Genomic DNA, 55,637 nt, shown 5'->3' with positions numbered 1-55,637 from the left:
CGGTGAGCCCCCCGCCCCGCCGCGGCGCGCGGCCGAGCCGCGCACCATAGCCGGCGGCGCGTACACCGCCGATCCGCGGCTGGTCACCAAGATCCTGATCGGTCTCAACATCGCCGTCTGGCTGGCGGTGCTGGGGACCGGCGACCGGCTGGTGGACGGCTTCGACCTGGTCGGCCGGGCCTACAGCCCGGGCACCGCCGACATCGTGGGCGTCGCCGAGGGGCAGTGGTACCGGCTGCTGACCGCGGTCTTCCTGCACCAGGAGCCCATGCACATCGCGTTCAACATGCTGTCCCTGTGGTGGATCGGCGCCCCGCTGGAGGCCGCGCTCGGCCGCGCCCGCTACCTCACGCTCTACCTGCTGTCCGGGCTCGGCGGCAGCGCGCTGTCGTATCTGCTCGCCGCGCAGAACCAGCCCTCGCTCGGCGCATCCGGCGCGGTCTTCGGGCTGCTGGGCGCCACCGCCGTCCTGATGCGACGGCTCAACTACGACATGCGCCCCGTCATCGCGCTGCTCGTGCTGAACCTCATCTTCACCTTCGGCTGGTCCGGCATCGCCTGGCAGGCGCACGTCGGCGGTCTGGTGGTGGGCACGCTGGTGGCGTACGCGATGGTGCACGCCCCGCGGGAGCGGCGCGCCCTGGTACAGCGCGCGGCCTGTGCCGTGATGCTGCTCGCGATCGTCGCGACGGTCTGGGTCCGTACGCTCCAGCTCACCGGCTGACCGTGGCGCAGGCCCCGGACGGGGTCTCGAACGGGGGTGGGTTCGGTCAGTTGTCCACAGCACGTGGTGGATCTTGCGCACCCTGTGGAGAACATCTGTGCGTTTCCGTGCTGACCTGCGTTTTCGCAGGAAGACGCCGGTGTGAGCGATCGAACGCGACCGTTCTACCGGTCACACCGGCGTCAATGCGGCAGAGGTTATCCACAGATCTTCTGAGTTTTCCCCGCCTGTGGATAACCCTGTGGACAGGCTCTGCGGGGCGGTTCTACTTCCACTGAGTGGAGACGACGAACCCCGCGGCGATGAAGCCGAAGCCGACGACGATGTTCCAGTTGCCCAGGGACTTGACCGGCATGTCCCCTGTCGTCACGTAGAAGAGGACGATCCAGGCGAGGCCGATCAGGAACATCGCCAGCATCAGCGGGGCCACCCAGCGGCGGCCGCTGCTCAGGCTGATGTTGGTTGCCTGCTTCGCCGGCGGCGGCGTGAAATCGTCCTTCTTGCGGATCCGTGACTTCGGCACGAGGAACTCTCCTGTCGATGCGCTGCGTGACCGCGCGGGGGCTATGTACGGACGGCGCCGGGGCGGGACGGTGAAGGGGACCGCTTCCCTCCCCGACACGTCAGTTAGCGTAGTCCTTCCGCGGCGTCGTAAGGAGTAAGGGTACGTTGAGCAATTCCGCTGACTCCCCCACCCCGGCGTCCCGTCGACCCGCGTTCCGGCCCGTCCGGCTGCTGACCGGAGCGGTCTTCGCGCTGGCCGGGATCATCTTCTGGACCAGCTTCAACACGGCCCAGGGCACCGACATCCGCAGCGATGAATCGATGCTGCGGCTGTCCGATCTCATCCAGGAGCGCAGCCGCAAGAACGGCACGCTCGACGAGAGCGCCGCCAAGATGCGCTCCGACGTCGACGCCCTCGCCCGCCGCGACAACGGCAGCACCAAGGCCGAGCAGCGCAAGCTGGAGAATCTGGAGAAGACCGCGGGCACCCGGGGGCTGAGCGGCTCCGGGCTCACCGTCACCCTCACCGACGCCCCGCCGAACGCCACCCCCAAGATCCCCGGCGTGCCCGACCCGCAGCCCAACGACCTCGTCATCCACCAGCAGGACCTGCAGGCCGTGGTCAACGCGCTGTGGCAGGGCGGCGCCAAGGGGATCAAGGTGATGGACCAGCGGCTGATCTCCACCAGCGCCGTGCGCTGCGTCGGCAACACCCTGATCCTCCAGGGCCGGGTCTACTCCCCGCCCTACAAGATCACCGCGGTGGGCGACCAGGACCGGCTGAGCACCGCGCTCACCGCCTCCCCCGCCATCCAGAACTACCGCTCCTACGTCGAGGCGTACGGGCTCGGCTGGAAAGTCGACCAGCACGACACGGTGACTCTTCCCGGCTACTCCGGCACAGTGGATCTGCACCAGGCACAGCCCGTCCCGTAGCCGCGCGCCGATGGGGGGCCGATGGGGCCGATGGGGCCGAAGAGGATCCGGCTGGTCATCAGGACGCTCAGCGAGCTGTGCGTCACCGCGGGCACCCTGATCCTCCTCTTCGTCGTCTACCTCCTGTACTGGACCTCCGTCCGCGCCGACCAGGCCATGGACGGCGAGATCGACCACCTCCAGGACCGCTGGGCCGCGGGTCCGGTCGCCGCGGCCGGTGCCGACCGGCCCGCGCCGCGGCCGCGCCGCTACGAGAGCGGCAGATCCTTCGCGATCATGTACATCCCGCGCTTCGGCGCCGACTGGGCCAAACCCGTCCTCCAGGGCACCGAGGCCGCCACCCTGCGCAAAGGGCTCGGGCACTACGCGGGCACCGCCCGCCTCGGCGCCACGGGAAACTTCGCGGTCGCCGGGCACCGCCGCACCTACGGCGACCCCTTCAAGGACTTCCCCCGGCTGCGCCCCGGCGACGCGGTCGTCCTGTCCGACGGCGCCACCTGGTACACGTACCGCATCGCCGGGCGGCCCTACCGCACCCTGCCGACCGACGTCGGGGTGCTCGACCCGGTCCCGCGCGCCTCCGGATTCCGCGGCCCCGGGCGCTATCTGACGCTCACGACCTGTGAGCCGGAGTGGGGGCACAGCCACCGGCTGATCGCCTGGGCGCACCTCGACGCGACCCAAACCGTTGCCCAAGGCAAGCCCAAGGCTTTGTCCAGCTGACCCACCGGCCCCACCCCCGGACCTTTACTCTGGTCCTGCACTCCGGTGCTGCAATCGACTTCGTCATCGGTGAGTAGGGACGGCATGTACGGCTGGATCTGGCGGCATCTGCCGGGTAACGCATGGACGCGGGCGGCGATTTCGCTCGTGCTCGTGCTGGCGATCGTGTTCGTGCTCTTCCAGTACGTCTTCCCGTGGGCGGAGCCGCTGCTGCCGTTCAACGACGTGACCGTCGACCAGGGAATGGCGGGTCCCCGATGAGCGCGCGCGTCCTGGTCGTCGACAACTACGACAGCTTCGTCTTCAACCTTGTCCAGTACCTCTACCAGCTCGGAGCCGAGTGCGAGGTGGTGCGCAACGACGAGGTCTCCCTCGCGCACGCCCAGGACGGCTTCGACGGCGTGCTGCTCTCCCCCGGCCCCGGCACCCCCGAGAAGGCGGGCGTCTGCGTCGACATGGTGCGGCACTGCGCGGACACCGGGGTGCCGGTGTTCGGCGTCTGCCTGGGGATGCAGTCCATGGCCGTCGCGTACGGCGGTGTCGTCGGCCGGGCCCCGGAGCTGCTGCACGGCAAGACCTCGCTGGTGACCCACGAGGGCGTAGGCGTCTTCAGCGGGCTGCCGTCGCCGTTCACCGCCACCCGCTATCACTCCCTCGCGGTCGAACGGGGCACCGTCCCCGACGCGTTGGAGATCACCGCTTGGACGGAGACGGGTATCGCCATGGGGCTGCGCCACCGCGAACTGCGGGTCGAGGGCGTCCAGTTCCACCCCGAGTCGGTCCTCACCGAATGGGGGCACCGCATGCTCGCCAACTGGCTGGTGGAGTGCGGCGACACGGACGCGATAGAGCGGTCGACGGGGCTCGCCCCGGTGGTCGGGGCGGTCGGCGGCAAGGCCGTCGAGTGACCGCACCGCGCCCCGGGCCCGAGGGCGCGGCCCAGGGCGCCCCGGAGCCCGCCCCGGGCGCCGCACCGGGTCCCGAGCCGCACCCCACCGGGCGGCGCCGCCGCGCCCGTCCCGCGGCCGCGGACGAGCGCCCCGACGAGGCGGCCGCGGCTCCCACCGGCCGGCGGCGCGCCCGGTCGGCAGCGGCAGGCCCCACAGGCCCCACAGGCCCTGCCAGACCCACAGGGCCCACAGGACCCACAGGACCCGCCGCCGTGAGCGCGGGCGAGACGGCCGTCCTGGCCCCCGTCGCCGCCGACCCCCCGGCGGCTCCCGCAAGGGCCGCCATGGCGACTTCCGCGGACGACGACGAGACGATGGCGCTGCGGACCGTGGCCGCCCCCGCCCACGACCGGACCATGCCGCTGCGGACCGTCGAGCAGGACCGGGCGGGCGAGGCGCCGTCCCCCGGCGGCCGTGCGGCCCGCCGCAAGGCCGCTCAGGGGGCCGCGAAGCGCGGTGGACGGCACGGAGCCCGGGCGCGGGGCGGTACGGCCGTCACAGAGGCCACAGGCGCCTCGGCGGGGGCGGAGGCGCGACCCCGCACCCGTATGGAGGCCAAGCGCGCCGCCCGCGCCCGCAAGGACAGCCCGGGCGTCGTGGCGAGCCGGGTGGTCGGCGAGCTGTTCATCACCCTCGGCGTGGTGATGCTGCTCTTCGTGACGTACCAGCTGTGGTGGACCAACATCCGGGCGCACCAGCAGGCGAACGGCGCGGCGGGCGATCTGCAGAAGCAGTGGGACACGAAGGGCGCGGACCGCGACCCGGGCGTGTTCTCCCCCGGCCAGGGATTCGCGATCATCTACATCCCGAAGCTGGATGTGAAGGCCCCGATCGCCGAGGGGATCGACAAGCACAAGGTCCTCGACCGCGGCATGGTCGGCCACTACGCCAAGGGAAAGCTCAAGACCGCGATGCCGTGGGACAAGAAGGGCAACTTCGCGCTCGCCGGGCACCGCAACACCCATGGCGAGCCGTTCCGCTACATCAATCGCCTCAAGCCCGGCGACAAGATCGTCGTCGAGACGCAGAGCCGGTTCTACACCTACGACATGACCAGCATCCTGCCGCAGACGTCCCCCTCCAACACAGGCGTCATCGGCCCGGTGCCGCCCGGCTCCGGCTTCAGCAAGCCGGGCCGCTACCTCACGCTGACGACCTGCACCCCCGAGTTCACCAGCACTTATCGGATGATCGTCTGGGGCAAGATGGTCGACGAGCGGCCGCGCAGCGAGGGGAAGCCGGACGCACTGGTCGAGTAGGACCGGGAAGATCCAGAAAAGGGGAACGACGCGGTGGCACGGACCGACGACGACCAGCGGCAGGGGCAGGACCCCGCCCCGCCCGCCCAGCCGACCCGCGGCTCCTCCGGCCGCGGGCGGATCGCGGCGGCCATCGGAGTGCTGGGCGAGCTGCTGATCACCGCGGGGCTGATCCTGGCCCTCTTCGTGGCCTACTCGCTGTGGTGGACGAACGTCCTCGCCGACCGGGAGGCGAAGAAGCAGGGCGACCAGGTGCGCAAGCACTGGGCCGACCGGGGGCCGGGCAGGCTCGACACCAAGGACGGCATCGGCTTCCTGCACGTACCGGCGATGGGTGACGGCGAGGTGCTGGTCAAGAAGGGCACCTCGGCCAAGGTCCTCAACGACGGCGTCGCCGGGTACTACACGGAGCCGGTCAAGTCCGCGATGCCCTGGACGGCGTCGGGCAACTTCTCGCTGGCCGCCCACCGGGACGGGCACGGTGCCAAGTTCCACGGCATCGACAAGATCCACGACGGGGATCCGGTGGTCTTCGAGACCCGGGACACCTGGTACGTCTACAAGGTCTACGAGACGCTGCCCGAGACCTCGAAGTTCAACGTGGACGTGCTGAACGCGGTCCCGAAGGAGTCGGGCAAGAAGAAGGCGGGCCGCTACATCACGCTCTCGACCTGCACCCCGGTCTTCACCTCGCAGTACCGCTACATCGTCTGGGGCGAACTGGAGCGCACCGAGAAGGTCGACGCGGACCGTACGCCCCCCAAGGAGCTGCGCTGACGCCCCTCAACGGCTTGTCCCACCACGGGGAAGCCCCCGGCACCCGGTAGAGGGCGCCGGGGGCTTCCCCGTGCGATGCGCGCTGTGGCGCGGTGTGCTGTCCGCGAGGCGGGCTAGCCGAGGCCGCCGAAGAAGCCTCCGTCGTCATCGTCGCCGTTCCCGTTGCCCTGGACCGTCACGAGGTTCACGGACTGGCCCTTGGGCACCTGGGTGCCCGCGCCGGGGTTGCTGGCGACCACGGTCGCGTTGTCGTCCTGCGGGCCGTTGATGTTGCCCACGTTGAGCCCGAGGTCCTGGAGGGCCTTCTTGGCGTCCTTGAGCTTCTGGCCGCCCAGGTTGGGCACCGGGACCTGCTGCTGCTGATCCGGGGCCTTGGCGACGGTCAGGTTGATGACCGAACCGGGCGCGGCTGATCCGCCGCCGGCCGGGTCCTGGCTGATGACCGTGCCGGCCTGGGCGTCGGCGCTGTCCTGCTCCGTCGACTGGACCTTGAAGCCCTGGGCCTTGAGGGCCGTCTCGGCCTCCGCGAGCGGCTTGGTGGTCACATCAGGGACCTGGACCTGCTGCTGCGGCGTGGCGACGGTCAGGGTGATCTTGGTGCCCTTGGCGACCTTCTTGCCCGCGTCCAGGCTCTGGCGGGTGACCTTGCCCGCGGTCTGGTCGGACTCCTCGGTCGCCTTGTCGACGGTGAAGCCCTTGGCCTCCAGGGACGCCTTCGCCGACTCGAACTGGACGTTGAGGACGTCGGGGACCTCGATCTTCTCGGCCGGCTTCTTGCCCTTCGACATGGTCAGCTGGACCGTGTCGTAGCGCTTGATCTCACCGTTCTCGGGATCCTGGCTGCAGACCGTGTCCTTGGCCTGGTCGCAGAATTCGGAGCCGGCCTTCTCGACCTTGAAGTCGCCGTTGTCCCCCTGGGCGCTGGCCTCCTTGAAGGTCTTCCCGACCAGCGAGGGCACCGGGACCATGGAGTCGTTCTTGCCGCCGTTGCCGAAGATCGACTTGCCGATGAAGATCGCGCCGACGAGCACGAGGACGCCGGCCACCACGAGCAGGATCGTCGAGAGGTTGCGCTTCTTCTGCGGGCCGCCGCGCCGCCGGTCCTGCCGGTCGTCGTAGCCGAAGCCGCCGTCGTCGTCCCGCATCGGGGGCAGCATCGAGGTCGCCGGACCGGCGTCCTGCGGCCGCAGCATCGTCGTGGGCTGGTCGTTCGAGCCGTAGCCGACCGCGCCCAGTGCGGCGGTCGCGGCGACCGGCTGGCCCTCGAGCGCCGCCTCGATGTCGGCGCGCATCTCGTCGGCCGACTGGTAGCGGTAGTCGGGGTCCTTGACCAGGGCCCGCAGGACGATCGCGTCCATCTCCGGGGTGATCTCGGGGTCGTACGTGCTCGGCGGCTGCGGCTCTTCCCGCACGTGCTGGTAGGCCACCGCTACCGGGGAGTCCCCGACGAACGGCGGCCGCACCGTCAGCAGCTCGTACAGCAGACAGCCGGTGGAGTAGAGGTCGCTGCGCGCGTCGACGGTCTCGCCCTTGGCCTGCTCGGGGGAGAGGTACTGCGCGGTGCCGATGACGGCCGCCGTCTGCGTCATGGTCATACCGGCGTCGCCCATGGCGCGGGCGATGCCGAAGTCCATCACCTTGACCTGGCCGCTGCGCGTGAGCATCACGTTCGCCGGCTTGATGTCCCGGTGGACGATGTTGTTCCGGTGCGAGTACTCCAGGGCCTGGAGGATGCCGACCGTCATCTCCATCGAGCGCTCGGGGAGCAGCTTTCTCCCGGAGTGGAGAAGCTCACGCAGAGTGGAGCCGTCGACGTACTCCATCACGATGTACGGGATCGAGACACCGTCGACGTAGTCCTCGCCGGTGTCGTAGACCGCGACGATCGCGGGATGGTTGAGCGAGGCCGCCGACTGGGCCTCTCGGCGGAACCGGGCCTGGAAGGACGGATCGCGGGCGAGGTCCACCCGGAGCGTCTTCACGGCGACAGTACGGCCGAGGCGGGTGTCGTGCGCGAGGTAGACCTCGGCCATGCCACCGCGGCCGAGCACCGAGCCCAGCTCGTACCGGCCGCCGAGGCGACGCGGCTCTTCCATAGCTACTCCAGCCCTCTTCCGTCATTCCCGGCCGCACCCTGTGTGGGGGGCCGGCGAAGTGCTGCTCGCGCATACGGTACCCGGCACGTCTTACGGGACCCGGCCTCGGCCGATTCTTGATACCGGACCGGTACGACGACGTGCGGGATTGGCATCAGGGCGTGACCGGCGTCACTTGTCGCGCTCGCTGTCCAGTACCGCCTTCATCACATCCTTGGCGATCGGCGCCGCCAGCTTGCCGCCCGCGATGTCGTCGCGGAGGGTGTCGGAACTCTCCACCACGACCGCGACCGCGACCGGGGAGCCCTCGTCGGTCTTGGCGTAGGAGATGAACCAGGCGTACGGGTTCTCGCTGTTGTCGACACCGTGCTGCGCGGTACCGGTCTTGCCGCCGACCGTGGCGCCCGGGATCTGGGCGTTGGTGCCGGTGCCCTCCTTGACCACGGTCTCCATCATGTCCTGGAGCTTGCCCGCGTTTTCCGAGCTGAGCGGCTGGCTCATCTCCTCCGGGCTGGTCTGGTCGATCGTGTTCAGGTTGGGGGCGCGCAGCGAGTCGATCATGTACGGCTTCATCAGCTTGCCGTCGTTGGCGATCCCCGCGGCGACCATGGCCATCTGCAGCGGGGTGGCGCGGGTGTCGAACTGGCCGATCGAGGACAGGGCGTTGCCCGGACGGTCCATCTTCTCGGGGTAGACGCTCTCGGCGGCGCGGACGGGCATGAAGACCTCGTCGTTGAAGCCGAACTTCTTCGCCTGGGCCAGCATCTTGTCCTTGCCCAGGTCGTCACCGAGCTTGCCGAAGACGGTGTTGCAGGAGTAGCGCAGGGCCTGCCGCAGGGTGGCGTTCTTGCAGGGGATGTTGCCCTCGTTGCGCAGGGGCTGGGTGGACAGCGGCAGCCGCCACGGCAGGGGCGAGTCGGTCGCTCCGTCGATGTCCGTGTACTTGCCGTCCTCCAGCGCGGCCGCGGCGGTGACGACCTTGAAAGTGGAGCCGGGCGGGTAGGTCTGCCGCAGCGCCCGGTTCAGCGTCGGCTGCTCCTTGTCCTTCGACATCCCCTTCCAGACGTCCGCGTCGCTCGTCGAGCTGCCCGCGAACTTCGACGGGTCGTAGCTCGGAGTGGAGGCGAGGGCGAGGACCTTGCCGGTGCGCGGGTCGAGCGCGGCGACGGCGCCCTTGTTCTTGCCGAGCCCCTTGTAAGCGGCCTCCTGGGCCTTGGCGTTCAGGGTGGTGATGACGTCACCGCCCTTCGGCTTCTTGCCGGTGAACATGTCGACCGTACGGTTGAAGAACATCCGGTCGTCGTTGCCGGTGAGGATGCCGTCCTCGATGCTCTCGATCTGGGTCGCGCCGAACGCCTGGGAGGCGTACCCGGTGACCGGCGCCCACATCGGACCGTTCTTGTACGTGCGCTTGTACTTGAAGTCGACCCCGTCGGTCTCCACGGACCCGGTGATCGGGCGGCCGTCGACGATGATGTTGCCGCGCGGCTGGCTGTACTGCTCGATCGCCACGCGACGGTTCTGCTTGTGGGTCTTGAGGCCGTCGGCCTGGACGTACTGGATCCAGTTGTCCCGCACCAGCAGGGCGAGGACGAGGAGGCCGCAGAAGATCGCGATTCGGCGCAAGGGCTTGTTCACGGGCGGACCACCTGAGTCATCTCGGCGTCAGTGGAGGGGGCGGGCGCGGGCGCGGGCCGCCGGGCGGTGTCGCTGATCTTGATGAGAAGCGCGACCAGTGCCCAGTTGGCGAGCACCGACGAACCGCCGTACGCCACGAACGGCATCGTCATACCGGTCAGCGGGATGAGGCCCATCACACCGCCCGCGACGACGAAGACCTGGATGCCGAACGCGGCGGACAGGCCCGCCGCCAGCAGCTTGCCGAACGGGTCCCGGGCGGCCAGGGCGGTGCGCATGCCCCGCTCCACGATCAGGCCGTACAGCAGGAGGAAGGCCATGGTGCCGGCGAGCCCCAGCTCCTCGCCGACGGTGGCGAGGATGAAGTCGGAGTTGGCCGCGAAGCCGATCAGGTCGGAGGCGCCCTGGCCCCAGCCGGTGCCGGAGACGCCGCCGGAGCCGAAGGACATCAGGGACAGGGCGATCTGGTCGGTGGTGGCCCAGCTGGGCCGGGGGGTGTCGTAGACGGCGAACGGGTGCAGCCACGCCATCACACGGACCTTGACGTGCGACTCGAACGAGGCGACACCGACCGCGCCGACCGCGGACATCAGCAGACCGAAGACGATCCAGCTGGTGCGCTCGGTCGCCACGTACAGCATGACGACGAACAGGCCGAAGAACAGCAGCGAGCTTCCGAGGTCGGTCTCGAAGACCAGGATCAGGATGCTCATGGCCCAGACGATCAGGATCGGACCGAGGTCACGGCCACGCGGCAGGTAGAGCCCCATGAAGCGGCGGCTGGCCAGCGCGAGCGCGTCCCGCTTCACCATGAGGTAGCCGGAGAAGAAGACCGCGATGATGATCTTGGCGAACTCGCCGGGCTGGATGGAGAAGGAGCCGACGGTGATCCAGATGCGTGCGCCGAACCGGGCCGGGAAGAACATCGGCAGGATCAGCAGGATCAGCGCGCCGATCATGGAGATGTAGGTGTACCGCTGCAGAATCCGGTGATCCTTGAGGAGGATCAGGACGGCCACGAACAGGGCCACGCCCATCGCCGAGTACATCAGCTGGTTGGGCGCGGAGGGGGCGAAGGTCTGACCGATGTCCTCCGCCCGCTGGGCCAGCCGCCTCGACTGGTCCAGCCGCCAGATGATCACGAGGCCGAGGCCGTTGAGGAGCGTGGCGATCGGCAGCAGCAGCGGATCGGCGTACGGGGTGAACTTGCGCACCACGATGTGGCCGATGCCCGCGAGCAGGCCGAGCCCGATGCCGTAGCTGAGCATGCCCGAGGGCAACTCGTCGCTGAGCGCCAGGCCCGCGTTGGCGTACGCGAAGACCGGGATGATCACCGCGAACGCCAGCATGGCCAGCTCGGTGTTGCGGCGGCTCGGTGGACCGGCCGTACTGATCGTGGTCGTGTTGGTCGTACTACTGCTCATGGGTGGGCGGCCCCTAACGGCTTCACGGCTGGGTGCTGCTGCACTGCGGGACCAACTCCTTCTCCTGCTCCGACAGGGTGGGACCCGGCTTCGGAGTGGGAGAGGACGACGCCGTGTTCTTCGGCGTCGGTGTGGCCTTGGCGGCGCGCAACCCCGTCGTCGCGCTCTGACTCTGCTGCGGCGTGCCGCCGCTGCTACCTGTCTTGCCTCCGGATCCGCCGCCGGCCTGCCCCTTGCCGCCGGTGAGGTCCTTCTGGCTCTCCTCGGCCTTGCGCTGTGCGTCAGCCTTTCTGCAGGCGCTGGCGAGAGTGGCGAGATCCTTCGTCTTGTCCTCGGCCTGGCCGAGCCCGCTGACCGCGATGGTGTCCTCCACGCGGCTGCGCTGATCGGTCGGGAGGTACTTGAGTTCGATCTCGCGGTGGTCCTCGTGGACCTTGTTGAGCTTGATCCACGCGAGGTCCTGACTGATGCCCCGGTAGATCGCCACGTGGTCCCCGTTGGAGCCCACGTAGTACTGCGTCTGCGTCCACTGATAGCCGCTGTAGAGGCCGCCGCCGAGCACGGCGAGGCCCAGCGCGATGAACAGCGACCGCTTGACCCAGGTCTTGCGGCCGTTCTTCTTGGTGTAGTCGCCCTCCGCGTAGGCCCCGTAACTGCCCTCGGGCGGTCCGCCGAGGCCCGGGTCGCCGCTGCCGGGCGGCCCGAAGCCGCCCGGTGCGTCGCCCTGCTGCGGGACGGGACGGTTGCGCCCCAGCTCGGCGGCGCGGCTCGCCGGGGTGTTGCCGGCGCCGCCGTCCCCGAGGGGGACCTGGTTCTCGGCCACCGCGCCCACGATCACCGGGGTGTCGTTGAGCTGGCCCGCCAGGGTGTCGCCGCCGTCCACGTCGAGGACGTCGGCGACGATGCAGGTGATGTTGTCGGGGCCGCCGCCGCGCAGCGCGAGCTGGATCAGCTCCTGGATCGTCTCGTGCGGTCCCTGGTAGCTGGCGAGGGTGTCCTCGAGGGTCTGGTGGCTCACGACGCCGGACAGGCCGTCGGAGCAGATGAGGTAGCGGTCGCCGGCCCGGACCTCGCGGATGGACAGGTCGGGCTCGACGTGGTCGCCGCTGCCGAGCGCGCGCATCAGCAGGGAGCGCTGCGGGTGGGTGCCCGCCTCCTCCTCGGTGATGCGGCCCTCGTCGACGAGCCGCTGCACCCAGGTGTGGTCCTGGGTGATCTGGGTGAGGGCGCCGTCGCGCAGCAGATACGCGCGCGAGTCGCCCACGTGCACGAGGCCGAGCCGCTGACCGGTCCACAGCAGGGCGGTGAGCGTGGTGCCCATGCCCTCCAGCTGGGGGTCCTCCTCGACCATGACGCGCAGCTGGTCGTTGGCCCGCTGCACGGCGGTGCCCAGGGAGGTCAGGATGTCCGAGCCGGGGACGTCGTCGTCGAGCTGGACCAGGGTGGAGATCACCTCGGAGCTGGCGACCTCGCCGGCGGCCTGGCCACCCATGCCGTCGGCGATGGCGAGCAGCCGGGGGCCGGCATAGCCGGAGTCCTCGTTGCCCTCCCGGATCATGCCCTTGTGGGATCCGGCGGCGAAACGCAGTGACAGACTCATGCGCACCTCGCCCGTCGGCTCCGGGTACAGCCCCTTGCCAACCACGCTGCCCACCCTCCGGTCGTCATGGTCCTACTACTTCCGCAGCTCGATGACGGTCTTGCCGATGCGGATCGGCGCACCCAGCTGAATCGGTGTCGGTGTGGTGAGCCGGTTCCGGTCGAGATAGGTGCCGTTGGTGGAGCCGAGATCCTCGACGATCCACTGGCCGTCACGGTCCGGGTAGATCCTGGCATGCCGACTGGAGGCGTAGTCGTCGTCCAGCACGATTGTTGAATCGTGCGCACGACCGAGAGTGATGGTCTGCCCCTGGAGCGCGACCGTGGTGCCGGTCAGGGTGCCTTCGGAGACCACCAGCTTGGTGGGGGCCCCACGGCGACCGCGGCCCGAGGGCTGCTGGCGCTGCTGGGGCGGTGCGGTCTGCTGTTGCTGCCGCTGTTGCTGCTGCTGCGGCCGGTCGGGGGCGCTACGGCGCGCCGAACCGCGCTGCGTCACGCGAGTCCCGAACAGGTCGCTACGGATGACCTGAACGGCCACGATGACGAACAGCCACAGTACGGCGAGGAAACCCAACCGCATGACCGTGAGGGTCAGCTCTGACATTGCCCCCGCTTCACCCTTCGGCTTGCCGGTAAACGATGGTGGTGCTGCCCACGACGATCCGTGAGCCGTCGCGGAGCGTAGCGCGGGTGGTGTGCTGTCCGTCCACCACGATGCCGTTCGTCGACCCCAGATCCTGGACGGTCGGCGGTGTTCCGACCCGGATTTCGCAGTGCCTGCGGGAGACACCGGGATCGTCAATGCGCACGTCAGCGTCGGTGCTGCGGCCCAGAACCAGGGTGGACCGGGAGATCTGGTGGCGAGTGCCATTGATCTCAATCCAGCGCCGGGTCTGACCCTGCGGCTGCGGGCCGACGCCCGCGCCTCCGCTCCGGGCTCCGGGGCGGGCGCCGGGAGGGGCGCTGGGCATGGGCGGCGCGCCCGCGGGCTGGCCGTAGCCGCCCGGGCGCTGCTGCGGTGCCCCGCCGCTGCGGGCCGGGGCCTGCTGGGCCGCCGGGCTCTGGGACTCGCTGGAGGCCAGGGTCCGGCTGCGCACCCGGTACAGGCCCGTGTCGAGGTCGTCAGCCTTCTCCAGGTGGACCTTGACGCCGCCCATGAAGGTGTACCGCTGCTGCTTGGCGTACTCGCGGACCATGCCGGACAGCTCGTCGCCGAGCTGCCCGGAGTACGGCGCGAGCCGCTCGTAGTCGCCGGTGCTCAGCTCGACGATGAAGTCGTTGGGGACGACGGTCCGGTCCCGGTTCCAGATGGTCGCGTTGTTGTCGCACTCGCGCTGGAGCGCGCCCGCGATCTCGACGGGCTGGACCTCCGACTTGAACACCTTGGCGAAGGTGCCGTTCACGAGACCCTCGAGACGCTGCTCGAAGCGCTTCAGTACTCCCACGGGGCACCTCCTTCCTCAGTCGTGCTCAGTGTCGTCCTGGTACTGCTTACTGATCGTATCCACGCGTCGGGAAATCGGGTGGTTCCCCTTCCTGGCCCTGCGGAGCAGTGTCACCTCTCACAGGATCGTAGAGGTGCCCTCTGGACAGTGTCCCGCAACCGCGACGGAGCCCCTCCGCGCGGGGGCTCGACAACGAGTGTGAATCCACCCTGCCCAGCGTGCTAGTGTTCTGGATGTCGGAAGGCGCCGCAGCGAACCGGACCGAAAGGCCCGCGGAGCAGGCGGTGAGCGGAAGACAAGCACCCATGCGCGGGTGGCGGAATAGGCAGACGCGCTGGATTCAGGTTCCAGTGCCCGAAAGGGCGTGGGGGTTCAACTCCCCCCTCGCGCACCAGTCGGAGCGGGCCTCTCCGGAGTGACGAAAGTCGCTCGGGAGAGGCCCGTTCCGCGTTATGTGCCCCTCCTCGGTTCCGGCTCGAGTTCGGCTTGATCCACTGCCACTTCGGCTTGATCCACATCAGCCTTCAACGGCTCGGCCCGGACGTCGGCTTGGGCATCGGCCCGGACTCGTTCCGGAGGTCGTTTCTGGACAAACGGAAGCGGGGCCTCCCCGGGTGGGGGTGGCCCCGCGGTTCCGCGGCCGGCCGCTGATCAGGCGGCGAAACGGGAGGCGAGCGCCTTGGCCTTCGAGGCGGCGTCCTCGTGGGCCTTCGCCTTGGAGGCGTCCGACAGCTCGACCAGGTCGGCCATCGCCGGGTTGCTGCGGGCCAGGGTGAGCTCCGGCACGACGAACTCGACGTCGAGGCCCAGCGCGTCCTTCAGCGCCTTCTCCAAGTAGGTCGTGACGAACTCGAAGCTCTCCCGCGGCGTGCCCGGACCGTAGCCGCCGCCCCGGCTGGCGACGACGATCGTCGGGGTGCCCGAGGTGGAGGTCTGCTCGGCGCCGGAGGTGCGGCCCATGATGATCACGTGGTCCAGCCACGCCTTGAGCGTGGAGGGGATCGTGAAGTTGTACATCGGGGCCCCTATGAGGACCACGTCGGCCCGCTCCAGCTCACCGGCCAGGGTGTCGCGCAGCGCGAAGGCGGCCTGCTGCTCGGGGGTGTGGCTCTCGGTGGGGACGAAGCCGGCCGACGCGGCGAGACCGTCGAGGTGCGGAAGCGGCTCGGCGGCCAGGTCGCGGTAGATGACCGTGCCGTTCGGGTGCTGGGCCTCCCACTCCTTGCGGAAGGTGGCGGTCACCGCGCGGGAGGCGGAGGCTTCGCCGGGGAAGACCGAGGTGTCGAGGTGAAGAAGCGTGGGCATGGAGGTGCCTCCGTGGACAAGGCGCTCCACAAAGGAGCGGTGGTTTTCTATGTACCTGCGATTGGCACAGTAGCTTACTTTTCTGCAGTACCGAACGGGAACGCAGTATCGTGTATTCCATGGCGGACGGAGGTGGGCGCGAGACCCACAGCGAGCACGAGATCCACGACGAGCACGTGTGCAAGCAGGTCGACGGCAAGATGACCCGGGTCTTCGAGCTGTTCGGGAAGCGGTGGACCGGGCTGATCGTGGCCGTTCTGACCCAACAGGGGGCGTACTTCGCCGAGTTGCGACGGGCCATTCCGGGGATCAGCGAGCGGATGCTGTCGGACCGGCTCACCGAGTTGGCGGCGGCGGGGCTGGTGATCCGGGAAGTGGACTCTGGTCCTCCGCTGCGGGTGGCCTACCGGCTGACGGAGGCCGGGGAGGCGCTGGAACCCGCGCTGAAGGAGCTGGGGCGGTGGGCCGAGGACCATCTGCCCGAAGGCGGCGGCTGCCCCGACCAGTTCCGGCCCTGAGCAGGGACTTCGCCGCACTCACCGAAGTTATCCACAGGCCCTGACGGGATCTGGGTGATCGGGGGTACGGTGCTGGTCGGTCGACGGTGGGCCGCCGTCGGCGATGCCGGTGGCGGGCGAAGAACGAAGCGGGGGGCGTAATGGCTGACGGCACGGGTGTGGGCGGGGCGGCCCGGCGGCTGCCCCAGGTCCCCGGGTTCGCCGCCTGGCGCGGTGAGGGCCCCTCTCCCCGCCAGGAGGGGAAGGCGCTGCGGAAGCGGGTGCCGCGCTCGGCGCACGCCGCGCTGCCGGATCCTGGCCCCGGGCGGCCGGACGCGGTGGCGGCGGTCGAGCGGTCGAACGCCGGGCGGCTGCCGGAGCTGACGCCGATACGGGTGGGGCGGATGATCGCGACCCCGTTCTCCTTCCTCCGCGGTTCGGCCGGGCTGATGGCGCACGACCTGGCGGGCACCCCGGTCACCGGTGTCGGCGCACAGCTCTGCGGTGACGCGCACGCCGCCAACTTCGGGCTCTACGGGGACGCGCGCGGCGGCCTGGTCATCGATCTGAACGACTTCGACGAGACCGTCCACGGTCCGTGGGAGTGGGATGTGAAGCGGCTCGCGGCCTCGCTGGTGCTGGCCGGGCGGGAGGCCGGTGCCGACGAGGACACCTGCCGGTCGGCCGCCCGTGACGCGGCGGGCGCCTACCGGCGCACGGTGCGGCTGCTGGCCAAGCTCCCGGCCGCCGACGCGTGGAACGCGATCGCGGACGAGGAGCTGGTCTCGCACACCGACGCCCGGGACCTGGCCGGGACGCTGGGGCGGGTGGCCGAGAAGGCCCGGCGGAACACGAGCGCGCGCTTCGCCGCCAAGGCCACCGAGGCGGTCCCGGGGGACGGGGGCTCCTCCGGCCGGCCCGTGGCCCGGCGCTTCGTGGACGCGCCGCCGGTGCTGCGGCGGGTGCCGGACGCCGAGGCGGTGGCCGTCGCGGCGGCGCTCGGCGACTATCTGGGGACGCTGCCCGAGGACCGGCTGCCGCTGCTCGCCCGGTACGAGGTGCACGATGTGGCGTTCCGGGTCGTGGGCACGGGCAGCGTGGGGACGCGTTCGTATGTGGTGCTGCTGCTCGACCACCGGGGCGAGCCGCTGGTGCTCCAGGTGAAGGAGGCCCGGCCGTCCGTGCTGCTGCCGCATCTCGGGCGGGCCGGTTTCGAGATACCCGAGGTCGTCCACGAGGGGCGGCGGGTGGTGCTCGGCCAGAAGCGGATGCAGGTCGTCAGCGACATTCTGCTGGGCTGGACGACGGTGCTCGGGCGGCCGTACCAGGTGCGGCAGTTCCGCAACCGCAAGGGGAGTGTGGACCCGGCGGCGCTGGCCGCCGACCAGATGGACGACTACGGGCGGATGACGGGCGCGCTGCTGGCGCGGGCCCATGCGCACAGCGCGGATCCGCGGCTGCTCGCCGGGTACTGCGGCAAGGGGGAGGAGCTGGACGAGGCGATGGCCGACTTCGCGGTGGCGTACGCGGACCGTACGGAGGCCGATCACGCGGAGCTGCTGGCCGCGGTGCGCGCCGGGCGCATAGCGGCCGAGCCGGGGGTGTGAGGCTCGGGTCCCGGGAGACGCCCCACGTAGGCTGAGCGGGTGACGAACCGGGAAGCGCAGCAGCAGGCACAGCGGGCGGTGCCCGAGGCGGAGCCCCAGGAGGAATCCCGGGCAGCGGCCGAGGCACCGTCCGAGCAGGCACGTTCCGAGGAGGCGCGATCCGAGGAAGAGGCACGGTCCGACGAAGCACGGTCCGACGAAGCGCGGTCCGAGGAAGAGACACGGGCGGCCGAGCGTCTTGAGCGGGCGGTGCGGGCGGCCGAGCAGGCGCTGATCGAGTTCGAGATCGCGGTGGAGACCTTCCGGGTCGAGGTGGAGAACTTCTCCCGGCTGCACCATCAGCGACTCGGGCCGATGTACTCGCGCCTGGACGAGCTGGACGCGCTGATCGCCGAGGCGGTCGCGGCGCGCACCGGCGATCCGGAGGACCAGCGACGGGCCCGTGAGGCGCGCGGTCTGGTGCAACCGATGCCCGGTGTGGAGGAGCTGTTCCACGGCTGGATCGACTCGGATGGTCTGTCGCCGGAGGCGTCCGCGATGCTCACCGAGCAGCCGGTGCAGCCGCCGCCGCGGGTGCGGCCGAGCGAGGAGGCCCGCCGGATCTACCGGGACCTGGCCCGTAAGGCCCATCCGGACCTGGCCGAGGAGGGGGCCGAGCGGGAGCGGCGCGGTGAGTTCATCGTGCGGGTCAACGCGGCGTACGCGGCCGGGGACGAGAAGCTGCTGCGGGAGCTGGCCGAGGAGTGGGAGGCCGGTCCGCCGCCGCCCGAGCGGCGGGCGAGCCGCAGCGAGGAGCTGTATGCCCGGCTGGAGTGGCTGGCCGAGCGCAAGGAGATGCTGGCCGAGGTCGCGAACGAGCTGGAGTCGAGCGCGATCGGCGCGATGATCAAGATGGCGCCGGAGGATCCGGACCGGCTGCTGGACGAGATCGCCGAGCAGCTGATCGCCCAGGTCTCCGAGAAGGAGGCCCGGCTCGCGGAGCTGGCGCGGTAGTAGGTTTGCCGGGCTGCCCATGTCACCGGGTCGCCCATGTCGTGTGAGAGGTGTGTGTGATGCATTTTGCCCAGCTTCCCCAGGTGGAGGCCGCGGCGGTGCCGGCCGACGGTTTTCTGCTCGACGTCCGGGAGGACGACGAGTGGGCGGCCGGGCACGTCGAGGGCGCGCTGCACATCCCGATGAGCCAGGTCGTCGCCCGGTTCGGCGAGCTGACCGAGTCGGTTGATGAGGGGCGCCGGGTGCATGTGATGTGCCGGGTCGGCGGGCGGTCCGCGCAGGTGACGCAGTATCTGGTCGCCCAGGGCCTGGACGCGGTGAACGTGGACGGCGGGATGCTCGCCTGGGAGGCGTCCGGTCGGCCGATGGTCGGCGGCCAGGACGGCACGGCCGACGGCGCCTTCGTGCTCTAGACCCTGTCGCGGGGTCGCGGAGGCGCGGGTCGCCTCAGGCGAGGGGGTGGGCGGCGAGAAGCCCGCCCAGCTCCTCCTCGTGGGCGGCGGCCGGGCCCAGGGACAGCTCCAGATGCTTGGCCCAGGCGTGATAGCGGTGCAGCGGATAGTCGGTGACCGCGCCGAAGCCGCCGTGCAGATGTTGTGCGGTCTGGACGACCCGGCGTACGCCGTCGGCGGCCCACATCTTGGCGACCGCCACGTCTCCGGCGACCGGCAGCGCCCCGTTCGCCGTCGCCGACTCCATGCTCTTCTCGTCCCGGGAGAGCCGCCAGGCGGCCTGCCACAGCGTGGCCTCCATGGCCCGCAGATCGATGTACCGGTCGGCGGTCTGGACGGCGACCGCCTGGAACGTGGCGAGCGGATGGCCGAACTGCTCACGGGTGGATGTGTACGAGCTGGTCAGGCCGAGCACCGCCGTGCCGACGCCCAGGGCCAGCGCACAGGTGCCGGTGGTGAGCAGCGCGCGCAGCCAGTCCCAGGCGCCGTCCGCGTCCAGCACCTCGGGACCGGCCGCCCGGACCGCGTCCAGCCGGACCTCGGCCAGCCGCTCGCCGCTGGTGGACACCTGCTCTTCCAGGCCGATACCCGCCCGCTCGCGGGGGATCACGGCGAGGAGCGCCCGGCCCGCGCCGGTGTGCGCGGGGATCAGCAGGAGATCGGCGTCGGTGGCCCAGGGGACGGCGGTCTGCACCCCGTCCAGCACCCAGTCGGCGCCGTCCTGGCGTGCCTGGACGGCGAGTTCGGCCGGGCCGTGGCCGGTGCGTCCGGCGGCGGCCACGGTGAGCACGAGGTCGCCGCGGGCGGCCCGGGGCAGCACGGCGGCGCACAGCTCGGGTGCGCCGTACCGCTGCACGGCGAGGGCGGCCGCGGTGGTCTCCAGCAGGGGCACCCGGGCCAGCACCTTCGCGGACTCGCGCAGCACCAGGCACAGGGCGAGCGGGTCGAGTCCGGAGCCGCCGTAGCGCGGGTCGAGGGTCAGCCCGAGCAGATCGGCGTCGGCGAGCCTGCGCCACAGCGCGCGGTCGATGTCGTCGGCGACGGCGCCGGGGGTGAGGGCGGGGCTGGGCACCGCGTCCGGTGTGGTGGAGGAGAAAACGGCCTTCGCCGCCTCGACCGCCGCCTGTTGTTCCTCGGTGAAGGTGAAGTCCACTGTCCGTCCTCCCGCGCCGCGAGCCTCATCTGACGGACCGTCAAGATAGAACAGGTTCTATAAGAAAAGAACGCCTATGAGAGGGGAACGTCAGCGGTCGAAGTCCAGCTCCACCCGCTCGCCGACCGGATGGGACTGACAGGACAGCACATAGCCCGCCTCCACCTCGTCCGGCTCCAGCGCGAAGTTCCGGTCCATCCGCACCTCCCCGGAGACCAGGAACGCCCGGCAGGTCCCGCACACCCCGCCCTTGCAGGCGTACGGCGCGTCCGCGCGATTGCGCAGCACGGTCTCCAGCAACGCCTCCCCGTCCCGCACCGGCCAGCTGCCCGACCGGCCGTCCAGGGTCGCCGTCACCGTGCTGTGCGAGGGTCCGGCCGCCGGGCGCGGCGCGGGGGAGACGCCCTCACCGGGCTCGCCCGCCACATGGAAGATCTCCTGATGGACCCGGCCGCGCGGCACCCCGAGCCCGCGCAGCGCCTGCTCGGCGGCGCGCACCAGCCCGTACGGACCGCACAGGAACCAGCCGTCCACCGAGGGCACCGGCAGCAGCGCGGGCAGCAGTCCGGTCAGCCGCTCCTGATCCAGCCGCCCGGACACCAGCCCGGTCTGCTGTTCCTCGCGGGAGAGGGCGCACACCAGCTGGAACCGGTCGGGCCAGCGGTCCTTGAGGTCTGCGACCTCCTCCAGGAACATCGTGGAGGCCGCGGTGCGGTCGCTGCGGATCAGACAGAAGCGGGCCTCGGGCTGCCGCTCCAGCAGGGTGGCGGCGATGGACAGCACGGGGGTGATGCCGCTGCCGCCGACGACCGCGGCGAAGTGGCCGGGCCTGGGGTCGAGCACGAATCGCCCGGCCGGGGCCATCACCTCCACCACCTCTCCGGCCGCCAGCTCCTTGAGGGCGTACGTGGAGAACGCGCCGCCCTCCACCAGCCGCACCCCGACCCGCAGCAGCTCCGGCCCCTCCGGCCCCGGGGCGGGGACGCAGATCGAATACGTGCGCCGGATCTCCGCGCCGTCCGTGAGCCGCCGCACCGCGATGTGCTGCCCGGGGACGAAGCGGAACGTCTCGCGCAGCGCGGGCGGCACCTGGAGGGTGACGGCCACCGCGTCATCGGCGAGCGGGTCGACGGCCGCCACCCGCAGCGGATGGAACGCGCCGTGGTGGGGCGCGGCGCTCGGCACCACTTCCGCGGTCATCACAACTCCTTGAAGTGGTCGAACGGTTCGCGGCAGCTCTCGCAGCGGCGCAGCGCCTTGCACGCGGTGGAGGAGAAGCGGCTGAGCAGCGTGGTCTCGGTCGAGCCGCAGTGCGGACAGCGCACCGTCAGCGCGACGGGCACCGGCCCGGACGCCGCGGCCCGCGGCGGCGCGATGCCGGATTCCGCGAGCTTGCGGCGGCCCTCGGCACTGATCGCGTCCGTCGTCCACGGCGGGGCGAGCACCGTGCGGACCTCGACCTCGGCCATGCCGCGGTCGCGCAGCACCCGCTCGATGTCGGCGGCCATCGTCTCCAGCGCCGGGCAGCCGGTGTAGGTGGGGGTCAGGTCGACCTGGACCCGGCCCGGTGCCGGGACCCGCAGCCCCCTCAGCACCCCCAGCTCGGCCAGGGACACCATCGGCAGCTCGGGATCCGGCACGGAGCCGGCCAGCCGCCGCAGCTCCTCCTCGAGCGCGGTGGGGGCGTGGGGCGCGGGCGTCACCATGACGCCCCCGGGTGGCTGCGGTGCAGATGCTGCATCTCCGCGAGCATCGGGCCGAACGGCTCGGTGTGGATGCCCTGGCGCCCGGCACCGGCCGCCCAGCCGTCGCGCCGCGGCCCCTCGGGCACGCTCAGCGTGGCCCGGGTGAGGACGGCGGTGACGCGCTCCAGCCAGGCGCCGTGCAGCGCGGACCACTCGACCTCGCACCCCTCGACCGGCTCGAACAGCTCGCCGGTGAACCGCCACAGCGCGTCCACCCCGCGGCGCATCCGCTGATGGCTCTCCTCGGTGCCGTCGCCGAGCCGCAGCGTCCAGTGCTCGGCGTGGTCGCGGTGGTAGGCGACCTCCTTGACCGCCTTGGCGGCCAGCGGTGCGAAGGGGCCGTCGCCGCGCGCCAGCTCCTCGTACAACAGCTCCTGGTAGGTGGAGAAGTAGAGCTGGCGGGCGATGGTGTGGGCGAAGTCCCCGTTGGGCTGCTCGACCAGCTGGACGTTGCGGAACGCCCGCTCCTCGCGGAGATAGGCCAGCTCGTCCTCGTCGCCGATGAGGGAGAGCAGCACCCGGGCCTGGCCGAGCAGGTCGAGGGCGATGTTGGCGAGGGCGACATCTTCCTCCAGCACGGGGGCGTGGCCCGCCCACTCCCCCAGCCGGTGGGAGAGCACCAGCGCGTCGTCGCCCAGGGCGAGGGCGGCGGTCACAGGTGCCGCACCCCCTCCGGGATCTCGTAGAACGTGGGATGCCGGTAGGGCTTGTCGGCGGCGGGCTCGAAGAACGGGTCCTTCTCGTCCGGTGAGGAGGCGGTGATCGAGGCGGAGGGCACCACCCAGATCGAGACGCCTTCCGAGCGCCGGGTGTACAGATCGCGGGCGTTGCGCAGCGCCATCTCCGCGTCCGGGGCGTGCAGGGAGCCCGCGTGGGTGTGCGCGAGGCCGCGCCTGCCGCGGACGAACACCTCCCACAGCGGCCATGCGCCGTCTCCGCTACCGCTACCGCTCATGCCTGTGCCTCCCCGTGCTTGGCCGCGTACGCCGCGGCCGCCTCGCGCACCCAGGCGCCTTCCTCATGGGCCCGGCGCCGCTGGGACATCCGCTGGGCGTTGCACGGCCCGTTTCCCCGCAGCACCTCGCCGAACTCGTCCCAGTCGATGGGGCCGAAGTCGTGGTGGCCCCGCTCCTCGTTCCACGTCAGATCGGGGTCGGGGAGGGTGAGGCCGAGGGATTCGGCCTGGGGGACGCAGATGTCGACGAAGCGCTGGCGCAGCTCGTCGTTCGAGTGCCGCTTGATCTTCCAGGCCATCGACTGGGCGGAGTGCGCCGACGCGTCGTCGGGCGGGCCGAACATCATCAGCGACGGCCACCACCAGCGGTCCACCGCGTCCTGGGCCATGGCGTGCTGGGCCTTCGTGCCCCGGCTCAGGGCCAGCAGCAGCTCATACCCCTGGCGCTGGTGGAAGGACTCCTCCTTGCAGATCCGCACCATCGCGCGGGCGTACGGCCCGTAGGAGCAGCGGCACAGCGGGACCTGGTTGGTGATCGCCGCGCCGTCCACCAGCCAACCGATGGCGCCCACGTCGGCCCAGGTCAGCGTCGGGTAGTTGAAGATCGACGAGTATTTCTGGCGGCCCGAGTGGAGCCTGTCGAGCAGCTCGTCCCGGCTGGTGCCCAGGGTCTCCGCCGCGCTGTAGAGATACAGGCCGTGGCCCGCCTCGTCTTGGACCTTCGCCATCAGGATCGCCTTGCGCCGCAGCGAGGGGGCGCGGGTGATCCAGTTGGCCTCGGGCTGCATGCCGATGATCTCGGAGTGGGCGTGCTGCGCGATCTGCCGGACCAAGGACGCCCGGTAGGCGTCGGGCATCCAGTCGCGCGGCTCGATGCGCTCGTCCGCGGCCAGGGCGGCGTCGAACACCGCCTCGTACGCCCCCGCCCCGGCATCCGCCGCCATCGTCGTCATGCGAAGCCCCTTCGCCATCCGTCCCCGCCGTCCGTCCCGACGACCAGCCCGGCCAGGCCGACAATCCCCGACCGACCGACCGATCGTTCGGTTCAATGGTGTGCCGAGGGAACGTAGGGTGTCAAGCCTGTGGATAACGCTGAGGGTGCTGTGCCGGGTGGGCCGCATCGGTAGCGTGCCGGGCGTAGGGACACCCCCTGGGGGCCGTGGGTGCGCAGCTGTCCGGGCCGGGTGCGCGGACCTGGACCATCGGGAGTGGGGCGGGGCATGGCGGTATCGGAGCCGGGTGACGAGCCGGACGACGAGGCGGCGGAACGGCTCGCCGCGCTCTCCCTGCCGTCACAGCTGATCGTCGCGGTGGCGGTCGCCGCCGTCGCGGTCGCCGTGGCCATCCATCTCGGGATGGCGTTCCTGAGCGTTTCGCCGCCCAATACGATCAGCAAGCGGCACGGCGCGGCGATGGACGACTACACCTACCCGGAATTCGAGCGGAACTGGAAGCTCTTCGCGCCCAATCCCCTCCAGCAGGACATCGCCATCCAGGCCCGGGCCGAGATCCGCACCCCCGAGGGCGGTCTCGCGACCACCGGCTGGACCAATCTCTCGGCCCAGGACGGCGCCGCCATCCACCACAACCCGCTGCCCAGCCACACCCAGCAGAACGAACTGCGCCGCGCCTGGGAGTTCTACGCCGGATCGCACGACGCGCGGGAACGGCCTAACGGCACCCGCGGCAGCCTCTCCGAGCGGTACATACGCCGGATCGTCATCCTCCGGCTCGGCCCGGAGCCGGAGGGCGGCAGGGTGCGGCGCGTCCAGGTACGGTCCGCGACCACGCCGCTGGCCGCACCGCCGTGGAGCGACGAGAAGACCGACACCAAGACGTACTTCCGGACCCTGCCCTGGTGGACGGTGACCGGGGCCGACCTTCCGGAGGGGACGCGCCGGTGACGATATCCGCTGTCCAGGCCGCCCTGGCGCGTGTCCAGGCCGCCGTGGCGCGCGGCCACGCCCGCGTCACCGGATCCGCGCTCGGCCCCTACCAGACGGCCGTGGTGCGCATCGGCTTCTCCTTCACCTGGCTGCTCTTCCTGCTCCGCGAATGGCCCCACCGGCGGGAGCTGTACGGCCCCGACGGCCCCTGGAACTGGGACATGGCCCGTCGGCTCATCGACGGCAACCACGCCTTCACCGCGCTCATGTGGTCCGACAGCGGCCTGTGGTTCGAGACCGTCTACGCCCTCGCCCTCATCTCGGCCCTGCTGCTCCTGCTCGGCTGGCGCACCCGCACCATGTCCGTGCTGTTCATGCTCGGCGTGCTGTCGCTGCAGAACCGCTCCATCTTCGTCGGCGACGGCGGCGACAACCTCATCCACCTGATGTCGCTCTACCTGGTGCTCACCCGGTGCGGCCAGGTCTGGTCGCTCGACGCCCGCCGCGCCGCCCGCCGCCCGGACGACGGACGGGAGCCGCCGCGCGATACGACCGGAATCGTGCTGTGGACCGTCCTGGGGCTCGCCCTGGCCTGGATCCAGCTGTTCACCGGCGCCGGGCTGTCCCCGACCGCCGACGGCCCGCTGCCCGGTCTTGGCTGGGCCACGGTCCTGTGGGGGCTGTGGCTCGTCCAGGGCGGTTGGTGGCTCACGCGCCGTTACGCGCCGGGGGAGGCGCGCACCGTCCTGGACATGCTCGCCAACCTGGCGCACAACGGCACCCTCGTGGTGATCATGGGCGAGGTGTGCCTGCTCTACGCCTCCGCCGGGTGGTACAAGGTCCAGGGGGCGCGCTGGCAGGACGGCACCGCCCTCTATTACCCGCTGCACCTGGACTACTTCTCCCCCTGGCCGTCCCTGGCCGACGCGCTCGCGAGCAGCGGCACCTTGGTGATGCTGCTGACCTACGGCACGGTCGTCGTCCAGGTCGCCTTCCCCTTCACCTTGCTGAACCGCCGGGCCAAGAACGTCATGCTGGTGCTGCTGATGCTGGAGCACATCGGCATCGCCGTCGCCCTCGGGCTGCCGTTCTTCTCGCTCGCCGCCATCGCCGCGGACGCGGTGTTCCTGCCGACCGCCTTCCTGCTCTGGACCGGCCGGATGGCGGCCCGGGCCCGCGACCGGATCGCCGCGCGCGCCGTCCGCCTGCCCAGGCAGCTGCGGGCGCCGGAGGACGACCAGCGGCCGGACGACGAGCAGCCCGCCCCCACGCTCACCGGCTGAGCGCCCCCTGCCCCGACCGGCCCGTCCCGGCCCGCGCCTGCCCGTCCCGGTGCGTCACCCGTCGAGGACGGCCAGCTCCAGCCCGCGGAGCCGGGCCGGGTCGGCGATCACCTCGTACGCGGCGATCCGCCCGTCCTCGACCGTGAAGGTGAGGGCGAGCAGCAGCCTCCCGTGCGGCGCCACGACCACGCCCACCGATCCGTTCACCAGTGCCGGTGCGGCGAACCGCGCCCGGCGCCCGAGCACGGTGGTCTCCTCGGCCACCGCGCGCGCACTGCGGGACGTCGGCGGGACGCCCGGCGGGAGGGCCGCCGGGTCGGCGCGGCGTACGACGTCCGGGGCGAGCACCGCCAGCAGCGCCGCCAGGTCGCCGTCGCGCGCGGCGGCGAGGAAGGCGTCCACGGCCCGGCGCTGGGCGGTGAGCTGGGCGGTGGAGACCGCGGGTGTGCCGCGCACCTTGCGGCGCGCGCGGCTGGCGAGCTTCTTCGCCGTCTCCGGGGAGCGCTCGACGACGGGAGCGATCTGGTCGAACGGCACGGCGAAGGCGTCGTGCAGGACGAAGGCGATCCGCTCGGCGGGGGCGAGGGTGTCCAGCACCACGAGCAGCGCGCGGCCGACCAAGTCGACCAGGACCGCTTCGCCCTCGGGATCGCCTCCGCCGCCACTACCGCCGCCGTCCCGGATCTGGTGGTGCGGCTGCCCCTCGATGGGCTCCTCCCGGCGGGATGAGCGCGAGCGCAGCATGTCCAGGCACAGCCGGGAGACGACCGTGTGCAGCCAGGTCTCCTGGACGGCGTCGTCCGCCTCGCTGAGCGAGCCGAGCATCCGGTAGGCGACCGCCCGCAGATGGCTGCGATGGGCCTCGAACCGTTCCGCCAGCCGGTCCTGCTCGTCCATGGGTCACCTTTCGCCTCCGTGCTCCGTCACCGTGATGACGCGCGGAACGGGCCTGACGTGAGCTGTGGCACACCGGCGCCGCCTCGCACCCCGACCACCTGGGCGGACGGCGGCCCGCCGGGCCCTCGGCGATCAATCCCCGGACGCGGTCCTTCACTCCCGGCGGGTTCAAGGAGACCGTCACGCCCCGGGCCATGACCGCGGCCGACATCGCGGCCACGGTCGCCGCCTTTGGCACCGCCTCGGAGAACGCCCGGCGGGCCGGGTTCGACGGGGTCGAGATCGGCGCCCTCGGCTCGTTCCTGATCGCGCAGTTCCTCAACCCCCGGCTGAACCACCGGACGGACGCCTACGGGGGCGACCGCGCGGCCCGCGGGCGGCTGCTGCTGGAGATCGTCTGCGCGGCCGCCGGGCCCTGGGACGGCCGGGGCGTTGGGGTCCGGCTGGGGCCGTACTGGAGGGACGGTGATCTGTTCCGGGCGGACGAGGAGACGCTCGCCGACTACGACGCGCTCGTGTCGGCGCTGAACGACCACCCCGTGGCCTATCTGCATCTGCGTGGAGGGGACCCCGCCGCGCCGGGTGACGCTCCGGACGCCGGGGAGACCGCCCGGTACCGGCGGCGGTTCGACGGCCCGCTGATCGCCAACAACGGCTACGAGCGCGCCTCTGCGAACGCGCTCATCGCTTCCGGAACCGCCGACGCCGTGTCCTTCGCGACCCACTTCATCGCCAACCCGGATCTGGTCACCCGGTTCGCCCTGGGCCGCGAGCTGGCGGCTGGTGACCGGGCCACCTACTACACCGGCGGGGCGGGCGGCTATGTGGACTACCCCGTCAGCGACTGGCGGGACGGCCCCAGGTGACCGGCCCCAGGTGACCGGCCCGAGGTGACCGTCCCGGGGTGACCGTCCCAGGTGACCGGCTCGGGATGACGGTCCGTCCGGCGGGGGCCGCATCACCGGTGAAGCGCCTGGTCACCGCCCCCGGCCCCCGTACGCTGAGGGGATGACTGAGGACCAGGCCACGCGGGCCGTGCGGCAGTGGCGCGAGACGGCCCCCGAGACCGTGCTGCTCGACGGCTTCCATGCGCTGAAGCATGCGCTCCGCTTCGACGCCGAGGTGCGGCTCGCGGTCACCAGTGACAAGGCCGCCGCGATGGAGCTGGCGGCCGAGCTGGCCGGTGATCTCACCGAGGTGATCGCGGATCTCCTGGTGGAGGTGGAGGACCAGGCCCTGCGCACCCTCGTCCCCCGGGTGCACCCCACCCGCGTCGCCGCGCTGGCGGTCCGGCGCGGGCGGCAGGGGAACCTGGACGCCCTGGCGCGGCAGCCGAGGCCCGCGCCGGTCGTCGTCCTGGACAACCCCCGCAACCTCGGGAACGTCGGCGCCGTGGTCCGGCTCGCCGCCGGGTTCGGGGCCGCGGGGGTGGTCACCACCGGGGACATCGACCCCTGGCACCCGAATGCCGTGCGCTCGGGTGCGGGCCTCCACTTCGCCACCGCCGTCGAACGGCTGGCGGCCGACGCCCTCCCGCCGGGGCCGCTGTACGCCCTGGACGCGGAGGGGGAGGACATCCGGTCCCTGGCCATACCCGATGACGCGCTGCTGGCGTTCGGCTCCGAACGGCACGGGCTGTCGCCGGAACTGCGCGAGCGGGCCACCCGGCTGGTGGCCCTCCCCATGCGGCCTCAGGTGTCCAGCTACAACCTGGCCACCAGCGTGGCCATGGCCCTGTTCCACTGGGGAGGACCCGCCGCGCCCCCGCCGGACAGGACCTAGGCGGGGCGGCGCACCTCCACCACGCGGAAGCGGCTCGCCACGAAGGCCCCGTCGCACAGCGCGGCGTTGGCCGACGGGTTGCCGCCCGAGCCGTGGAAGTCCGAGAAGGCCGCGGTCTGGTTCACATACACCCCGCCGGTCAGATTCAGCGACAGCTGGGCGCACTCCTCCAGGCAGGCCTCCTCGATCAGCCGCTCCACCTCCGGCGACGTCGTGTACGCGCCGACCGTCATCGCGCCCTTGTCCCGGGTGGTGCGGCGCAGCAGGGCGACCGCGTCGGCCGCCGAGTCGACCGCGACGGCGAAGGACACCGGTCCGAAGCATTCGGAGAGATAGGGCGCGTCCGCCTCCGCCCCCTCCCAGAACTTCCGCGCCCCGTCCGCCTTCACCATCAGCGGCGTACGCACCGTGGCGCCGGGGAATTCGGGGTGGGTCACCGCGCGGGAGGCGAGCGCGACCCCGCCGAGCCCGGGGGCGGCCTCCAGCCGCTCCCGCACCCGGGGGCCCACGATCGCGCCGAGCAGTGCGCTCGCCCGGGCGTCGTCGCCCAGCAGCCCGTCGACCGCGGCCGCCAGATCGGCCACCACCTCGTCATAGGACTTGGGGCCAGCGTCGGTGGTGATGCCCTCGCGGGGGATCAGCAGATTCTGCGGGGTGGTGCACATCTGGCCGCTGTAGAGGGAGAGGGAGAACGCCAGGTTGGCCAGCATGCCCTTGTAGTCGTCGGTGGAGTCGATGACGACCGTGTTGACCCCGGCCTTCTCCGTGAAGACCTGGGCCTGCCGGGCGTGGGTCTCCAGCCAGTCGCCGAAGGCGGTCGAGCCCGTGTAGTCGATGACGCGGATCTCGGGGCGCACGGCGAGGACCTTGGCGATGCCCTCGCCCTCCCGCTCGGCGGCCAGCGCCACCAGGTTGGGGTCGAAGCCCGCCTCCCGCAGCACCTCGCGCGCCGTCTGCACGGTCAGCGCGAGCGGCAGCACGGCCTGCGGATGCGGCTTGACCAGCACCGGATTGCCGGTGGCCAGCGAGGCGAAAAGGCCCGGGTACCCGTTCCACGTGGGGAACGTGTTGCAGCCGATCAGCAGCGCGATGCCGCGCGGTACGGCGGTGAAGGTCTTGCGCAGCTCCAGCGGATCGCGCTTGCCCTGCGGCTTTGACCAGTCGGCGGCGCCCGGCGTGCGCGTCTGCTCCGCGAACGCGTACGCCACCGCCTCCAGGCCGCGGTCCTGGGCGTGCGGGCCGCCCGCCTGGAACGCCATCATGTAGGCCTGCCCGCTGGTGTGCATGACCGCCTGCGCGAACTCATGCGAGCGGGCGCTGATCCGGGCCAGGATCTCCAGGCACACCATGGCCCGCGCCTCGGGCCCGGCATCCCGCCAGGCGGGCATCCCCGCGCGCATGGCCGGGAGCAGCACATCGAGATCCGGATGCGGATACTCCATGCCCATCTCGACTCCGTACGGCGAGACCTCGGAGCCCGTCCAGCCGTCGGTGCCCGGCTGGTCCAGCTCCAGGCGCGTGCCGCGCAGCGCCTCGAAGGCGGTCTGGCCCTCGGCGACGCTCAGGCTCGGGCGCCCGCCCTGGCCCTCCCCGCCGTAGGCCTTCGGATGCTCGGGGTGCGGGGACCAATAGGCGCGGGTACGGATCGCCTCCAGGGCCTGGTCGAGGGTGGGACGGTGCGTCTTCGTCAACTGGTCTGTGGTGAGTCCGGCGGTCACGGCTGACCAACTCCTCGTCGAGCTGGGATTGAGCTGGGCTGGAAGTGGCGACAGAGTTAGATTAACCGAACGATCGGTCGGGACAAGAGGGCCTGGCGGACCTGTGGATAACTTCGTCGAAAAGGATCAGCCGTATGACTGCGAGCGGCACCAGCGACCGTGGGCTCCCGCGCACCAGCACCGTAGCCGTCGTCGGCACCGGCACCATGGGCCAGGGGATCGCCCAGGTGGCGCTGGCCGCCGGGCACCCGGTGCGGCTCTATGACGCCGCGCCCGGCCGCGCCGCCCAGGCGGCGGACGCCATCGCGGCCCGCCTCGGCCGGCTGGTCGCCAAGGGCGCCCTCGCCTCGGCCGACCGCGACGCCGCCCTCGGCCGCCTCGCCCCCGTCGACCGGCTCGCGGACCTCGCCGACACCGAGCTGGCCATCGAGGCCATCCTGGAGGAACTGGGCGCCAAGCAGCAGCTGTTCACCGCCCTCGAAACCGTCGTCTCCGACCGCGCCCTGCTCGCCACCAACACCTCCTCCCTGTCCGTCACGGCCGTCGCGGGCGCCCTCCGCTGCCCGGGCCGCCTCGTCGGCCTCCACTTCTTCAACCCGGCCCCGGTGCTGCCGCTGGTCGAGGTGGTCCGCGGCTCCGCCACCGACCGGGCCGCCGCCGACCGCGCGTACGACACCGTCGCCGCATGGGGCAAGACCCCGGTGCGCTGCGCCGACACCCCCGGGTTCATCGTCAACCGGATCGCCCGCCCCTTCTACGCCGAGGCCTTCCGGCTGTACGAGGAGGGAGGCGCCGACCCCGCCACCATCGACGCCGTCCTGCGCGAGTCCGGCGGCTTCCGGATGGGCCCCTTCGAGCTGACCGACCTCATCGGCCAGGACGTGAACGAGGCCGTCACCCGATCCGTCTGGGAATCGCTGTTCCACGATCCGAAATTCACCCCGTCTCTCGCCCAGCGCCGCCTGGTCGACGCCGGTCTCCACGGGCGCAAGACGGGCCGCGGCTGGTACGACCACGCCGGCGAAGCACCGCGCCCCCGCCCGCACACCGCCGAGCCGTGCGAGGCTCCCGCGAAGATCGCCCTCCATGGGGATCTGGGCCCCGCCGCCGGGCTCGTCCCGCTCATAGAGGAGGCGGGCATCGCGCTGTCGCGCGATGCCGGGGCGGAGGCCGGGAACAGGGGATTCCTCGCGCTGCCCGATGGCACCCGGCTGTCCCTGACCGACGGCTCCGCCGCCACCACGGACCCGTCCGGCCCCGGCATCCGGTTCGACCTGGCGCTGGACTACCGCGCCGCCACCCGCATCGCCCTCGCCCCCTCCGTGACCGCCGCGCCGGAGGCCACCGCGGCCGCGACGGGTCTCTTCCAGGCGCTCGGAAAGCAGGTGAGCGTGGTGGGAGACCTCCCCGGCATGATCGTGGCCCGCACCGTCGTGATGCTCGTGGACTTCGCCGCGGACGCCGTCGCCCGCGGGGTGGCGAGCGCCGGGGACATCGACACCGCCATGCGTGCCGGCGTCAACTATCCGCGCGGCCCGCTGCGGTGGGGGGACCAGCTCGGCGCCGCCTGGGTGCGTGATGTCCTGGAGAAGCTCCACGACGCCTGGCCCACCGGCCGCTACGCCCCCTCGCAGGCCCTGATCCGGCGTGCTGCGACCGAAGGAAAGCTGCTCTAATCATGACCATGGCCAAGCGCGACACCTATACGCCCGAATCGCTGCTCGCGGTCGCCGTGGAGGTGTTCAACGAGCGCGGGTACGACGGCACCTCCATGGAGCATCTCTCCCGTGCCGCGGGGATCTCCAAGTCGTCGATCTACCACCACGTCAAGGGCAAGGAAGAGCTGCTCCGGCGGGCCATAAGCCGTGCGCTGGACGGACTGTTCGGCATCCTCCAGGAGCCGGGCGCGCGCGACGGCCGGGCGATCGAACGGCTGGAGTACGTGACCCGGCGCACCGCCGAGGTGCTGATGGAGGAGCTTCCGTACGTCACGCTGCTCCTGCGCGTGCGCGGCAACACGGACACCGAGCGGTGGGCCATGGAGCGCCGAAGGGAGTTCGACCACGAGGTCGCCGCACTGCTCAAGCGGGCGGCCGCCGACGGCGATCTGCGTGCCGACGTGGACGCGCGGCTGGCGACCCGGCTGCTCTTCGGCATGATCAACTCCATTGTGGAGTGGTACCGGCCGGGCCGGGGCGGGGCCGCGGGCGCCGACGAGGTGGCCGAAGCCGTGGTCCGTACCGCCTTCGCGGGCCTGCGCGTCCCCGGGGACCAGACCGTCCCCGGACATCAGACCGTCCTCGGGAGCTAGACCTCCTGGTCCAGGTCCGTTTCCTCGAAGACCAGCAGGGTGCGGGTGCTCAGCACCTCCGGTATGGCCTGGATCCGGGTGAGGACCAGCTCGCGCAGCGAGCGGTTGTCCTCGGTGTGCACCAGCAGCAGTACATCGAAATCCCCGCTGACCAGGGCGATGTGCGCCGCTCCCGGCAGCAGCCTGAGCTGTTCGCGCACAGTGCGCCAGGAGTTCTGCACGATCTTCAGCGTGATGTACGCGGACGCCCCCTGCCCGGCCCGCTCCTGGTCCACCCGGGCGCTGAAGCCCCGGATCACCCCGTCGTCCAGGAGCCGGTTGATCCGCGCGTAGGCGTTGGCGCGCGAGACGTGCACCTGCTCGGCCACCGAGCGTATGGAGGCGCGCCCGTCCGTCCGGAGCAGCCGCAGGATGTCGCGGTCGATGGGATCCAGCGGGCGCGCGGGAGGTTTGCCGTCCGGATTGGCCATCTGTTCGCCCTGCATACCGCCCTGCCTCCCCTTCATGGACGTCCTGTTTTCATCTCAGGCTGTGGAGAACCGTTTGTCCACAGGCTCAGGCCGCCTGTAGCCAAAATGCGTCAACGACCGAACAATCGGTAGGTGAGGGCGATGCCGCACGGCACGCCCGCCCTCCAGCAGTCTGCCCGCCCAGGAGGTCGTGTCATGACGGTCCTAGAGCAGCCCGGCGCCTACCGCCCCACTCCCCCGCCCGCCTGGCGGCCCCGCACCGACGCCGCACCGCTGCTGCCCGACCCCGAGCCGTACCGCATGCTGGGCACCTCCGCCGCCGCCGACCTCGACCCCGGTCTGCTGATCCGGCTCCACCGGGAGCTGGTGCACGGCCGCCGCTACAACGTCCAGGCCACCGCGCTCACCCGGCAGGGCCGCCTGGCCGTCTACCCCTCCTCGACCGGGCAGGAGGCGTGTCAGGTGGCCGCCGGCCTGGTGCTGGAGGAGCGGGACTGGCTCTTTCCCAGCTATCGCGACACCCTGGCCGCCGTCGTCCGCGGGCTCGACCCCGCCCAGGCCCTCACCCTGCTGCGCGGCGACTGGCACTCGGGCTACGACCCCAGGGAGCACCGGGTCGCCCCGCTGAGCACTCCGCTGGCCACCCAGCTGCCGCACGCGGTCGGCCTGGCCCACGCCGCGCGCCTCAAGGGCGACGACGTCGTGGCGCTCGCCCTGGTCGGCGACGGCGGCACCAGCGAGGGAGACTTCCACGAGGCGCTCAACTTCGCGGCCGTCTGGCAGGCCCCCGTCGTCTTCCTGATCCAGAACAACGGCTTCGCGATCTCCGTCCCGCTCGCCAAGCAGACCGCCGCCCCTTCCCTGGCCCACAAGGCGGTCGGCTACGGGATGCCCGGCCGTCTCGTCGACGGCAACGACGCGGCCGCCGTGCACCACGTCCTCGGCGAGGCCATCCGCCGGGCCCGCAGCGGTGGCGGCCCCACCCTGGTCGAAGCCGTCACCTACCGGGTCGACGCCCACACCAACGCCGACGACGCCACCCGCTACCGCTCCGACGCCGAGGTCGAGGCCTGGCGCGAACACGATCCGATCGCGCTCCTGGAGGCGGCCATGCGGGACCGGGGGCTGCTCGACGACGAGGGCGTCCAGGCCGTGCGCGACTCGGCGGAGCGGCTCGCCGCCGATCTGCGCACCCGCATGCACCAGGACCCGGTCCTCGACCCCCTCGAGCTGTTCGAGCACGTCTACGCCGAGAAGACCGGTCAGCTGCGGGAGCAGGCCGCGCAGCTGCGGGCCGAGCTGGACGCCGAGGGGGAGCGATGACCACCGCCACCGACCGCAAGCCCGCCACCATGGCCCAGGCCCTCGGCCGGGCGCTGCGCGACGCCATGGCCGCCGACCCGGCCGTCCACGTCCTCGGCGAGGACGTCGGCACCCTGGGCGGCGTCTTCCGGATCACCAGCGGGCTCGCCGAGGAGTTCGGCGACGACCGCTGTACGGACACGCCGCTGGCGGAGGCGGGCATCCTGGGCACCGCCGTCGGCATGGCCATGTACGGGCTGCGGCCCGTCGTCGAGATGCAGTTCGACGCCTTCGCCTACCCCTCCTTCGAGCAACTCGTCAGCCATGTCTCCCGCATGCGCAACCGCACCAGGGGCGCGGTGCCGCTGCCGCTCACCGTGCGCGTGCCGTACGGCGGCGGCATCGGCGGCGTCGAGCACCACAGCGACTCCTCCGAGGCGTACTACATGGCCACCCCCGGCCTCCATGTCGTCGCCCCGGCGACCGTCGCCGACGCGTACGGGCTGCTGCGGGCCGCCATCGCTTCCGACGATCCGGTCGTCTTCCTCGAACCCAAGCGGCTGTACTGGTCCAAGTCCGACTGGGACCCCGAGCGCCCCGTCGAGGTCCCGCCGATCGGGCGGGCCGTGGTCCACAACGCCGGGACCGGGGGCCGGAGCGCCACCCTGATCTCGTACGGGCCCTCCGTCCCGGTGTGCCTCGAAGCCGCCGAGGCGGCACGGGCCGAGGGCTGGCACCTGGAGGTCGTCGATCTGCGGTCGCTGGTCCCCTTCGACGACGACACCGTGTGCGCCTCCGTGCGCCGCACCGGGCGGGCGGTCGTGGTCCACGAGGCCGCCGGTTTCGGCGGCCCCGGCGGCGAGATCGCCGCCCGCGTCACCGAGCGGTGCTTCCACCACCTGGAGGCTCCGGTGCTGCGGGTCGCCGGGTTCGACATCCCGTATCCGCCGCCGATGCTGGAGCGGCACCATCTGCCCGGCGTGGACCGGGTGCTGGACGCCGTCGCCCGGTTGCAGTGGGAGTCGGAGTGGACCGAGGGGAGCAGGGTCTGATGGCTGTCGTGCGGGAGTTCACGCTGCCCGACCTGGGGGAGGGGCTCACCGGGGCGGAGATCGTGCGGTGGCTGGTCGAGGTCGGCGACGTCGTCGCGGTCGACCAGCCGGTCGTGGAGGTCGAGACCGCGAAGGCCATGGTGGACGTGCCGTGTCCGTATGCCGGTGTGGTGACGGCGCGCTTCGGCGAGGAGGGCACGGAGCTGCCGGTGGGCGCGCCCCTGCTGACCGTGGCGTCTTCCGGCGGGTCCGGTGGACCAGGTGAGGGTGGTTCCGCTGAGGCCGGTGGTTCCGGCGAGGGGCTCGTGGCGCACGGCTCGGAAGACCCCGGGTCTTCCGGTGAGCGGAGTGCGGTGAGTGGCTCCGCCGAGGGGTCCGGCAATGTGCTCGTCGGATACGGCACGGGCGCCCCCGCCGCACGGCGGCGCCGGGTGCGGCCCGCCGACGGGCCTGGCAACGGGCCTGGCAACGGGCCTGACAGCGGGCCTGCCAGCGGGCCGGCCCGCGCGCCTGCCAACGGAATGGTGGTGACCAAGAGCGCGGAGGGTCCCGTGCCGGTGATCTCTCCCCTGGTCCGGCGGCTGGCCCGGCAGCACGGCATCGACCTGCGGCAGCTGGCGGGCTCCGGCCCCGAGGGCCTGATTCTGCGCGCCGACGTCGAGCGGGCCATCCCCGGCACCAGCACCGGCACCGGGACGGCGGCGGCGGTGAGCGAGGAGCACGGGGAGCGCATCCCCCTGCGCGGGGTGCGGGGCGCCGTGGCCGACAAACTCTCCCGCAGCCGTCGCGAGATCCCCGACGCGACCTGCTGGGTGGACGCCGACGCGACCGAACTGCTCGCCGCCCGCACGGCCATGAACGCCACCGGCGGCCCCAAGATCTCCGTGCTCGCCCTGCTGGCCCGCATCTGCACGGCCGCCCTCGCGCGCTTCCCCGACCTCAACTCCACGGTGGACATGGAACGCCGCGAAGTGGTCAAGCTCGGCGCCGTGCACCTCGGCTTCGCGGCGCAGACCGACCGCGGCCTCGTCGTCCCCGTCGTCCGCGACGCCCACACCCGCAGCGTCGAGGGGCTGGCCGCCGAGATGGCGCGCCTGACCGAGGCCGCGCGAGCGGGCGCGCTGACCCCGGCCGACCTCACGGGCGGCACGTTCACGCTCAACAACTACGGCGTGTTCGGGGTCGACGGCTCCACGCCGATCATCAATCACCCCGAGGCGGCCATGCTCGGCGTCGGCCGCATCGCCCCGAAACCGTGGGTGCACCACGGCGAACTCGCGGTCCGCCACGTCGTGCAGCTGTCGTTCACCTTCGACCACCGGGTGTGCGACGGCGGGACGGCAGGCGGGTTCCTGCGGTACGTGGCGGACTGCGTCGAGCAGCCCTCCGTGCTGCTGCGGGGGTTGTAGCGGCCATACTCGGAGGGTGACCTATGACGCGGTGATCCTGGCCGGAGGCGCGGCCCGGCGGCTCGGCGGCGCGGACAAGCCCGCGCTGCGCGTGGGCGGACGGGCCCTGCTGGACCGGGTGCTGGGGGCCTGCCGGGAAGCCGGGCAGACCGTCGTCGTCGGGCCGCGCCGACCGACCATACGGCCCGTGCGGTGGGCGCGGGAGGAGCCGCCCGGAGGCGGGCCGGTCGCGGCCGTCGACGCGGGCGTGCGGGGGACCACCGCCCCCGTCGTCCTCCTGCTCTCCGCCGACCTGCCGTTCCTCACCGGGGAGACCGTGCGGACCCTGATCGCCGGGCTCGGACAGGCCGACGGCGCCGTGCTCACCGATCCCGACGGGCGCGAGCAGCCCCTCGTCGCCGCCTACCGCGCCGAACCGCTGCGGCGTGAGATCGCCCTGCTCGCCGCCGAGCACGGCGGCCTCGGCGGGCTGCCGCTCCGGCTGCTCACCACGGAGCTGAATCTCCACCACATCCAGCACGACACCGCGTCCTTCGACTGCGACACCTGGGAGGACGTCACCACGGCCCGTGCGCGGATCAGGGAGCATGGACGGGTGCTGGAAGAATGGATTGCCGCAGTCAAAGCGGAACTCGGGATCGACCTCGACGTCGACACCGCCGCCCTCCTCGACCTGGCCCGCGACGCCGCGCACGGTGTCGCCCGGCCCGCCGCCCCCCTGACCACGTTCCTCGTCGGCTACGCCGCCGCGCAGCAGGGCGGCGGCCCCGAGGCCCTGGCCGACGCCAGCCGCAAGGCGTCGGCCCTGGCGGCGCGTTGGGCTGACGAGGAATGACCCAGCGGGACCCCCGCTCCGGGGACGCGAACAAGCTCGACCGCCAGGTCGACGAGGCCCTGGCCCTGGCCAATGAGCAGGCCACCGCCAAACGGGCGTCGCCACCGCCGGACGTGCCGGACCCCGAGCTGGGCTGGCCCCCACCGAGCGTGGCGCGCACGATTCGCCACGGCGCCCCCGACCGCACGACATCGCCCGTGGACGAACCCGACGAGGCCCTGGGCTGGCCACCGCCGAGCATCAGGCCCGACGCCGACGTGTACGAGTGGCGCCGCGGACGTCCGGACGACTCCGCGCCCCGGGGCTCCCGGCGCCGTCACCGGGACCTCCACGACCCCCGACCCGGAGATCCCGGCCCCGTACCCGACCACGCGCCGCCCGCGCCCGCCCACACCGCCGCGCCCCACAACGCCGCACCCGACGCCGCCGCGCCCGCCCACAACGCCTCCGAGGCCCCTCTGACTGCCTGGCCCGACGCCCGCCGCATCGCCGCCCGCGCCCCCGCTCCCGCCACGGCCGTCGCCAAGGCGGCGCCCGTCCCGCGGGCGCTGGACGACGCGCTCGGCCACGTCCTCGCCGAACCCCTCACCGCGCTGACCGACCTGCCGCCGTTCGACACCTCCGCCATGGACGGCTGGGCCCTGGCCGGGCCAGGGCCCTGGCGGCTCACGGTGAGTGGCCGGGCGGGGCGCGGGATCCTGGCGGGGAGCCAAGCGGTCGAGCCGCTGTCCGACGGGCACGCGGTGCGGATCGCCACCGGGGCCCGCATCCCGCCCGGCGCCACCGCGGTGCTGCGCACGGAGTACGGCACGGACACCGGGGACGGCTGGCTGCACGCGGCGAAGGCCCCGCGGCCGGTCGGCTTCGGGCAGGACATCCGCCCCCGCGGCCAGGAGTGCCGCAGCGGCGATCAGCTGCTGCCCGCGGGCACGCGGGTCACCCCCGCCGTGCTGGGGCTCGCGGCCGCGGCCGGATACGACGAGCTGGCGACCGTGCGCAGGCCGCGCGTGGAGGTGCTGGTCCTCGGGGACGAGCTGCTGTCCCGCGGGCTGCCCCGCGAGGGCGCCATCCGGGACGCCCTGGGGCCCATGCTGGGGCCGTGGCTGCGGGCGCTGGGCGCGGAAGTGTCGGGCACCCGCCGGGTCGCCGACGAGGCGGACGCGCTGTACGCGGCGATCCAGGGATCATCGGCGGACCTGATCGTGACGACCGGGGGCACGGCGGCGGGCCCGGTGGACCATGTGCACCCCACCCTGCGCCGGCTGGGGGCCGAGCTGCTGGTGGACGGGGTGGAGGTGCGGCCGGGCCATCCCATGCTGCTGGCCCGCCTCGGGCCCGAGCGGCATCTGGTCGGCCTGCCGGGCAATCCGCTGGCCGCCGTATCGGGGCTGCTGACGCTCGCGGAGCCGCTGCTGCGGACGCTGACGGGCCGCCCCGCGCCCGAGCGTCACCCGGCCTCGCTGGCCGAGGCGGTGAGCGGGCATCCGCACGACACCCGGCTGGTGCCGGTGGCGTTCCGGTACGACGAGTACGACGAGGCGCGGCCGCTGCGCTTCAGCGGTCCGGCGATGCTGCGCGGCATCGCCGTCGCGGACGCTCTCGCGGTGATCCCGCCGGGCGGGGCCGGGCGCGGCGCGGAGGTCGAGGTGCTGGAGCTGCCCTGGTCGACCGGGACCGGCGAGAGCAGCGAGGCCGGCGGCCAGAGCGGCCAGAGCGGCCGGAGCGGCCAGAGCGGCCAGAGCGGCCAAAGCAGCAAAGGCAGCAAAGGCGGCGAAGGAAGCAAAAGAGGCAGAAGTCAGCAGGAGGATGACGATGGCATACGCACCCAGGAGGGCCCCGCGTGAAGCTGCCCAGTCATGACGCGGCGGCCCGTACGCCACCGGAGGACACCGGCCACCGCGTCCACCTGCCGCGCTACCCGGATGGCCCGCTGCGCCAGGTGGGCCGCCGACTGCTGCTGGCGCTGCTCGTCCTGGTGCTGACGGTCCTGATCGTCTACATGGACCGGACCGGCTACCACGACAACGCCGACGACAGCGTCGACTTCCTCGACTCCGTCTACTACTCCACCGTGACGCTGTCCACGACCGGCTACGGCGACATCGTCCCGCACAGCGACAGCGCCCGGCTCACCAACATCCTGCTGGTCACCCCGCTGCGCGTGCTGTTCCTGATCATCCTGGTCGGCACCACGCTGGAAGTCCTCGCCGAGCGCACCCGCGAGCAATACCGCCTGAACCGCTGGAGGTCCGCCTTGCGCGATCACACCGTTGTCATCGGCTTCGGCACCAAGGGCCGGTCCGCCGTCCAGACGCTCTGCGCGGGCGGGCTGCCCAAGGGGCGGGTGGTGGTGGTCGATCCGAACCACAAGGTGATCGAGTCCGCGACCTCCGAGGGGTTCGTCGGCGTGGTGGGGGACGCGACCCGCAGCGATGTGCTGCTGCGCGCGGAGGCGCAGCGGGCCCGCCAGTTCGTGATCGCGACCCAGCGGGACGATACGGCGGTGCTGGTCACGCTGACCGCGCGGCAGCTCAACAAGGGCGCGAACATCGTGGCGGCGGTGCGCGAGGAGGAGAACGCGCCGCTGCTGCGCCAGTCGGGCGCCGACGCGGTGATCACGAGCGCGAGCGCGGCGGGACGGCTGCTGGGACTGAGCGTGCAGTCGCCGACCGCGGGCGCGGTGATCGAGGACCTGATCCAGCAGGGCAGCGGTCTGGACCTGGTGGAGCGCACGGTGGTGAAGTCCGAGGTGGGCAGGTCGGTGCGGGATACGGACGACCTCGTGGTGTCCGTACGGCGCGGGCACCGGCTGCTGGCGTACGACGACGCCGACGCGAGCCCGCTGCAGGCCGCCGACCGGCTGATCACCATCGTTCGCGCGCCGACGCCCCAGGAGTAGCCTCGCGGCCATGCATGCGATCACCATTCCTGAACCCGGCGGCCCCGACGCACTCCAGTGGACCGAGGTGCCCGATCCCACGCCCGGCGAGGGGGAGGTCCTGGTCGAGATCGTGGCCAGTGGCGTCAACCGCGCCGATCTGATGCAGCGGCAGGGCCACTATCCGCCGCCGCCCGGCGCCCCCGAGTACCCCGGCCTGGAGTGCTCGGGCCGGATCGTGGAGCTGGGCCCAGGCGTCAGCGGCTGGGCGGTGGGCGACGAGGTGTGCGCGCTGCTGGCGGGCGGCGGGTACGCCGGGAAGGTGGCGGTCCCGGCGGGGCAGCTGCTGCCCGTGCCGGACGGCGTCGACCTCGTGACCGCCGCCGGGCTGCCCGAAGTGACCGCGACCGTATGGTCGAACGTCTTCATGATCTCCCATCTCCGGCCGGGCCAGACGCTGTTGGTGCACGGCGGGTCGAGCGGCATCGGCACCATGGCCATCCAGCTCGCGAAGGCGGCCGGGGCGCGGGTGGCGGTCACGGCAGGGTCGGCGGAGAAGCTGGCGGCCTGCCGGGAGCTGGGCGCCGATGTGCTGATCAACTACCGCGAGCAGGACTTCGTGGAAGAGGTCCGGGCGGCCACCGACGGCGCCGGCGTGGACGTCATCCTGGACATCGTCGGGGCGAAGTACCTGGACCGGAACGTGGACGCGCTGGCGACCAACGGACGGCTGGCGATCATCGGCCTGCAGGGCGGGGCGAAGGCCGAGCTGAACCTGGTCAAGCTGCTGGGCAAGAGCGGCGCGGTGACGGCCGCCGGGCTGCGGGGCCGGTCGCTGGGTGAGAAGGCGGCGATCGTCGCGGCGGTACGGGAGCACGTCTGGCCGCTGATCGGCAGCGGCCGGGTCCGCGCGATCGTGGACCGTACGCTCCCGATGCGGGACGCCGCGGAGGCGCACCGGCTGCTGGAGTCCAGCGGCCACGTGGGCAAGGTGCTGCTGACGCTCTGAGCGCACACCGGCTCTGAGCGCACACCGGCTCCGGGCGCACACCGGCTCCGGGCGCACACCGGCTCCGGGCGCACACCGGCTCTGAGCGCACACCGGCTCCGGGCGCCCATCGGCTCCGGACGCCCACCGGTTCCGGGCGCGGCCTGCGGTGACGGCCGTCGTGGCCTGTTCGGCCGCGCCCGGAATGCCCGGTACGCCCCGCCATGTGACGCTCATCCCGTGAAGCGCCTGAGCTGACCGCCCGGCACGGGAGGGCGACGACCGTGAACCTCGTACTCCGTACCCTGCCCGCGGCGGCCCTGCTGGCGGGCGCCGCGCTGCTCGCCGCCCCGCACGCGGTGGCGCGCGCCGACGACGGCGGCCTCGCGGGCACCCACGCCGGGGAGGGCCGGTCCCACCCCGGCCGGTCCGCGGCGCCCACCCCCTCGTCCGCCACCCCGCGCACCCCGGCCGAAACGGGCGGGCGGGACCAGACGGACCGGCGCATGTCGCTGGTCCCGGACTGGACGCCGTCCTCGCTTCGCCTCCCCCCTGAGCAGGAGCGGCGCGGAGCGGACGAGCCGCCCCAGGACGATCGGCCGTACGGCGCCGAGCGGACCGCCGCCGCGCCCGGGGACCGGGCGACGCGGGTGCTGCCGCTGGGCAGCGGGCTGGCGCTGACCGGGCTGGGGCTCGGGCTGGCCTTCCTCGGACTGCGGCTACGGCGCCGCTGAGGCGGGCGGGGCCGGGCGCCGGGAGCCCGGCATGATCGGCAAGCACCCCTGGGGGCCCGCGGGGCTTGAGGCGACCCACAGCCTCCCTCCGAGGTGCCGGTGCGGAACAATGGGGGTATGAACCAGCCGATGAACGAACGATCGCAGGAGAGCCCGCACGTCCTGGTCGTCGGTCCGGACGGCATGGCGCTCGGCGGTCTCACTCCTGGTGATGGCAGTGGTGACGACGAGTCGCGCGAGGTTCCCGTGACGGACATGGTCGAACAGCCCGCGAAGGTCATGCGGATCGGAAGCATGATCAAGCAGCTGCTGGAGGAGGTCCGCGCCGCACCCCTCGACGAGGCGAGCCGCGCGCGCCTCAAGGAGATCCACTCCAGTTCGGTCAAGGAGCTGGAGGACGGTCTCGCACCCGAGCTGATCGGGGAGCTGGAGCGGCTGTCGCTGCCCTTTACGGAGGATTCGGTTCCGACCGAGGCCGAACTGCGCATTGCCCAGGCGCAGTTGGTCGGCTGGCTGGAGGGGCTGTTCCACGGCATCCAGACGACGCTGTTCGCCCAGCAGATGGCGGCCCGCGCCCAGCTGGAGCAGATGCGAAGGGCGCTGCCCCCGGGCGTCAGCGGCGGCGAGGAGGGCCAGGGCATGGGGCCGGAGCACGGCGGCGCCCGCTCGGGCCCGTACCTCTAGCGCCCTGTAGCGGCTGTAAAAGCGGCGTAGCCGGACCGAAGCGGTCCGGCTACGCCCATACGCTCCCGCAGGGGGCCTCAGCCCGGGTTTCCGGTGGAGACCGTCAGCTCGATGGTGTCCGTGTCCGGGTTGTACGGCTCGTAGTTGCGGTACGTGTAGTTGAGGACCGTGCCCTTGCCCCACAGGTTCTCGTCCTGGGTCGTGACGCGGTACTTCCACCCCGCGGCCCGGATGCACTTCTTCACCGAGTCCACGTAGAGGTTCTGGAAGTCGGGCACGCTGTAGGTGCCCTTCTCCTCCGAGTCCTCGTACGCGTCCTTGCACTTGGCCGGGTCGATCGTCTTCGTCTTGTCGCCCATGCGGAAGCCCGCGGCGTTCGACGACGGGGGCGCGGACGTCTTCTTCTCGCCGCCGCCCTTGCTCTCGTCCTTCTTGTCGCCACCGCCCGAGCCGTTGAGGGCGATGACCAGGATGACGCCGAGGACCGCGATCGCGGCCACCACGGCGGAGCCGATGATCACGCGCTTGTTGCTGCCGCCACCCCCGGACGAGCCCGGGCTGGGCGAGGGCGAGGGCGAGATGGAGTACGGCGGCGGGGTGCTCGGGCCGTGGCCGCCCTGGTACGGGGACGGGGGCGTGCCGTACGGCTGCTGGCTCACAGGCTGGGTGGGCGGCGGCGGGGTGGACGGGCCGAAGGCGCCGTACTGCCCCGCCGCGGGCTGCGGCTGGTACGGCGTCTGGACGCCGCCCGGGCCGGGACCGGGGGTCTGGTGGTCGACGGGCGGGAAGACCGCCGCGCCGACGCCGGCGCCGCTGACGGCGGGCGGGCCGCCGCCGATGATGATCGGGGAGGCGCCGGTCTGGCCGGTGCGCGAGACGCGGGCGATCTCGTCGCGCATGGCCTCGGCGGTGGGGAAGCGCTCGTTCGGGTTCTTCTTCAGGGCGCGGGCGACCAGCGCGTCCACCGCGGGCGGGATGGACTGGTTGATCGAGGAGGGCGCGACCGGCTCCTCCTGGACGTGCGCGTACGCGATGGCGAGCGGCGAGTCGGCGTCGAAGGGGAGACGGCCGGTCAGCAGCTCGAAGAGCATGATGCCCACCGAGTAGAGGTCGCTGCGGGCGTCCACGCCGCGGCCCAGCGCCTGCTCGGGCGAGAGGTACTGCGGGGTGCCGACGACCATGCCGGTCTGGGTCATGGAGGTGACCCCGGACTGCATGGCGCGGGCGATGCCGAAGTCCATGACTTTGACCACATTACGCTTGGTCATCATCACGTTACCGGGCTTGATGTCGCGGTGAACCAGCCCCATTTCGTGGCTGATCTCGAGCGCCGCCAGAACATCACTGGTGATTTTCAGCGCTTTTTCCGTCGGCATCGCGCCGTATTGCCGGACGTCGGTGTCGAGGGCGGAACGCAGCGGAAGTCCCTCGACGTACTCCATGACGATGTACGGCATGAGCGCGCCGTCGATCGAATCTTCGCCGGTGTCGTAGACCGAGACGATATTGGTGTGCGTGAGCTTCGCCACGGCCTGGGCCTCGCGGCGGAATCGCTCGCGGAAGGACTGCTCGCGGCCCAGCTCCGTATGCAGCGTCTTGATCGCTACCTGGCGGTCCAGCACGGAGTCGTAGGCGAGGTGCACGGAGGCCATGCCGCCTTCGCCGAGCAGGTCCCGCAATTGGTAACGGCCGCCGGCCAGGGAACTGCCCTGGTAACGGCCCGGAGCGCCGTGCTGGCTCATGTCTTGCATCCCCCTCGGCGCACTCACCGCCCGGACCCGCACGTTTCGACGCCATGATCTTCGTGTTCCCGATATCGTGGCCAAGTCTGCCCCAGGCCACGGACACGTCAAGCCACGTGCCCGTTCCGTGACCGGATGCTCAAGAACCCGTCACGCGATTTGCAACACTTCACCGTCAACAGGTTTGATGGCCGGTCCATCACGAACCGATGCGCGGCGCGAAGGCTGTAGCGTGCCTAGCAGGAACCGTACCGCCCGCGGGCGGGGCGATCTTGACCAGACCCCCACCTAGACCGAGACGGCGAGGACCGATGGCACAGACCCAGAGCGCCCAGGGGCCCTCCGAACCTGACGCTACCGGGTCCGGAATGTCTGATGTGCCCGAGGCGTGGGGGAACGGTGGGCTGGTCGGCGATGGCCGTTACCGTCTCACCGGTCGCCTGGGCCGAGGCGGCATGGCGGAGGTCTTCGCCGCCGAGGACGTCCGGCTCGGCAGAACGGTCGCGGTGAAGCTGCTCCGCGCCGACTTGGCCGAGGACCCGGTGTCCAAGGCCCGCTTCACTCGCGAGGCACAGTCCGTGGCGGGGCTGAACCACCACGCGGTCGTCGCGGTGTACGACTCCGGCGAGGATGTCGTCGGCCCGAACACCGTCCCCTACATCGTGATGGAGCTGGTCGAGGGCCACACCATCCGCGACCTGCTGCTCAACGCCGAGGCGCCGCCGCCGGATCAGGCGCTGATCATTGTCTCGGGGGTGCTGGAGGCGCTCGCCTACAGCCATCAGCACGGCATCGTGCACCGTGACATCAAGCCCGCGAACGTGATCATCACCAAGAGCGGCGCGGTCAAGGTCATGGACTTCGGCATCGCCCGTGCCCTGCACGGCGCGCAGTCCACCATGACCCAGACCGGCATGGTCATGGGCACCCCGCAGTACCTCTCGCCCGAGCAGGCGCTCGGCAAGGCCGTGGATCACCGTTCCGACCTGTACGCGACCGGGTGCCTGCTCTACGAACTGCTCGCGCTGCGCCCGCCGTTCACCGGTGAGACTCCTCTCTCGGTCGTTTATCAGCACGTTCAGGACAATCCGGTGCCACCGTCCGAAATTTCGGGCGGCCAGGTTCCGCCGGAGCTGGACGGTCTGGTGATGCGTTCGCTCGCGAAGGACCCGGACGACCGGTTCCAGAGCGCCGAGGAGATGCGCGGACTGGTCCAGTACGCGCTGCAGATGCTCCAGGAGGCGGGCGGCCACACCGGTGTCTGGAACACCGGCCCGGTCACCCAGCACCTCGGCGGCGCCACCGGGGCGATGGGCATGGCGGGGACGACCGCGATGCCGCATCCGGGGCACGGCGACACCTCGCAGCAGCCGATGGTCGCGCCCGGCGGGGGGAACGCCGGGGGCGGCTACGACGGCGGTTACAGCGGGGGATCCGGCCGGGGCCGCCGGGGTGGCCGCGGCAAGATGTGGCTGGTCGCGGCGCTCGCGGTGATCGCCGTGGCGGTCGGGGTGGCGTTCGCGCTGGACCTCGGCGGCGGCGGTGACAAGGGCAAGCAGCCGACCAAGAACCCGACGGCGACCCAGCAGAAGGAGACCAAGGAGCCGAGCGAGGAGCCCACGGAGGAAACGTCGGAGGCTCCGGAGACCGGCGACTCCACCGGCGGCACGGGCGACTACACCCCGTCCCAGCAGCCGACCGGCCCCTCGTACACCGGCCAGCCCAGCGGTCCGCAGGTGCCGAACCAGCCGACCAGCGGTCCGACCGGCCTCCCGACGGATACCCAGACCACGCCGGGCGACGGCAGCGGCGGCCCGACCACGCCGTCCGACGGCGGCGACGAGCCGACGACGCCGCCCGACGACGGTGACGAGGGCGAGCCGACCGGCGGTCTTCCGAGCGGCGACAGCCTCGGCTGAGCCCCACCCGACACCGCCGACTGCCCCGGCCCCGCGCGAGCGGTGCCGGGGCAGTCGTATGAGCACCGGGGCGGACCGTCAGCCGCAGAAGGCGTCGCGGACCGCCTCGTACTCCCGCGTCCACCACACCACCAGCGCGGCGGCGGCGGGGAACTGCGGATCGGCGCGGTGGTCGCCGCGCTGGTAGTGCCAGCGCAACATCCAGAAGTCGTTGAGCCGCTCCCACCACACCCGGTGCACGGCCGCGGCCATCTCCGCGTCCCCGGCGCCCGCCATACGGCGGTAGGCGCGGGCGTAGGAGCGGACCTTGGTCAGCTCCAGGGTGCCGCCGGGGCGTACGAAGAAGATCGCGGCGGCGCGGACGGCCTCCTCGGCGCGCGGCTGGACGCCCAGCCGGTCCCAGTCGACGATCGCGGCCGGTTCGGTGTCGCGGTAGAGCAGGTTCAGCGGGTGGAAGTCGCCGTGAACCCAGCCGGTGGCCGGGATCGCGTCCGCCTCCGGCCGCCGGTGGGCGTGCCGCTCCAGCAGCGCGCGGCGCTCGGTGAGGCGGTGCTCGGCGAGTTCGTCGAAGGTGTCCCGCGGTCGGTGGCCGCGGACCAGGGCCAGCAGCTCGTCGATGACGTCGTAGGTGTCCTCGGGGTCGGCCGCGGGCTCGGGCGGCTCGCGGTCGCAGGTCCCGGCCCGCATGACCTGCTCCAGACAGGTGTGGGCGAACCCCAGCAGGCCGCCAAGACGCGAGCACTGGGGCGTGGTCAGCGCGGCGCCGTCCCGGTGCCGCCCGTCGATCCACGGGTGCAGGGCGTAGCAGCGGCCGCCGATGACGGCGACCGTACGGCCGTGGGCGTCCGGGACCGGCGGCGCGACCGGCAGGCCGAGCGCGCCCAGCCGCTCGGTGACCCGGTGCTGGCGGGCGATGGCGGTGCGGTCGCCGTCGAGGTGGTGCTTGAGGAAGAACCGGCCGCGGGTGGTGGCGAGCCGGTAGCCGCGGTTGAGCAGACCCTCGGTGAGGGGGTCGCAGGACACCGGCTCACCGGCCCGGTCGTAGCGGCGGAGCAGGGCGCCCAGGGTTTCCCCGTCGGGAGCGGCCTCGGCGAGGTCTACATGTGAGCGCGGCACCTGCCAGATGTTAGATCACCCGGCGTCACGGGCCGTGCGTGAGTTGACGCGGCAGGCCGAATGGTGCTTGGGGGCCCAAGACCCCTTAGTTCTTCTGGGCCTGCATCCGGGCCACGAAGGCGGCGGCCTGCGAGCGGCGCTCCATGCCGAGCTTGGCGAGCAGGCTGGAGACATAGTTCTTGATCGTCTTCTCGGCGAGGTGCAGCCGCTCCCCGATCACCCGGTTGGTCAGCCCCTCCCCGATCAGGATCAGGATCCGGCGCTCCTGCTCGGTGAGGGCGGCGAGCCGGTCGTCGGGCTTGGTGCCGCCGCGCAGCCGCTCCAGCACCCGGGCGGTGGCCACCGGGTCGAGCAGTGAGCGGCCCGCGGCCACGTCCCGGACGGCGGCGAGCAGTTCGCTGCCGCGGATGTCCTTGAGCACGTAGCCGGAGGCGCCCGCCATGATCGCGTCGAACAGGGCCTCGTCGTCGGCGAAGGAGGTGAGCATCATGCAGCGGATGGCCTCGTCGCGCGACCGGATCTCCCGGCAGACCTCGACGCCGCTGCGGTCGGGCAGCCGGATGTCGAGCACGGCGACGTCGGGCCGGGTCGCGATGATCCGGGCGAGGGCGTCGGCCGCGGTGCCCGCCTCACCGACCACTTCCATGTCCGGCTCGCTCGCCAGCAACTCGCGCACGCCACGTCGTACGACTTCATGGTCGTCGAGTAGGAAAATCCTGATTTTTCCTTCTTCGCGCACGGCTCCAGTCTCACACACGAAGTCTTCCCGTGCCTTTGTCCTGCGGGATAACGTGCGGAGGACCGACGGTCGGCGAGGCTGTGACCAGTGGATGTTCACCCAACCGCGCGATTTACTTGGAAATCCAAGCAAAATTGCAGGTCAGGTGGGGTTTCGCAGGAATGCGAAGCACTGGGTAACGTGCCTTGTGCGGGGCCGACCGCCGGGAACCTGTCACGCCCGGACGGACGTTTCGTCGCACCCACCCCGTGCGTCGTCGTCGGACGGGCGAGCCGCAACTGGCCGCCGGCGGATCCCGGAGGCCGGACAGACGGAGGAGCACACGTGACCGTGGAGAGCACTGCCGCGCGCAAGCCGCGCCGCAGCGGAGCCAAGCGCAGCACCAGCGCGCGGAGCACGAAGAAGCAGCAGTCGGCGGAACCGGAACTCGTACAGCTGCTGACCCCGGAGGGCGAGCGGGTCGAGCACCCCGACTACGCGATCGACCCGACCCCCGACGAGCTGCGCGGTCTGTACCGGGACATGGTCCTGACGCGGCGCTTCGACGCCGAGGCCACCACCCTGCAGCGCCAGGGCGAACTGGGCCTGTGGGCCTCGCTGCTCGGCCAGGAGGCCGCGCAGATCGGCTCCGGCCGGGCGCTGCACGACGACGACTACGTCTTTCCGACCTACCGCGAGCACGGCGTCGCCTGGTGCCGGGGTGTCGACCCGACCAATCTGCTGGGGATGTTCCGTGGGGTGAACCACGGCGGATGGGACCCCAACAGCAACAACTTCCACCTGTACACCATCGTCATCGGCTCGCAGACGCTCCACGCGACCGGCTACGCGATGGGCGTGGCCAAGGACGGCGCGGACACCGCCGTGCTGGCCTACTTCGGCGACGGCGCCTCCAGCCAGGGCGACGTGGCCGAATCGTTCACCTACTCCGCGGTCTACAACGCCCCGGTCGTCTTCTTCTGCCAGAACAACCAGTGGGCCATCTCCGAGCCCACCGAGAGGCAGACCCGGGTCCCGCTCTACCAGCGCGCCCAGGGCTACGGCTTCCCGGGCGTCCGGGTGGACGGCAACGACGTGCTCGCCTGTCTCGCCGTCACCAAGGCGGCGCTGGAGCGGGCCCGCACCGGCCAGGGCCCGATGCTCGTCGAGGCGTTCACCTACCGCATGGGTGCCCACACGACCTCCGACGACCCGACGCGCTACCGCTCGTCCGAGGAGCGCGAGCTGTGGGAGACCAAGGACCCGATCCTGCGGCTGCGGACCCTCCTCACCAATGAGAAGCTCGCGGACGAGGCGTTCTTCGACGCCCTGGAGCAGGAGTCCGACGCGCTCGCCAAGCGGGTGCGGGAGGCGGTCCGGTCGATGCCCGACCCCGACGACATGGCGATGTTCGAGCACACCTACGCCGACGGTCACGCGCTCGTGGACGAGGAGCGGGCCCAGTTCGCCGCGTACCAGGCTTCGTTCGTCACCGCTGAGGAAGGCATCTGAGATGGCCGCCGAGAAGATGTCGCTCTCCAAGGCGATCAACGCGTCGCTGCGCGCGGCGCTCGAAACCGACCCCAAGGTCCTGATCATGGGGGAGGACGTCGGCAAGCTCGGCGGCGTCTTCCGGGTCACCGACGGGCTGCAGAAGGACTTCGGCGAGGACCGGGTCATCGACACCCCGCTGGCCGAGTCCGGCATCGTCGGCACCGCGATCGGGCTCGCCCTGCGCGGCTACCGCCCGGTGGTGGAGATCCAGTTCGACGGTTTCGTCTTCCCCGCGTACGACCAGATCGTCACGCAGCTCGCCAAGATGCACGCCCGGTCGCTCGGCAAGGTCAAGATGCCGGTCGTCATCCGCATCCCCTACGGCGGCGGCATCGGCGCGGTCGAGCACCACAGCGAGTCCCCCGAGGCGCTGTTCGCGCACGTCGCCGGGTTGAAGGTGATCTCGCCCTCCAACGCTTCCGACGCCTACTGGATGCTCCAGCAGGCCATCGGCAGCGACGACCCGGTGATCTACTTCGAGCCCAAGCGCCGCTACCACGACAAGGGCGAGGTCGACACCTCGGCCATCCCCGGCCCCCTGCACGCCGCCCGCGTGGTGCGGCCCGGCACCGATCTCACCCTCGCGGCCTACGGGCCCATGGTGAAGGTCGCGCAGGACGCCGCCGCGGCAGCCGCCGAGGAGGGGAAGTCGCTGGAGGTCGTGGATCTGCGGTCGATGTCGCCGATCGACTTCGACACGGTCCAGCGGTCGGTCGAGCGGACCGGCAGGCTGGTCGTGGTGCATGAGGCACCGGTCTTCCTGGGGACCGGGTCGGAGATCGCCGCGCGCATCACCGAGCGGTGTTTCTACCACCTCCAGGCCCCGGTGCTGCGGGTCGGCGGCTATCACGCGCCGTACCCGCCCTCGCGGCTGGAGGACGAGTACCTGCCCGACCTGGACCGGGTGCTCGACGCCGTAGACCGTGCGTTGGCGTACTGAAGGGCTTGAGGAGATCGTGACGATGACCGCAGTCGAACAGCGCTTCCGTGAGTTCAAGATGCCCGACGTGGGCGAGGGACTGACCGAGGCCGAGATCCTCAAGTGGCTGGTGGCCCCGGGTGACACCGTGACCGACGGCCAGGTGGTCTGCGAGGTCGAGACCGCCAAGGCCGCGGTGGAGCTGCCCATCCCGTTCACCGGCGTGGTGCATGAGCTGCGCTTCGACGAGGGCACCACGGTGGACGTGGGCACGGCGATCATCTCGGTGGACACCGACCCGGGCGCCGGAGACGCGCCCGAGGCCGCCGCCGCGCCGCAGCCCGCCGCCGAGGCCCCCGCCGAGGCCGAGCCGGAGGGGCGCCAGGCCAACCTGGTGGGCTACGGCGCCGCCCCCTCCTCCACCAAGCGCCGCCCCCGCAAGCCGCAGCCCGGCGCCCACCGCCCGGCGGCCGAGGCCCCCGCGGCCCCGGCGCCCGCCCCCGCGGCCCCCGCCGCACCGGCGCGCCCGGAGCCCGCGCCCGAGCTGAACGGGCACACCGGGACCGCCCGTCCGCTGGCCAAGCCGCCGGTCCGCAAGCTCGCCAAGGACCTCGGCATCGACCTGGCGACGATCACCCCGACCGGCCCGGGCGGGATCATCACCCGCGACGACGTCCACGCGGCCGTGGAGGCCCCCGCCGCGGCCCCGGAGCCCGCCGCCGCGGCGGCCGCGGGCGCGCGGGAGCGCCGGGTGCCCGTGAAGGGCGTACGGAAGGCCACCGCGCAGGCGATGGTGGGCAGCGCCTTCACCGCCCCGCACGTGACGGAGTTCGTCACCGTCGACGTCACCCGCACCATGAAGCTGGTCGCCGACCTCAAGCAGGACCCGGAGCTGGCCGGGCTGCGGGTGAACCCGCTGCTCCTGGTCGCCAAGGCGCTGCTGGTGGCCATCAAGCGCAACCCGGACGTCAACGCCGCCTGGGACGAGGACAACCAGGAGATCGTCTACAAGGACTACGTCAACCTGGGTATCGCCGCCGCCACCCCGCGCGGTCTGATCGTCCCCAACATCAAGGACGCGGACGCCAAGACGCTGCCCCAGCTGGCCGAGTCCCTCGGCGACCTGGTGTCCACCGCCCGCGAGGGCAAGACCAGCCCGGCGGCGATGACCGGCGGCACGGTGACCATCACCAACGTCGGCGTCTTCGGCATCGACACCGGCACCCCGATCCTCAACCCCGGGGAGTCGGCGATCCTCGCCTTCGGCGCGGTCAAGCTCCAGCCGTGGGTCCACAAGGGCGAGGTCAAGCCGCGCCAGGTGACGACCCTCGCGCTCTCCTTCGACCACCGGCTGGTCGACGGCGAACTGGGCTCCAAGGTGCTCGCGGACGTCGCGGCCATCCTGGAGCGCCCCAAGCGCCTGATCACCTGGGGTTAAGAAGGAGGTACCCCCCGTCCGCATGGCGGACGGGGGATACGCAGGCATACGTGTTGTATCTATGCTGTGCGCATCATGAGTCCCACCGATACGGCCACCAAGCCGCCGCCCGCCGCCGAACGCGTCTACACCCATGTCAAACAGGCCGTCCTGGAGCGCCGCTACGAGGGCGGCACGCTGCTGAGCGAGGGCGAGCTGGCCGAGGCCGTCGGCGTCTCCCGTACGCCGGTCCGCGAGGCCCTGCTGCGGCTGGAGGCCGAGGGGCTGCTGAAGCTCTACCCCAAGAAGGGCGCGCTGGTGCTGCCCGTCTCCGCCCAGGAGATCGCGGACGTGGTGGAGACCCGGCTGCTGGTCGAGCAGCACGCGGTCGCCAAGGCGGTGCCCGCCGGACCGCAGCTGCTGCGGCGGCTGGAAGAGCTGATGGAGGAGCAGAAGGGGCACGCGGCCGCCGGTGACCTGGCCGCGTTCGCCGTCGCCGACCGCTGCTTCCACGCGGAGATCGTCCGGGCGGCGGGGAACACGATCCTGGCCCAGCTCTACGACCAGCTGCGCGACCGGCAGCTGCGGATGGGCGTGGCCACCATGCACGCCGAGCCCGACCGGATCGCCAAGAACATCGCCGAGCACACCGAGATCCTCCAGGCGCTGCGCGCCGGGGACGCGCGCTCGGCGGCCGGATTCGTCCAGCGCCACATCACCTGGGTGAACACCCTCGCCCGGGGGGACGTGCGATGACCACGGCCCGATTGCCCGGGGACCCGCCCGGGGGGCGGCGCGCCGTCGCCATCTGGGGCCTCGGCGTCGCCGTCTACTTCGTCGCCATCGTCTACCGCACCAGCCTCGGCGTGGCCGGGATCGACGCCGCCGAGCGCTTCCACATCAACGCCTCGGCGCTGTCCACCTTCTCCATGCTCCAGGTGCTGGTCTACGCGGGGATGCAGATACCGGTCGGGCTGATGGTCGACCGGCTCGGCACCCGCAAGGTGCTGGCGCTGGGGATCGTGCTGTTCACCATCGGCCAGTTCGGCTTCGCGCTGTCCCACTCGTACCCGATGGCCCTGGGCTCCCGGGCGCTGCTCGGCTGCGGTGACGCGATGACGTTCATCAGCGTGCTGCGGCTCGGCTCCCGCTGGTTCCCGGTCCGCCGGGGGCCGCTGATCGGGCAGATCGCCGGGCTGATCGGGATGGCCGGCAACCTGGTCTCCACGCTGGTGATCGCCCAGACCCTGCACAGCGTCGGCTGGACCCCGACCTTCGCGGGCAGCGCGGTCGGCGGGGTGGTCATCCTCGTCCTGGTGCTGCTCTTCCTCAAGGACCACCCGGAGGGGCACGAGCCGCCGCCCGTCGACCGGACGGCCAAGGGTTTCGTACGCCAGCAGATCGTGGACGCCTGGCGCGAGCCCGGCACCCGGCTGGGCATGTGGACGCACTTCACCACCCAGTTCCCCGCCATGGTCTTCCTGCTGCTGTGGGGGATGCCGTTCTTGGTGGAGGCGCAGGGGCTGTCCCGGTCGACCGCCGGTGAGCTGCTGACGGTCGTGGTGCTGTCCAACATCGTGATCGGCCTGGTCTACGGGCAGGTCATCGCCCGCCACCACGCCGCCCGCACCCCGCTGGCCTTCGGCACGGTCGGCGCCACCGCGCTCGTGTGGGGCACCGTGCTGTGCTGGCCGGGCGACCACGCGCCGCTGTGGATGCTGGCCGTGATGTGCGCGGTGCTCGGCGCGTGCGGTCCCGCGTCGATGATCGGCTTCGACTTCGCCCGCCCCGCCAACCCGCCCGAGCGGACCGGGACCGCCTCCGGGATCGTCAACATGGGCGGATTCACGGCCTCGATGAGTACTTTGCTCGCCATCGGCGTACTGCTGGACATGACCGGTCAGGACTTCCGCATCGCCTTCGCGGTGGTGTTCGTGTTCCAGGCGCTGGGCGTCTCGCAGATGCTGCGGCTGCGCGGCCGCGCGCACCGCCGCGAGCGCGAGCGCGTGGTCGCGAGCCGCGTCGAGGCGGTGCACGTACCGGCGTGAGCCCTTTACCCGGTCACGGGGTGATGGCGAAGTGGGCCAGGATGGCGTCGGCCAGCTGCTCGTCCCCCTCGACCTTCACCCGCTCGGCGACCGCCTCGGGGCGCACCCGGCCGCAGGCGAGCCGTACGTACGTCTCCCAGTCCAGGGAGAGCGTGAGGGTCGGGCCCAGCGACACACTGCCGTCGATCGTGGCCCGGCCGTCCGCGTCCACCCGCACGGTGCGCATGAACTCCATCGGGCCGTGCACATCGAAGACCACCGCCGACTGGGGAGCGGCGCCAGCGTCCTTGGCGACCACCCTCGGCAGCGCGGACAGCAGCACGTCCCGGGAGAGGTACGCGCCCGGCGAGTCCAGGTTGCCGGGCTGGTTCAGGGCCCGCCGCAGATCCTGCTCGTGCACCCACACGTCGAAGGCACGGCGGGTCAGCGCCTCCTCCAGGGTCAGCTCACCGCCGCCGGGCCAGCGCACCATGGTGTCCGGCGCGCGCTTCTCGTTGCGCAGCTGGCGGGCCCGCCGGATGACGGTGTACTCCAGCTCGGAGGTCATCTCGGGGGCCGTGTGGCAGCGCCGCACATCGACCTGGACTTCCATGTACCGCGACATCTCGCCGGTGATGTGGAACAGATCGCGCGGCAGCGTGTGGATCGGGCGCGGATCGCCGAGCAGCTCGCAGTCGAGGCCGATCACGTGCGAGACGAGGTCCCGCACTGACCATCCCGGGCATTCGGTAGCGCGGTTCCATGCGCTCTCCGCGAGCGGATTCACCAACTCCGATATGGCGTCGATGGAATGCGTCCAGGCGTCGATCGAGGTCTGAAGGCTGGGATGGACGGTCACGGGACCCCTCGGGCGGTTGGTACGCGGGCTGGGTGCGGGTGTGTGGCTTCAAGTTACGCTGCCCACGCGCGCGAGGGCAGTGCTTCGAGTCCGATCGTAGGCCCGGAACGGCCGCTTGCCGCGTGTCAGCGGCGGCCGTTCGCGGCCCCCTCCGTGGCGGACCGGGACGGACCGGGGCGAGCCGGTCGAACCGGCCCGCGGGAATGCGTTTCCCCCGCCTGATGTTGGATGGGGATATGGCTCCACGTGCACGCGTCCGCGCCCCTGAGCTGACCGGCCTCGGCGGCTGGCTCAACACCGGCGGAAAAGACCTCGGCCTGGCGGAACTGCGAGGCCGCATCGTCATCCTCGACTT

Annotated in this window: 54 protein-coding genes and 1 tRNA gene (2 of these 55 running past the window's edge); 34 read left to right on the top strand and 21 right to left on the bottom strand. The window is 71.9% G+C overall.

Annotated elements, in window-relative coordinates; genetic code table 11:
• Positions 1-724, top strand: the 3' portion of a protein-coding gene (locus tag ACZ6CL_RS05820) for a rhomboid family intramembrane serine protease (protein WP_468931637.1). It extends 155 nt beyond the left edge of the window; 724 of the gene's 879 nt are visible here — the last part of the coding sequence; its start codon lies beyond the left edge, outside the window; the stop codon is at positions 722-724.
• A gap of 265 nt (positions 725-989) precedes the next feature.
• On the opposite strand, the gene crgA is transcribed toward ACZ6CL_RS05820, so the two are convergent.
• On the bottom strand, positions 990-1,247 hold the full coding sequence (gene crgA, locus ACZ6CL_RS05815) for a cell division protein CrgA (RefSeq protein WP_179935496.1): 258 nt from the start codon (positions 1,245-1,247) through the stop codon (positions 990-992).
• 146 nt (positions 1,248-1,393) lie between these two features.
• Here crgA and ACZ6CL_RS05810 point away from each other — a divergent pair, with 146 nt between their 5' ends.
• The 6 genes from ACZ6CL_RS05810 to ACZ6CL_RS05785 all read left to right on the top strand — a co-directional run bounded on the left by ACZ6CL_RS05810 (position 1,394) and on the right by ACZ6CL_RS05785 (position 5,873).
• Positions 1,394-2,164, top strand: coding sequence for a DUF881 domain-containing protein (locus tag ACZ6CL_RS05810; RefSeq protein WP_468931635.1), 771 nt, complete (start codon positions 1,394-1,396; stop codon positions 2,162-2,164).
• A gap of 30 nt (positions 2,165-2,194) precedes the next feature.
• A complete protein-coding gene (locus ACZ6CL_RS05805; RefSeq protein ID WP_468931633.1) occupies positions 2,195-2,887 on the top strand; it encodes a class E sortase in 693 nt (230 codons plus the stop codon).
• Positions 2,888-2,971: 84 nt separating this feature from the next.
• Positions 2,972-3,148, top strand: coding sequence for a hypothetical protein (locus tag ACZ6CL_RS05800; RefSeq protein ID WP_385446025.1), 177 nt, complete (start codon positions 2,972-2,974; stop codon positions 3,146-3,148).
• Positions 3,145-3,795 (top strand): aminodeoxychorismate/anthranilate synthase component II, encoded by a 651-nt coding sequence (locus ACZ6CL_RS05795; protein ID WP_468931630.1) that lies wholly within the window; start codon positions 3,145-3,147, stop codon positions 3,793-3,795. Before ACZ6CL_RS05800 ends, ACZ6CL_RS05795 begins: the two co-directional genes overlap by 4 nt.
• Before the next feature lie 254 nt (positions 3,796-4,049).
• Positions 4,050-5,096, top strand: coding sequence for a class E sortase (locus tag ACZ6CL_RS05790; protein WP_468931627.1), 1,047 nt, complete (start codon positions 4,050-4,052; stop codon positions 5,094-5,096).
• 33 nt (positions 5,097-5,129) lie between these two features.
• Positions 5,130-5,873: a class E sortase gene (locus ACZ6CL_RS05785; protein ID WP_468931625.1), complete on the top strand. Its 744-nt coding sequence runs from the start codon at positions 5,130-5,132 to the stop codon at positions 5,871-5,873.
• 113 nt (positions 5,874-5,986) lie between these two features.
• Here ACZ6CL_RS05785 and pknB read toward each other — a convergent pair whose 3' ends face one another.
• The 6 genes from pknB to ACZ6CL_RS05755 all read right to left on the bottom strand — a co-directional run bounded on the left by pknB (position 5,987) and on the right by ACZ6CL_RS05755 (position 14,075).
• Positions 5,987-7,969, bottom strand: a complete 1,983-nt coding sequence (pknB, locus tag ACZ6CL_RS05780) for a Stk1 family PASTA domain-containing Ser/Thr kinase (RefSeq protein WP_468931622.1) — start codon at positions 7,967-7,969, stop codon at positions 5,987-5,989.
• Between the two features lie 171 nt (positions 7,970-8,140).
• The gene (locus ACZ6CL_RS05775; RefSeq protein WP_468931619.1) at positions 8,141-9,607 is read right to left on the bottom strand and encodes a peptidoglycan D,D-transpeptidase FtsI family protein; all 1,467 of its coding nucleotides are present in this window, start codon (positions 9,605-9,607) and stop codon (positions 8,141-8,143) included.
• Positions 9,604-11,031, bottom strand: coding sequence for an FtsW/RodA/SpoVE family cell cycle protein (locus ACZ6CL_RS05770; protein ID WP_468931616.1), 1,428 nt, complete (start codon positions 11,029-11,031; stop codon positions 9,604-9,606). The genes ACZ6CL_RS05775 and ACZ6CL_RS05770 overlap by 4 nt, the downstream gene beginning before the upstream one ends.
• Before the next feature lie 22 nt (positions 11,032-11,053).
• The gene (locus ACZ6CL_RS05765) at positions 11,054-12,631 is read right to left on the bottom strand and encodes a PP2C family protein-serine/threonine phosphatase (RefSeq protein WP_468933271.1); all 1,578 of its coding nucleotides are present in this window, start codon (positions 12,629-12,631) and stop codon (positions 11,054-11,056) included.
• Positions 12,632-12,706: 75 nt separating this feature from the next.
• Positions 12,707-13,234, bottom strand: coding sequence for an FHA domain-containing protein FhaB/FipA (locus ACZ6CL_RS05760; protein ID WP_468931613.1), 528 nt, complete (start codon positions 13,232-13,234; stop codon positions 12,707-12,709).
• A gap of 10 nt (positions 13,235-13,244) precedes the next feature.
• Positions 13,245-14,075, bottom strand: coding sequence for an FhaA domain-containing protein (locus tag ACZ6CL_RS05755; RefSeq protein ID WP_468931611.1), 831 nt, complete (start codon positions 14,073-14,075; stop codon positions 13,245-13,247).
• A 307-nt stretch (positions 14,076-14,382) separates the two neighbouring features.
• Here ACZ6CL_RS05755 and ACZ6CL_RS05750 point away from each other — a divergent pair.
• Positions 14,383-14,469 (top strand) — tRNA-Leu (locus ACZ6CL_RS05750).
• A 257-nt stretch (positions 14,470-14,726) separates the two neighbouring features.
• Here ACZ6CL_RS05750 and ACZ6CL_RS05745 read toward each other — a convergent pair.
• Complete coding sequence (locus tag ACZ6CL_RS05745; RefSeq protein WP_468931610.1) at positions 14,727-15,380, bottom strand: FMN-dependent NADH-azoreductase; 654 nt, start codon at positions 15,378-15,380, stop codon at positions 14,727-14,729.
• Positions 15,381-15,499: 119 nt separating this feature from the next.
• Between ACZ6CL_RS05745 and ACZ6CL_RS05740 the strand changes: the two genes are divergently transcribed.
• From ACZ6CL_RS05740 to ACZ6CL_RS05725, 4 genes are all read left to right on the top strand, one after another.
• Positions 15,500-15,898, top strand: a complete 399-nt coding sequence (locus ACZ6CL_RS05740; RefSeq protein ID WP_468931607.1) for a winged helix-turn-helix transcriptional regulator — start codon at positions 15,500-15,502, stop codon at positions 15,896-15,898.
• Positions 15,899-16,038: 140 nt separating this feature from the next.
• Positions 16,039-17,484: a DUF2252 domain-containing protein gene (locus ACZ6CL_RS05735; protein ID WP_468931605.1), complete on the top strand. Its 1,446-nt coding sequence runs from the start codon at positions 16,039-16,041 to the stop codon at positions 17,482-17,484.
• A gap of 39 nt (positions 17,485-17,523) precedes the next feature.
• The gene (locus ACZ6CL_RS05730; protein ID WP_468931602.1) at positions 17,524-18,477 is read left to right on the top strand and encodes a hypothetical protein; all 954 of its coding nucleotides are present in this window, start codon (positions 17,524-17,526) and stop codon (positions 18,475-18,477) included.
• Positions 18,478-18,536: 59 nt separating this feature from the next.
• Positions 18,537-18,890, top strand: a complete 354-nt coding sequence (locus ACZ6CL_RS05725) for a rhodanese-like domain-containing protein (protein WP_450879400.1) — start codon at positions 18,537-18,539, stop codon at positions 18,888-18,890.
• Between the two features lie 34 nt (positions 18,891-18,924).
• On the opposite strand, the gene ACZ6CL_RS05720 is transcribed toward ACZ6CL_RS05725, so the two are convergent.
• The 6 genes from ACZ6CL_RS05720 to paaA form a co-directional block, all read right to left on the bottom strand.
• Positions 18,925-20,082 (bottom strand): acyl-CoA dehydrogenase family protein, encoded by a 1,158-nt coding sequence (locus ACZ6CL_RS05720; RefSeq protein ID WP_468931600.1) that lies wholly within the window; start codon positions 20,080-20,082, stop codon positions 18,925-18,927.
• Between the two features lie 90 nt (positions 20,083-20,172).
• Positions 20,173-21,282 carry a 2Fe-2S iron-sulfur cluster-binding protein gene (locus ACZ6CL_RS05715; protein WP_468931597.1) on the bottom strand — a complete coding sequence of 370 codons (1,110 nt, stop codon included), beginning with the start codon at positions 21,280-21,282 and terminating at the stop codon, positions 20,173-20,175.
• Positions 21,282-21,788: a 1,2-phenylacetyl-CoA epoxidase subunit PaaD gene (gene paaD / locus ACZ6CL_RS05710; protein WP_468931595.1), complete on the bottom strand. Its 507-nt coding sequence runs from the start codon at positions 21,786-21,788 to the stop codon at positions 21,282-21,284. Before paaD ends, ACZ6CL_RS05715 begins: the two co-directional genes overlap by 1 nt.
• Positions 21,782-22,483: a 1,2-phenylacetyl-CoA epoxidase subunit PaaC gene (gene paaC, locus ACZ6CL_RS05705; RefSeq protein ID WP_468931593.1), complete on the bottom strand. Its 702-nt coding sequence runs from the start codon at positions 22,481-22,483 to the stop codon at positions 21,782-21,784. Before paaC ends, paaD begins: the two co-directional genes overlap by 7 nt.
• On the bottom strand, positions 22,480-22,782 hold the full coding sequence (gene paaB, locus ACZ6CL_RS05700; protein ID WP_468931590.1) for a 1,2-phenylacetyl-CoA epoxidase subunit PaaB: 303 nt from the start codon (positions 22,780-22,782) through the stop codon (positions 22,480-22,482). The genes paaC and paaB overlap by 4 nt, the downstream gene beginning before the upstream one ends.
• Positions 22,779-23,735, bottom strand: coding sequence for a 1,2-phenylacetyl-CoA epoxidase subunit PaaA (gene paaA / locus ACZ6CL_RS05695; RefSeq protein ID WP_468931587.1), 957 nt, complete (start codon positions 23,733-23,735; stop codon positions 22,779-22,781). The genes paaB and paaA overlap by 4 nt, the downstream gene beginning before the upstream one ends.
• Positions 23,736-24,002: 267 nt before the next feature.
• On the opposite strand from paaA, the gene ACZ6CL_RS05690 reads away from it, so the two are divergent.
• Positions 24,003-24,686, top strand: a complete 684-nt coding sequence (locus ACZ6CL_RS05690; RefSeq protein WP_468931584.1) for a DUF5819 family protein — start codon at positions 24,003-24,005, stop codon at positions 24,684-24,686.
• Positions 24,641-25,951 carry an HTTM domain-containing protein gene (locus ACZ6CL_RS05685; RefSeq protein ID WP_468931582.1) on the top strand — a complete coding sequence of 437 codons (1,311 nt, stop codon included), beginning with the start codon at positions 24,641-24,643 and terminating at the stop codon, positions 25,949-25,951. Before ACZ6CL_RS05690 ends, ACZ6CL_RS05685 begins: the two co-directional genes overlap by 46 nt.
• Positions 25,952-26,005: 54 nt before the next feature.
• Here ACZ6CL_RS05685 and ACZ6CL_RS05680 read toward each other — a convergent pair whose 3' ends face one another.
• A complete protein-coding gene (locus tag ACZ6CL_RS05680) occupies positions 26,006-26,848 on the bottom strand; it encodes a sigma factor (RefSeq protein ID WP_468931579.1) in 843 nt (280 codons plus the stop codon).
• A gap of 62 nt (positions 26,849-26,910) precedes the next feature.
• On the opposite strand from ACZ6CL_RS05680, the gene ACZ6CL_RS05675 reads away from it, so the two are divergent.
• Both ACZ6CL_RS05675 and ACZ6CL_RS05670 read left to right on the top strand, forming a co-directional pair.
• The gene (locus tag ACZ6CL_RS05675) at positions 26,911-27,714 is read left to right on the top strand and encodes an oxidoreductase (RefSeq protein ID WP_468933268.1); all 804 of its coding nucleotides are present in this window, start codon (positions 26,911-26,913) and stop codon (positions 27,712-27,714) included.
• A gap of 142 nt (positions 27,715-27,856) precedes the next feature.
• Positions 27,857-28,630, top strand: a complete 774-nt coding sequence (locus ACZ6CL_RS05670; RefSeq protein ID WP_468931576.1) for a TrmH family RNA methyltransferase — start codon at positions 27,857-27,859, stop codon at positions 28,628-28,630.
• Here ACZ6CL_RS05670 and paaN read toward each other — a convergent pair.
• Complete coding sequence (gene paaN, locus ACZ6CL_RS05665; RefSeq protein WP_468931573.1) at positions 28,627-30,348, bottom strand: phenylacetic acid degradation protein PaaN; 1,722 nt, start codon at positions 30,346-30,348, stop codon at positions 28,627-28,629. The genes ACZ6CL_RS05670 and paaN overlap by 4 nt on opposite strands.
• Before the next feature lie 134 nt (positions 30,349-30,482).
• On the opposite strand from paaN, the gene ACZ6CL_RS05660 reads away from it, so the two are divergent.
• Complete coding sequence (locus ACZ6CL_RS05660) at positions 30,483-32,024, top strand: 3-hydroxyacyl-CoA dehydrogenase (protein ID WP_468931571.1); 1,542 nt, start codon at positions 30,483-30,485, stop codon at positions 32,022-32,024.
• A 2-nt stretch (positions 32,025-32,026) separates the two neighbouring features.
• Entirely contained in the window at positions 32,027-32,659 is a 633-nt protein-coding gene (locus ACZ6CL_RS05655) for a TetR/AcrR family transcriptional regulator (RefSeq protein ID WP_468931568.1), read from the top strand.
• On the opposite strand, the gene ACZ6CL_RS05650 is transcribed toward ACZ6CL_RS05655, so the two are convergent.
• Positions 32,656-33,144 carry an Lrp/AsnC family transcriptional regulator gene (locus tag ACZ6CL_RS05650; RefSeq protein ID WP_468931565.1) on the bottom strand — a complete coding sequence of 163 codons (489 nt, stop codon included), beginning with the start codon at positions 33,142-33,144 and terminating at the stop codon, positions 32,656-32,658. The genes ACZ6CL_RS05655 and ACZ6CL_RS05650 overlap by 4 nt on opposite strands.
• A 180-nt stretch (positions 33,145-33,324) precedes the next feature.
• Here ACZ6CL_RS05650 and pdhA (ACZ6CL_RS05645) point away from each other — a divergent pair, with 180 nt between their 5' ends.
• The 9 genes from pdhA (ACZ6CL_RS05645) (at position 33,325) to ACZ6CL_RS05605 (ending at position 43,011) form a co-directional block, all read left to right on the top strand.
• The gene (gene pdhA / locus ACZ6CL_RS05645) at positions 33,325-34,452 is read left to right on the top strand and encodes a pyruvate dehydrogenase (acetyl-transferring) E1 component subunit alpha (protein ID WP_468931562.1); all 1,128 of its coding nucleotides are present in this window, start codon (positions 33,325-33,327) and stop codon (positions 34,450-34,452) included.
• On the top strand, positions 34,449-35,483 hold the full coding sequence (locus tag ACZ6CL_RS05640) for an alpha-ketoacid dehydrogenase subunit beta (RefSeq protein WP_468931560.1): 1,035 nt from the start codon (positions 34,449-34,451) through the stop codon (positions 35,481-35,483). The genes pdhA (ACZ6CL_RS05645) and ACZ6CL_RS05640 overlap by 4 nt, the downstream gene beginning before the upstream one ends.
• Positions 35,483-36,892: a dihydrolipoamide acetyltransferase family protein gene (locus ACZ6CL_RS05635; protein WP_468931557.1), complete on the top strand. Its 1,410-nt coding sequence runs from the start codon at positions 35,483-35,485 to the stop codon at positions 36,890-36,892. The genes ACZ6CL_RS05640 and ACZ6CL_RS05635 overlap by 1 nt, the downstream gene beginning before the upstream one ends.
• Before the next feature lie 16 nt (positions 36,893-36,908).
• Positions 36,909-37,727 carry an NTP transferase domain-containing protein gene (locus ACZ6CL_RS05630; RefSeq protein WP_468931554.1) on the top strand — a complete coding sequence of 273 codons (819 nt, stop codon included), beginning with the start codon at positions 36,909-36,911 and terminating at the stop codon, positions 37,725-37,727.
• Positions 37,724-39,571, top strand: coding sequence for a molybdopterin molybdotransferase MoeA (locus tag ACZ6CL_RS05625; protein WP_468931551.1), 1,848 nt, complete (start codon positions 37,724-37,726; stop codon positions 39,569-39,571). The genes ACZ6CL_RS05630 and ACZ6CL_RS05625 overlap by 4 nt, the downstream gene beginning before the upstream one ends.
• Positions 39,568-40,626, top strand: coding sequence for a potassium channel family protein (locus ACZ6CL_RS05620; protein ID WP_468931549.1), 1,059 nt, complete (start codon positions 39,568-39,570; stop codon positions 40,624-40,626). Before ACZ6CL_RS05625 ends, ACZ6CL_RS05620 begins: the two co-directional genes overlap by 4 nt.
• Positions 40,627-40,636: 10 nt before the next feature.
• Positions 40,637-41,614, top strand: a complete 978-nt coding sequence (locus ACZ6CL_RS05615) for an NAD(P)H-quinone oxidoreductase (protein ID WP_468931546.1) — start codon at positions 40,637-40,639, stop codon at positions 41,612-41,614.
• A gap of 263 nt (positions 41,615-41,877) precedes the next feature.
• Entirely contained in the window at positions 41,878-42,327 is a 450-nt protein-coding gene (locus ACZ6CL_RS05610) for a hypothetical protein (protein ID WP_468931544.1), read from the top strand.
• A 117-nt stretch (positions 42,328-42,444) separates the two neighbouring features.
• A complete protein-coding gene (locus ACZ6CL_RS05605; RefSeq protein ID WP_468931542.1) occupies positions 42,445-43,011 on the top strand; it encodes a bacterial proteasome activator family protein in 567 nt (188 codons plus the stop codon).
• A 77-nt stretch (positions 43,012-43,088) separates the two neighbouring features.
• Here the strand turns inward: ACZ6CL_RS05605 and ACZ6CL_RS05600 are convergent, their stop codons facing one another.
• On the bottom strand, positions 43,089-44,753 hold the full coding sequence (locus ACZ6CL_RS05600) for a protein kinase domain-containing protein (protein ID WP_468931540.1): 1,665 nt from the start codon (positions 44,751-44,753) through the stop codon (positions 43,089-43,091).
• Positions 44,754-45,064: 311 nt separating this feature from the next.
• Between ACZ6CL_RS05600 and ACZ6CL_RS05595 the strand changes: the two genes are divergently transcribed.
• Positions 45,065-46,672 carry a protein kinase domain-containing protein gene (locus ACZ6CL_RS05595; RefSeq protein WP_468931537.1) on the top strand — a complete coding sequence of 536 codons (1,608 nt, stop codon included), beginning with the start codon at positions 45,065-45,067 and terminating at the stop codon, positions 46,670-46,672.
• A 78-nt stretch (positions 46,673-46,750) separates the two neighbouring features.
• Here ACZ6CL_RS05595 and ACZ6CL_RS05590 read toward each other — a convergent pair whose 3' ends face one another.
• Both ACZ6CL_RS05590 and ACZ6CL_RS05585 read right to left on the bottom strand, forming a co-directional pair.
• The gene (locus ACZ6CL_RS05590) at positions 46,751-47,788 is read right to left on the bottom strand and encodes a phosphotransferase (RefSeq protein ID WP_468931536.1); all 1,038 of its coding nucleotides are present in this window, start codon (positions 47,786-47,788) and stop codon (positions 46,751-46,753) included.
• Positions 47,789-47,873: 85 nt separating this feature from the next.
• Positions 47,874-48,527: a response regulator gene (locus ACZ6CL_RS05585; protein WP_468931533.1), complete on the bottom strand. Its 654-nt coding sequence runs from the start codon at positions 48,525-48,527 to the stop codon at positions 47,874-47,876.
• Positions 48,528-48,851: 324 nt separating this feature from the next.
• Here ACZ6CL_RS05585 and pdhA (ACZ6CL_RS05580) point away from each other — a divergent pair, with 324 nt between their 5' ends.
• From pdhA (ACZ6CL_RS05580) to ACZ6CL_RS05560, 5 genes are all read left to right on the top strand, one after another.
• Positions 48,852-50,018, top strand: coding sequence for a pyruvate dehydrogenase (acetyl-transferring) E1 component subunit alpha (pdhA, locus tag ACZ6CL_RS05580; protein WP_468931531.1), 1,167 nt, complete (start codon positions 48,852-48,854; stop codon positions 50,016-50,018).
• Position 50,019: 1 nt separating this feature from the next.
• Positions 50,020-51,000, top strand: coding sequence for an alpha-ketoacid dehydrogenase subunit beta (locus ACZ6CL_RS05575; RefSeq protein WP_468931529.1), 981 nt, complete (start codon positions 50,020-50,022; stop codon positions 50,998-51,000).
• A gap of 22 nt (positions 51,001-51,022) precedes the next feature.
• The gene (locus ACZ6CL_RS05570; protein WP_468931527.1) at positions 51,023-52,417 is read left to right on the top strand and encodes a dihydrolipoamide acetyltransferase family protein; all 1,395 of its coding nucleotides are present in this window, start codon (positions 51,023-51,025) and stop codon (positions 52,415-52,417) included.
• 75 nt (positions 52,418-52,492) lie between these two features.
• On the top strand, positions 52,493-53,152 hold the full coding sequence (locus ACZ6CL_RS05565) for a GntR family transcriptional regulator (protein WP_468931525.1): 660 nt from the start codon (positions 52,493-52,495) through the stop codon (positions 53,150-53,152).
• Complete coding sequence (locus ACZ6CL_RS05560; RefSeq protein ID WP_468931524.1) at positions 53,149-54,444, top strand: MFS transporter; 1,296 nt, start codon at positions 53,149-53,151, stop codon at positions 54,442-54,444. The genes ACZ6CL_RS05565 and ACZ6CL_RS05560 overlap by 4 nt, the downstream gene beginning before the upstream one ends.
• Positions 54,445-54,457: 13 nt before the next feature.
• Here the strand turns inward: ACZ6CL_RS05560 and ACZ6CL_RS05555 are convergent, their stop codons facing one another.
• Positions 54,458-55,282: a maleylpyruvate isomerase family mycothiol-dependent enzyme gene (locus tag ACZ6CL_RS05555; RefSeq protein ID WP_468931521.1), complete on the bottom strand. Its 825-nt coding sequence runs from the start codon at positions 55,280-55,282 to the stop codon at positions 54,458-54,460.
• Positions 55,283-55,518: 236 nt separating this feature from the next.
• Between ACZ6CL_RS05555 and ACZ6CL_RS05550 the strand changes: the two genes are divergently transcribed.
• Positions 55,519-55,637 carry the beginning of an NHL domain-containing thioredoxin family protein gene (locus ACZ6CL_RS05550; RefSeq protein ID WP_468931519.1) on the top strand. It continues 1,702 nt past the right edge of the window, so the window shows 119 of its 1,821 coding nt (coding positions 1-119); it begins with the start codon at positions 55,519-55,521; the stop codon falls past the right edge of the window.

The sequence above is a fragment of the Streptomyces sp. NPDC041200 genome, from assembly GCF_055591805.1.
This window is presented reverse-complemented; position numbering and strand designations above follow the sequence as displayed.

Excerpts from the sequence above, each read along its gene's own strand:
- ACZ6CL_RS05735 (WP_468931605.1), top strand. The coding sequence starts at position 16,039 with ATGGCTGACGGCACGGGTGTGGGCGGGGCGGCCCGGCGGCTGCCCCAG.
- ACZ6CL_RS05795 (WP_468931630.1), top strand. The coding sequence starts at position 3,145 with ATGAGCGCGCGCGTCCTGGTCGTCGACAACTACGACAGCTTCGTCTTC.
- ACZ6CL_RS05715 (WP_468931597.1), bottom strand. The coding sequence starts at position 21,282 with ATGACCGCGGAAGTGGTGCCGAGCGCCGCGCCCCACCACGGCGCGTTC.
- ACZ6CL_RS05765 (WP_468933271.1), bottom strand. The coding sequence starts at position 12,631 with ATGAGTCTGTCACTGCGTTTCGCCGCCGGATCCCACAAGGGCATGATC.
- ACZ6CL_RS05575 (WP_468931529.1), top strand. The coding sequence starts at position 50,020 with ATGGCCGCCGAGAAGATGTCGCTCTCCAAGGCGATCAACGCGTCGCTG.
- ACZ6CL_RS05655 (WP_468931568.1), top strand. The coding sequence starts at position 32,027 with ATGACCATGGCCAAGCGCGACACCTATACGCCCGAATCGCTGCTCGCG.
- ACZ6CL_RS05770 (WP_468931616.1), bottom strand. The coding sequence starts at position 11,031 with ATGAGCAGTAGTACGACCAACACGACCACGATCAGTACGGCCGGTCCA.
- ACZ6CL_RS05680 (WP_468931579.1), bottom strand. The coding sequence starts at position 26,848 with ATGGACGAGCAGGACCGGCTGGCGGAACGGTTCGAGGCCCATCGCAGC.
- ACZ6CL_RS05650 (WP_468931565.1), bottom strand. The coding sequence starts at position 33,144 with ATGCAGGGCGAACAGATGGCCAATCCGGACGGCAAACCTCCCGCGCGC.
- ACZ6CL_RS05690 (WP_468931584.1), top strand. The coding sequence starts at position 24,003 with ATGGCGGTATCGGAGCCGGGTGACGAGCCGGACGACGAGGCGGCGGAA.
- ACZ6CL_RS05615 (WP_468931546.1), top strand. The coding sequence starts at position 40,637 with ATGCATGCGATCACCATTCCTGAACCCGGCGGCCCCGACGCACTCCAG.
- ACZ6CL_RS05800 (WP_385446025.1), top strand. The coding sequence starts at position 2,972 with ATGTACGGCTGGATCTGGCGGCATCTGCCGGGTAACGCATGGACGCGG.
- paaD (WP_468931595.1), bottom strand. The coding sequence starts at position 21,788 with ATGGTGACGCCCGCGCCCCACGCCCCCACCGCGCTCGAGGAGGAGCTG.
- pknB (WP_468931622.1), bottom strand. The coding sequence starts at position 7,969 with ATGGAAGAGCCGCGTCGCCTCGGCGGCCGGTACGAGCTGGGCTCGGTG.
- ACZ6CL_RS05660 (WP_468931571.1), top strand. The coding sequence starts at position 30,483 with ATGACTGCGAGCGGCACCAGCGACCGTGGGCTCCCGCGCACCAGCACC.
- ACZ6CL_RS05640 (WP_468931560.1), top strand. The coding sequence starts at position 34,449 with ATGACCACCGCCACCGACCGCAAGCCCGCCACCATGGCCCAGGCCCTC.
- ACZ6CL_RS05740 (WP_468931607.1), top strand. The coding sequence starts at position 15,500 with ATGGCGGACGGAGGTGGGCGCGAGACCCACAGCGAGCACGAGATCCAC.
- ACZ6CL_RS05625 (WP_468931551.1), top strand. The coding sequence starts at position 37,724 with ATGACCCAGCGGGACCCCCGCTCCGGGGACGCGAACAAGCTCGACCGC.
- ACZ6CL_RS05605 (WP_468931542.1), top strand. The coding sequence starts at position 42,445 with ATGAACCAGCCGATGAACGAACGATCGCAGGAGAGCCCGCACGTCCTG.
- paaA (WP_468931587.1), bottom strand. The coding sequence starts at position 23,735 with ATGACGACGATGGCGGCGGATGCCGGGGCGGGGGCGTACGAGGCGGTG.
- ACZ6CL_RS05565 (WP_468931525.1), top strand. The coding sequence starts at position 52,493 with ATGAGTCCCACCGATACGGCCACCAAGCCGCCGCCCGCCGCCGAACGC.
- ACZ6CL_RS05805 (WP_468931633.1), top strand. The coding sequence starts at position 2,195 with ATGGGGCCGAAGAGGATCCGGCTGGTCATCAGGACGCTCAGCGAGCTG.
- ACZ6CL_RS05560 (WP_468931524.1), top strand. The coding sequence starts at position 53,149 with ATGACCACGGCCCGATTGCCCGGGGACCCGCCCGGGGGGCGGCGCGCC.
- ACZ6CL_RS05760 (WP_468931613.1), bottom strand. The coding sequence starts at position 13,234 with ATGTCAGAGCTGACCCTCACGGTCATGCGGTTGGGTTTCCTCGCCGTA.
- ACZ6CL_RS05595 (WP_468931537.1), top strand. The coding sequence starts at position 45,065 with ATGGCACAGACCCAGAGCGCCCAGGGGCCCTCCGAACCTGACGCTACC.
- pdhA (WP_468931562.1), top strand. The coding sequence starts at position 33,325 with ATGACGGTCCTAGAGCAGCCCGGCGCCTACCGCCCCACTCCCCCGCCC.
- ACZ6CL_RS05725 (WP_450879400.1), top strand. The coding sequence starts at position 18,537 with ATGCATTTTGCCCAGCTTCCCCAGGTGGAGGCCGCGGCGGTGCCGGCC.
- ACZ6CL_RS05600 (WP_468931540.1), bottom strand. The coding sequence starts at position 44,753 with ATGAGCCAGCACGGCGCTCCGGGCCGTTACCAGGGCAGTTCCCTGGCC.
- paaB (WP_468931590.1), bottom strand. The coding sequence starts at position 22,782 with ATGAGCGGTAGCGGTAGCGGAGACGGCGCATGGCCGCTGTGGGAGGTG.
- ACZ6CL_RS05745 (WP_468931610.1), bottom strand. The coding sequence starts at position 15,380 with ATGCCCACGCTTCTTCACCTCGACACCTCGGTCTTCCCCGGCGAAGCC.
- ACZ6CL_RS05570 (WP_468931527.1), top strand. The coding sequence starts at position 51,023 with ATGACCGCAGTCGAACAGCGCTTCCGTGAGTTCAAGATGCCCGACGTG.
- ACZ6CL_RS05670 (WP_468931576.1), top strand. The coding sequence starts at position 27,857 with ATGACTGAGGACCAGGCCACGCGGGCCGTGCGGCAGTGGCGCGAGACG.
- ACZ6CL_RS05635 (WP_468931557.1), top strand. The coding sequence starts at position 35,483 with ATGGCTGTCGTGCGGGAGTTCACGCTGCCCGACCTGGGGGAGGGGCTC.